This window comes from Achromobacter sp. ISS7 (genome assembly GCF_056523125.1).
This window is the reverse complement of the sequence record NZ_JAWRZD010000001.1, coordinates 4,892,683-4,947,022: the sequence shown is the minus strand read 5'-3', so window position 1 is coordinate 4,947,022 and position 54,340 is coordinate 4,892,683. Positions and strand designations below refer to the sequence as shown.

The window sequence follows — 54,340 nt, the reverse complement described above, 5'->3', positions numbered from 1 at the left end:
CTCGCCCACGCGGCCCCGCCGCGGCCCGTCCGCCCTGTCGCCGCGACCCCGCGCCGCCAGGATTCCGACCCGTTTCACCCTGGCGTCACCGCCATTCACCCCCAAGCGGGGCTTGCCGTCCCGCTTGCGCCACCGAGCCCGCCGTTCATCCGGAGGGTAGCCATCCGCCGCCGACGAGAGGATATTTACCTCCAGGGCGGCGCCCGCGCGCCCCTGCCCAAGCTGGCATGCGGGTTGCTTATTCAGTCAGACCGGTCCTGCACGGACCGGACAACGGCCGCGCCCAAGCCGGCCGTCAGCATCTGCAACGGAGGAGCCATGAAGGACAGATCATCCCGTCCCGCCGCCTATGACGAAATGCGCGACAGCGCCGGCGGCATACGCTCCCATTACCAGGCCTTCGAGCGCTGGCACCAGGAGCAATCGGCGGAAGCCATGGCGGCGCGCCGCCTGGAAGCCGACCTGAGTTTCCGGCGGGTCGGCATCACCTTTTCGGTGGCCGGCGACGCCGCCGGCACCGAACGCCTGATCCCGTTCGACATGATCCCGCGCATCATCCCCGCCGACGAGTGGCGCCGCCTGGAAGCCGGCCTGAAGCAGCGCGTGCGGGCGCTGAACATGTTCATCCACGACATCTACCACGGCCATGACATCGTCCGCGCCGGCGTGGTGCCGGCCGAGCAGGTGTTCCTGAACGCCCAGTACCGCCCCGAGATGCAGGACGTGGACGTGGCCGAGGACATCTACTGCCACATCGCCGGGGTCGACATCGTGCGCGCCGGCGCTGGCGAGTTCTACGTGCTGGAAGACAACCTGCGGGTGCCGTCCGGCGTGTCGTACATGCTGGAGAACCGCAAGATGTCGATGCGGCTGATGCCCGCCGCGTTCAGCCGCATCAAGGTCGAGCCGGTGGCGCACTATCCCGACCTGCTGCTGGACAACCTGCGCGAAGTGGCGCCGCATGGCGGCGACGATCCCACCGTGGTGGTGCTGACGCCGGGCATGTACAACTCGGCCTACTTCGAGCATGCGTTCCTGGCGCAGCAGATGGGCGTGGAACTGGTGGAAGGCCAGGACCTGTTCGTCGAGCAGAACACGGTGTACATGCGCACCACGCAGGGGCCGCGCAAGGTCGACGTGATCTACCGCCGGCTGGATGACGACTTCCTCGATCCGCTGTCGTTCCGCGCCGATTCGGCGCTGGGGGTGCCCGGCCTGCTGTCGGTGTACCGCGCCGGCCGCGTGACGCTGGCCAACGCCATCGGCACCGGCATCGCCGACGACAAGTCCACCTACCTCTACGTGCCGGACATGATCCGCTTCTACCTGAGCGAAGAACCGATCCTGTCGAACGTGCCCACCTGGCGCTGCGGACGGCCGGAGGAACTGTCGCACGTGCTGGCCAACATGCACGACCTGGTGGTCAAGGAAGTGCATGGCGCCGGCGGCTACGGCATGCTGGTCGGCCCGTCGGCCACGCGCGCCGAGGTCGAGTCGTTCAAGGACCGGGTACGCGCCAACCCCGCCAACTACATCGCGCAACCGACGCTGGCGCTGTCCACGGTGCCGACCTATGTCGAGTCCGGCGTGGCGCCGCGCCACGTCGATCTGCGCCCCTACGTGCTGTGCGGCAAGGACATCCGCACCGTGCCGGGCGGCCTGTGCCGCGTGGCGCTGACCGAAGGCTCGCTGGTGGTCAACAGCAGCCAGGGCGGCGGCACCAAGGACACCTGGGTCCTGGAGGAATAACGATGCTGAGCCGAACCGCCGACAACCTGTTCTGGATGTGCCGCTACACCGAGCGCGCCGAGAACACCGCCCGCATGCTGGACGTGAACCTGCAGATGTCGCTGCTGCCGCAGGACGCGCAGACCCGCGAAGGCTCGTGGAACGCCGTGCTGCGCATCTCCGAACTGCAACGGCTTTACCATGCCAAACATACCGTGGTGTCGCCGCAGGACGTGCTGCAATACATGGTGCGCGACGCCGAGAACCCCTCGTCCATCTACAGCTGCATGCGCGCCGCCCGCGAGAACGCCCGCGCCGTGCGCGGCAGCCTCACCACCGAAGTCTGGGAGACCTACAACACCACCTGGCTGGAACTGCTCAAGCACCTGCACACCGGCCTGCTGGAACGCAACCCGGGCGAATTCTTCGAGTGGGTCAAGTTCCGCTCGCACCTGGCGCGCGGCGTCACCATCGGCACCATGCTGGAAGACGAGGCGCTGTACTTCCTGCGCATCGGCATGCACCTGGAACGCGCCGACAACACCGCGCGCATGCTGGACGTGAAGTTCCACGAACACGACGGCAACGGCACGCCGCAGCAGCAACAGGAGGGCCGCGCCGACGGTCAAGCGCCGAGCGCGCTGCAGAGCGAGTTCTACCGCTGGTCGGCGCTGCTCAGCTCGGTGTCGGGGCTGGAGATCTACCGCAAGGTCTACCGCGACGTGATCACGCCCGACCGCGTGGCCGAGCTGCTGATCCTGCATCCGGACATGCCGCGTTCGCTGCTGGCGGCGATGCGCGCGGTGGCCGACGACCTGGCGCGCGTCTCGAACCAGCGCTCGACCGAGACCGAACGGCGCGCCGGCATGCTGTGCGCCGAGCTGCAGTTCGGCCGCGTCGAAGACATTCTGCATAACGGACTGCACCAGTACCTGGAGCACTTCCTGGACCGCATCAACGACCTGGGCAACCGCATCAGCCAGGACTTCCTGGTGCCGCTGTCGGCATGACAAGGAGACAGGCATGAAACAGATCATCACGCACGTCACGCACTACCGCTACACGGCACCCGTCACCTACAGCATCCAGACCTTGCGGCTGACGCCGCGCGACGACGAGCACCAGCGCGTGCTGCGCTGGCACATCGAGGCGCCCGGCGCGCTCGAGCAGCAGGTGGACGCCTACGGCAACATCACCCACACGCTGACGCTGAACCGTCCGCACACCGAGATCGAGCTGCGCGTGGTCGGGCAGGTGCTGGTCGGCTCGCTCGCGCAGGGCGCGCTGGGCGGCGAGGACAGCCGCCTGCCCGTGCACGCCTACTGCGTGCAGACGCCGCTGACGCTGGCCGACGACACCATCCAGTCCTTCGCCCGCGACGTGCTGCCGGACGGCCTGAACGCGCCCGCCGATGTGCTGACGCTGGCCGGCGCCATCTGCGACCGGGTGGCCTACGAACCCGGCACCACCGACGTCACCACCGCCGCCGGCCAGGTGCTGGCGCTGGGCCATGGCGTCTGCCAGGACCATGCCCACCTGTTCCTGGCCTGCGTGCGCGGCCTGGGCGTGCCGGCCCGCTACGTCAGCGGCTACCTGTACACCACCGCCGAACACGCCGCCAGCCACGCCTGGGCCGACGTCTGGCTACCCGGCGTCGGCTGGACCAGCGTGGACATCACCAATCGCCAGTTCGCGTCCGATTGCCACTGCCGCCTGGCGGTGGGACGCGACTACGACTCGGCCTCGCCGGTCCGTGGCGTGCGCACCGGCGGCGGCGATGAATCCATGGAGATCAGCGTGCAGGTCCAGACCGCCTCGCAGCAATAAACCCCGCTCGGCCACGCCGCAATACAATGGCGGCGTGGTTTCTCCTTTTTTTCGATCATGACCTACTGCGTTGCAGCCCGCCTCGATTCCGGCCTGGTGTTCCTGTCCGACTCCCGCACCAATGCGGGGGTCGACCAGATCAGCGTGTTCCGCAAGATGACCGTCTTCGAGCGTCCGGGCGAACGCATGATGGTGCTGATGACCTCCGGCAACCTGGCCGTCAGCCAGGCCGTGCTGAACGCGCTGGCGCGCCAGCATGACGAGGGCGGCGAAACCGTCTGGAACGCGCCCGACATGTTCGAGGCCACCCGCCGGGTTGGCGCCGCGGTGCGCGCGGTCTACCAGCGCGAGGCCGCGGCCCTGCACGAACAGGGCGTGGACTTCAACGTCAGCCTGATCTTCGGCGGCCAGATCGGCGCCGAGCGCTGCCGCCTGTTCCAGGTGTATTCGGCCGGCAATTTCATCGAGGCCGGCTCCGAATGCCCGTACTTCCAGATCGGCGAGGCCAAGTACGGCAAGCCCATCCTGGACCGCGTGCTGCGCCCCGACACCTCGCTGGACGAGGCCGCCAAGTGCGCGCTGATCTCGATGGATTCGACGCTGCGCTCGAACATCTCGGTCGGCCTGCCGCTGGATCTGCTGGTGTACGACACCCACGCGCTGCGCGTCACGCACTTCGCCAGCATCGACGAGCACAACGAGTATTTCCGCATGATCCGCGGCACCTGGGGCGAACGCCTGCGCCAGGTGTTCGCCGAAATCCCGGACCCGCTCTGGGCCAGCCCCGAGGATCCCGCCTCGCTGGTCCCCGCCAGCCGCGTCCATCAACCGCTGCGCGCCGAACCGGTGGACGTGCCGCAGGCGGTGTATCCCGCGCCGCAGGTGCTGGCGGAAGATCCGGGGAAGGATCAGCCCAGCTAGGGGACTGGCGAACCGCGCCAGGGTCTAGCGAATCAGTCCTGTATTTTTGAATACGCCCGTCTGCAATCGACGTTTTCCGCCATGATGCTTGCGGGCGCTCTTCGGCTGGCTTACACTGCTTTCAACGCATGTGAAATTTCACATGCCCACCTTCCGAAGCCCGCATGCAAGCAATTGCTGCGGGCTTTCGTGTTTTCTGCGAACGAGCGCCTTTGACACCATGCCAGAGGACTCGGAACGTGCATTACGTTGTCTATCTTGATGAATTCGGCCATGTCGGCCCCTTTCTTTCCCGCGATCATGCGCAGTACAAGACCAGTCCGGTTTTCGGCTTCGGCGGATTCCTGATTCCCGTCGACGCGGTCCGCGAATTCGCCATCTACTTTTACAGGCTCAAATGCCGCTTGCTGCGATTCGAGCTGGAACAGCAGCATCAACCGGCCCATCGTTGGGAAAAAAAGGGAGCCCAGCTCTACACCGTTCAAAACGTAGCCAGGTACAAGGCGTTGCGGGCGTCGACGGGTCGGTTGCTTGGCCAGATACGCAAGGTGGGGGGCTATGTCATCTACGCCGGGGAATGCAAATCGGCCGATGCCAGCACGCACCGGGCCACCGATCTCTTCAAACGCCAATTGCTCCGCCTGATCCGCCTTGCAGATCACTTCTGCAGCGCACGAAATGCCACGTTCCTGGTGATGCTGGACGAACAGCAAGCCGGCAACCTCTGGCGTGAGCGCAACATGGAAGCCTGCACCCAGGCGATGTTCGAAGACACGCAGGAGAAATGCAGGACCTTGATCGAGCCTCCGATTCAAGGTGAAAGCTATCTGTTCCAGACACTGCAATGCGCTGACTGGATCTGCGGCTTGCTAGGCAGATTGCACGCCTACGAGAGCGCCCCAGATGAATATGGAGATTGGGAGATCTTTCACCGTTATTTTGATGGCCGGGTACGCGATGCGACGCTGCCCGCCTGCGGCTTGAACCCGCCCGGCGCGATGACATGACACGGCTGACGCGGTCCCACCGTATAAACCCGGCTTTCCCCTTCCCTAAACCCGGCTTGTAAAACCACAAATTCTCATCTTCCGGCTGGCGCGCCACACTGGCGCCAGCCCGCCATGCCTTGCCTTGCGGGTTGCGATAACACCGATAAGGACGAGACATGACCCCTATTTTCCCGCGCGCCTGGAGGCGCCTGGCCGGGCCGCTGCTGGCCCTGGGCTGCCTGGCCGGCGGTTCCGCCATGGCCCAGAGCGGCTATCCCAACCACCCCATTTCGCTGGTCGTGCCGTTCGCGGCGGGCGGTCCCACCGATGTGGTGGCGCGCAGCCTGGGCGCCGCCATGTCGAAGACGCTGGGCCAGAGCATCGTGGTCGAGAACCGTCCCGGCGCGGGCGGCACGCTGGCGGCCACGCACGTGGCGCGCGCCGCGCCCGACGGCTATACCTTCCTGATCCACCACAACGGCATGGCCACGGCGCCAGCGCTGTACCGCAAGCTGCCGTTCAATCCGCTGACCGATTTCGCCTACGTCGGCCAGGTGGCCGACGTGCCCATGACGCTGCTGGGCCGCAAGGACCTGCCGCCGGGCGACATGGTCGAGTTCATCAAGTACGCGCGCGCCAACGGCAACAAGATCAATCTGGCCAACGCCGGCCTGGGCGCCGTGTCGCAACTGTGCGGCATGCTGCTGCAGGAAGCGCTGGGCACGCAGTTCACGACCATTCCGTATGCCGGCACCGCGCCGGCGCTGACGGCGCTGCTGGGCGGCCAGGTGGACGTGCTGTGCGATCAGACCACGCAGACCATTCCCCACATCAAGGCGCAGCGCGTGAAGCTCTATGGCGTCACCACGCTGGATCGCATCAAGACGCTGCCCGATGCGCCGACGCTGCAGGAAAGCGGGCTGAAGGGCTTCGAGGTCAAGGTCTGGCACGGCGTATACGCGCCCAAGGGCACGCCGCCGGAAGTGGTGGCGAAGTTCAACGAGGCCCTGCGCGCGGCGCTCAAGGATCCCGCCTTCAGCCAGAAGATGGCCGAACTGGGCGCCGAGATCGTGCCCGAGTCCAAGCAGACGCCGGCCGGCCTGCAGAGCTGGCTGCAAGCGGAGGTGGACAAGTGGGGGCCAATCATCCGCAAAGCGGGGGTGTACGCGGACTGACGCGCCCCGCTGGCGCCAACGACCTGCGCCAGCCCTCGACGCCTTGCCGACCGGCCACGGCGGCAAGGCGCGCCTGACGACAGGCCCCGCGACGTGGCCGTGATGACGTCAAAAAAAAGGCCGGCAATGGTTGCCGGCCTTTCCGTTGCCGCGAGCTGCGCGGCGCGGGGATTACACGCTCAGTTCCTTCCACACCGCCAATGGCGCTTCGGCGTGGTTGAGGGTGTAGAAGTGCAGGCCGGGCGCGCCGTTGTCCAGCAGGTTCTGGCACAGCTCGGTGACCACGTCCACGCCGAAGGCGCGGATCGAGGCCTTGTCGTCGCCGAACTCGGCCAGGCGCAGGCGGATCCAGCGCGGCACTTCGGCGCCGCACATTTCCGAGAAGCGCAGCAGTTGGGTGTGGTTGGTGATGGGCATGATGCCCGGCACGATCGGCACCCGCACGCCCTTGGCCTGGGCCCGGTCGACGAAGTCGAAGTAGGCGTCGGCGTTGAAGAAGTACTGGGTGATGGCCGCATCGGCGCCGGCTTTCACCTTGGCCACGAAATGATCCATGTCGGCCGACACGTTGGCGGCCTGGGGATGCATTTCGGGGTAGGCCGCCACTTCGATGTGGAACCAGTCGCCCGTTTCCTCGCGGATGAAGGAGACCAGTTCGTTGGCATAGCGCAGTTCGCCGGCGTCGCCGCCCATGCCCGAGGGCAGGTCGCCGCGCAGGGCGACCACGCGCCGCACGCCTTCGTTCTTGTACGTCTGCAGGATCTCGCGCAGGTCCTGGCGCGAGGCGCCGACGCACGACAGGTGCGGCGCGGCATCGCAGCCCAGGTTGCGCAGCGTGCGCACGGCATCGGCCGTGCCGGCGCGGGTGGAGCCGCCCGCGCCGAAGGTCACGCTGACGTACTTGGGCTGGATCGCCAGCATCTGCTTGGCCGCGCGGACCAGCCGTTCCTGGCCGGCCAGGTCGCGCGGCGGGAAGAATTCCAGGCTGAACGCCGGAGAAGTCGAATCGGACATATCGGATCAGTTATCCATAGCGCTATGCGCATCGCATGAACCAGGTCCCGCCCCATCGGGGTGCCGCCCCATCGGGGTGCCGCGGAGCCGGCTTTGCCGGTCCGCTGGCACGCCCCCTTGAGGGGGAGCGCGTAGCGCTCGGGGGTGGGAATTCAGGGGATCAGTTTGGTCAGCAGGCCCGAAATGATGCTGTACAGGATCGCACCGCCCACGGCCCACCAGAACCCGTTGACCTGGAAGCCCTTCAGCACGGAGCCGACGAACCAGAACAACAAGGCGTTGATGACGATGAGGAAGAGACCCAGCGTGACGATCGTGATGGGCAGCGTCAGCAACACCAGCACCGGCTTGACCAGCATGTTGACCAGACCCAGCACCAGCGCGGCGATGAGCGCCGATCCGAAGCTGGCCACGGTGATGCCGGGCAGCAGGTAGGCCACCACCAGCAGGGCCACCGCGTTCAGGATCCAGACGAGTATCAATGCCATGTTCGACCTCCAGTATTGACGCTCCGCGGCCCCGTCATCGCCAGGCGATGCGGGGGAACCCCGCGGACCGGAAAGCCCGCGCCGACATGGCGCGGTACTTCCCTATTTTGCTACAAGCATCAGTAGCGGTAGTGATTCGGCTTGTAAGGACCTTCGACCGGCACGCTGATGTAGTCGGCCTGGTCCTTGCGCAGCGTGGTCAGGTTCACACCCAGCTTCTTCAGGTGCAGGCGCGCGACCTTCTCGTCCAGGTGCTTGGGCAGCACGTAGACTTCGCCCGACTTGTAGGCTTCGTTGCGCGTGAACAGCTCGATCTGGGCGATGGTCTGGTTGGCGAACGACGACGACATCACGAACGAGGGGTGGCCGGTGGCGCAACCCAGGTTCACCAGGCGGCCCTGGGCCAGCAGGATGATGCGCTTGCCGTCCGGGAAGATGACGTGGTCGACTTGCGGCTTGATCTCTTCCCACTTGCAATCGGCCAGGCTGGCGACGTCGATTTCGTTGTCGAAGTGGCCGATGTTGCAGACGATCGCCTGGTCCTTCATGGCGTTCATGTGGTCACGCGTGATGACGTGGAAGTTGCCGGTGGCGGTGACGAAGATGTCGCCGTGGGCGGCGGCTTCTTCCATGGTCACGACCTTGAAGCCTTCCATGGCGGCCTGCAGGGCGCAGATCGGGTCGATTTCGGTGACCCACACCTGGGCGCGCAGGGCGACCAGCGCCTGGGCGCAACCCTTGCCCACGTCGCCGTAGCCGGCGACCACGGCGATCTTGCCGGCGACCATCACGTCGGTGGCGCGCTTGATGCCGTCGACCAGCGATTCGCGGCAGCCATACAGGTTGTCGAACTTGGACTTGGTGACCGAGTCGTTGACGTTGATGGCGGCGAAGGCCAGCTCGCCCTTCTGCGACATCTGGTACAGGCGGTGCACGCCGGTGGTGGTTTCCTCGGTCACGCCTTTGATCAGGGCGAGGCGGGTCGAGTACCACTTCGGATCACGCTCGAGCGTTTTCTTGATGGCGGCGTACAGCACGCGCTCTTCTTCGCTGCCGGGGTTGGCCAGCACCGAGATGTCCTTCTCGGCCTTGGTGCCCAGGTGCAGCATCAACGTGGCGTCGCCGCCATCGTCGAGGATCATGTTGGCGTTCTGGCCATTGGGCCATTCGAAGATCTTGTGGGTGTACTGCCAGTACTCTTCCAGCGTTTCGCCCTTGACGGCGAAGACCGGCGTGCCCGAGGCGGCGATGGCGGCGGCGGCGTGGTCCTGGGTCGAGAAGATGTTGCACGAGGCCCAGCGCACTTCGGCGCCCAGGGCCACCAGCGTTTCGATCAGCACGCCGGTCTGGATGGTCATGTGCAGGCTGCCGGCGATGCGGGCGCCCTTGAGCGGCTGCTTGGCGGCGAACTCTTCGCGGATGGCCATCAGGCCGGGCATTTCGGTTTCGGCGATGGCCAGCTCGCGGCGGCCCCAGCCGGCCAGCGACATGTCGGCGACGAGGTAGTCGGAGAAGGATTTATCGGTTACAGCGTTCATGGTGTTGTAGGCTCCACGTGAAAAACGAACGGCGCACGATACGGCCGGACAACGCGAAACCACCACGACAATCGAGTGCTCGCCTTTTCCGCCATACGCGACAAAGGTGAGCGCCGTTGCTGTAGCGCCGCGCATGACGCGACGCTTGAACAAGGATTCCTGAGCCTGGCGAACCGGGTTCCGCGGGTCATGGGCCAGGGCATGGTCCATGACGGGAACCGCAGGGTCGTCGCAACGCTCCTCAGGATTGCCGAGCATTGTACCGGTTTGGCCTGCCCGGGGGAATGCCCGGCGGGCGGGGTCGACGGCGGAACGCCCCGTTTGCGCGGCGCGCCTCAGCCCGCCTGGACCAAGGGTCTGGCCAGTTCCGCGCCAGGCGTCAGCGGCACCAGCGACGCCAGCAGGTCCGAGGCCACCGAATCCCAGCTGCGCGTCAGGGCGTGTTCACGCACCGCGTGCCGGTCCAGCGTCAGCGCGGCGCGGCAGGCGTGCGCCAGGTCTTCGTCGAGGAAGCCGGTGACGCCTTGCGCCACCACCGCCAGCGGCGCCTCGCTGCGGAATGCGGCCACCGGCGTGCCGCAGGCCATGGCCTCCAGCATTACCAGACCGAACGTATCCGTCAGGCTGGGAAAGACGAACACGTCGGCCGCGCTGTAGAAGGCCGGCAAGGCGTCATCGTTCTGCATGCCGAGGAACACGGCCCCGGGAAAGCGCTTTTTCAGCCGCGCCTCGTCGGGACCGGCGCCGACCACCACCTTGCTGCCGGGCAGGTCCAGCGACAGGAAGGCATCCAGGTTCTTCTCGCGCGCCACGCGGCCGACCGACAGGAAGACCGGGCGCGGCAGGTCGTGGAACGCCTGGCCGGGGACGGGCTGGAACTTGCGCGGATCGACGCCGCGCGACCAGACCCGCAGGTTGGCGAACTCGCGCCGCACCAGGATGTCGCGCACCGTCGGCGTGGGCACCAGCACGCATTGCGACGGCCGGTGGAACCAGCGCAGGAAGCGCCACGGCAACGCCGCGGGAATGCCCATGCGCGCCTGCAGGTAGTCGGGGAACATGGTGTGGAACGAGGTGGTGAAGCGCCAGCCGCGCGACAGCGCCATGCGCCGCGCCGCCAGCCCCAGCGGGCCTTCGGTGGCGATATGCAGGGCGTCGGGCACGATGTCGCCGAGGATGCGGCGCAGTTGCCGGCCCGGCTGCAGGCACAGGCGCAGGTCGGGCTCGGACGGGGCCGGCACGGTGCGGCTGCCCTGGGGATTCACCACGATCAGTTCGTGGCCCCATTCGGTGAGGATCTGCTGCATGGTCGTCCAGGTGCGGACGACGCCGTTGACTTGCGGATGCCAGGCATCCGTAACCAGAACGATGCGCATGATGGGGCCGGAAGTGGGCAATACCGCGATTTAGCCCGCGGCATGTGACATGCTCAAGACCGCGGCCCCGTGGCCGCCCGCCGGCGCTAGTTGTTGCGGCGCGGATACCCCTGGGCCTTGATGCGGACCCAGACCTCGCGCTTTTCCTCTTCGGTCATGAAGACCCAATTGGCCACTTCCATGGCCGTGCGGCCGCAGCCCCTGCAGATGTCGTCGAACAGCGTGGAACAAACGGCAACGCAGGGGGAATCCGAGGTCCGGAACGCGCGTTGGGCGTCCTCGGGCTCAGGCAATTCGGTCAGATCGGCAAAGGAAGCATTCATGGCCGAAGGTTACCACCAGGGTTGCGTCCCTTTTTGGATGTCCCTACCCCCCGCCGTGGCTTGATTGACAGCCTGGCTAGCGCCCGTCCCAGCCAAAAAAACCGGACACCTCGCGCAACAATGGGTCCGGCGTTTCCTCGGCCAGATAGTGGGCGCCGGGCAGCGGCCCGCCGGAGACATCGTCGGCCACCGCGCGCCACAGGCCCAGCACGTCGAAATTGCGCCCCACCGCGCCGCGCTCGCCCCACAGGACGCGCAGCGGCAGGCGCAGGCGCTCGCCCGCCGCGCGGCCCTGGCGGTCGTGCTCCAGGTCGAGCGTGGCCGAGGCGCGGTAGTCCTCGCAGATGCCGGTGGCCCAGCCGGGCAGGCGCGCGGTGCGCTCGTACTCGGCCATCGCCTGGTCGGAAAAATGCGCTAGGCCGCCGGGGCGCCCGCCCATGACCGAGCGCAGGTAGAACACCGGGTCGCGCTCGATCATGGTCTCGGGCATCGGCGCCGGCTGGATCAGCCAGAACCAGTGGTAGTAGGCCTGGGCGAAGGCGCGGGTGGTGTTTTCGTACATGTCCAGCGTCGGCGCGATGTCCAGCAGCATCATGCGACCGACGGCGTCGGCATGGTCCAGCGCCAGGCGGTGCGCGACGCGGGCGCCGCGGTCGTGGGCCAGCACGTCGAAGCGTTCATGCCCCAGGGCGCGCATCAGCGCCACCATGTCGGCGGCCATGGCGCGCTTGGAATGCGCGGCATGGTCCGGCGTCGCGGCCGGCTTGTCGCTGTCGCCGTAGCCGCGCAGGTCGGCCGCCACGCAGGTGTGGCGGCGCGTCAGTTCGGGCCAGACCCGGTGCCAGATGGCGTGGGTCTGCGGATGGCCGTGCAGCAACAGCAGCGGCGGCCCCTGGCCGTCGATGCGGGCGGCGATGTGGATGCCGTTGACCTCGTGGCGGCGCACGGGAAGATCGAAGAAAGCGGTCATTGCGGTCTGTGCCTCTCAGTCTGTGGCGTTCATTGGCCGAGCCGGTCGCGCACGCGGCGCGCCACGTCTTTCATCCAGGGATGCCGGGCCCAGTGGCCGGTCTCGAAGTGTTCCACATCCGGCAACTGCTGTAACGAGGCGCCCACCATGTCCTGCCCCTGCGAGAACATGCGGCGGTGCCGCGCCGGCAGGTCGAAATGCCCGGTCCAGCCGTCCTCGGCCCGCACCGTGCCCGCCAGCGCGTCGATCTCGACGCGGTTGCCGACGGGCTCGGACACCCGCGCCAGCAGCGCGTCGACCTCGGCCGGCGGCAGGCTCACCAGCAGCAGGCCGTTGTTGAGCGCATTGAAGTAGAAGATCTCGCCGAAACTGGCGGCCACGACCGCGCGGATGCCGTACTGCATCAGGCCCCAGACCGCGTGCTCGCGGCTGGAGCCGCAGCCGAAATTGGGCCCGGCCACCAGCACCGCGGCGCCGGCGTAGGCGGGCTGGTTCAGCACGCAGTCCGGGCGCGGCGCGCCGTCGGCGTCAAAGCGCAGGTCATAGAGCAGGCCGCGGTCCAGCCCGGCCTTGTCGATGATGCGCAGGAACTGCTTGGGCATGATCTGGTCCGTGTCCAGATTGGAGTACGGCAGGGGCGCGGCGACGCCGCTGATGATCTGGTTCATTGCAGGTTCTCCAGGTCGCGCACGTCGACGATGCGGCCGGCCAGCGCGGCGGCGGCGGCCATGGCGGGGCTCATCAGGTGGGTGCGTCCGGCGCGGCCCTGGCGGCCTTCGAAGTTGCGGTTGGTGGTGGATGCGCAGCGCTCGCCCGGCCGCAGCACGTCGTCGTTCATGGCCAGGCACATCGAACAGCCCGGCTGGCGCCATTCGAAGCCGGCATCGACCAGCGTGGCGGCGATGCCTTCGGCCTCGGCCTGGGCGCGCACCGCGCCCGAGCCCGGCACCACCATGGCGCGCACGCCCTGCGCCACCTTGCGGCCGCGCACGATGTCGGCCACCACGCGCAGGTCCTCGATGCGGCCATTGGTACACGAGCCGATGAAGACCCGCTCGATCGGCACGCCGGCGATCGGCGCGCCGGGTTGCAGGCCGATGTAGTCCACGGCCTTTTCCAGCGCCAGGCGCGCCAGCGCGTCCGGCTCGGCCTGGGGATCGGGGACCGTGCCGGTGATCGGCATGGCCTGGTCGGGGCTGGTGCCCCAGGTCACGAACGGCGCGATCCGCGCGGCGTCGAAGACATGCTCGGCGTCGAAGGCGGCGTCGGCATCCGTGCGCAGGGTGGCCCAGTAGGCCCGCGCCTGCGCCAGCTCGCCGGCGTCCAGGTGCCGCGCGCGGGCGGCGACATAGGCGTCGGTGGTGGCGTCCGGCGCGATCAGCGCGGCGCGCGCGCCGGCCTCGACGGTCATGTTGCACAGGGTCATGCGGGCTTCGGCCGAGAGGCCGTCGATGGCGCTGCCACAGAACTCCACCGCGTGGCCGCGCGCGCCCTGCGCGCCGATGCGATGTACCACGTAGATCACCAGGTCCTTGGCCGACACGCCCGCGGGCAGGCTGCCGTCGACGCGGATGCGCATGTTGCGCGCGACCCGGTAGACCAGCGTCTGCGTCGCCAGGATGTGCTCGACTTCCGAGGTGCCGATGCCGAAGCCCAGCGCCCCCAGCGCGCCGTAGGTGGTGGTGTGGCTGTCGCCGCACAGCACCACCATGCCCGGCAGGATCATGCCGTGCTCGGGCGCGATCACGTGCTCGATGCCCTGCAGCGGATCGGTGGTGTCGAACAGCGCGATGTGCTGCTCGTCGCAATTGCGCTTGAGGTTGCGGGCCTGGCGCGACGAGGCGTCGTCCGGAATCACGCGCAGCGCGGCCGGCAACGGATGCGTGGGAATGATGTGGTCCACCACGGCCATCTGCTGCCCAGGCCGCAGGACGCCGCGGCCGCGAGCGGCCAGGCCGCTGAAGGCCTGCGGGCTGGTGTACTCGTTCATGATGTGCAGATCGACGTAAAGCAGGATGTGCTCGTCGTCGATGCGGGCCACCTCATGGCTGGCCACCAGTTTGTCGTATAGCGTCATGCCGGGCATGTCGGTGCTTCCTTGCAAAAAGACGCGCCCGCGCGGGGCGCGATGAAACCTGTGGCGCCGCTCAGTTGGCCTCGATGCCGGCGTCCTTGACGATGCCGGCCCAGCGCGTCATCTCGCCCTTGACCATGGCATCGGTCTCGGCGGGCGTGGAGACAAGCGGATCGAAGCCTTCGCGGCGCATGCGTTCGGACAACTCGGGCGATCGCAGCGCCTGCGCCAGCTTGGCGTTGAGCGTGTCCACCACCGCCTGCGGCGTGCCGGCGGGCGCGCTGATCACGAACCAGGTGGTGAAGGCGTAGCCAGGCAGGCCGGACTCGGCGATGGTGGGCACGTCCGGCAGCAGCGGCGACCGCGCGGTGCCGGTCACGCCCAGCGCCTTGAGCTTCTTGCCATCGACCTGCGGCTTGGCCGCCGACAGCACCGGGAAGCTCATCTGCACCTGGCCGCTGATGGTGTCCACCATGGCCGGGCCGCCGCCCTTGTAGGGCACGTGCAGCATCTGCGTGCCGGACACCGACTTGAACAGTTCCGCGGCCATGTGGAAGGTGCTGCCGGTGCCGGCCGAACCGAAGCTCAGTTCATTGGCGGGGCGCGCGCGGATGTAGTCGAGCAGTTCCTTGACGTTGTTCACCGGCAGCGACGGCGACACGGTCAGCACGTGCTGCGACGTGCCGACCGTGCCGACCGAGCGCAGGTCGCGCGCGGTGTCGAACGGCATGCTGCGGAACAACGCCGGATTGATCGCCAGCGACATGGTGTTGATGGCCAGCGTATAGCCGTTCGGCTCGGCGCGGGCCACCGCGGCCATGCCGATGTTGCCGGACGCGCCGGCGCGGTTCTCGACGATCACGCTCTGGCCCAGGGCCTTGCCCCAGGCGTCGGAGATCAGGCGGGCGGCGATGTCGACGCTGCCGCCGGGCGCGAACGGCACCATCAGGGTGACGGGGCGCTGGGGAAAGGCGTCGGCAGCGGTGGCCGGCGCCATCCAACAGGAAGCGGCGGCGGCAAGCGCGCCCAGGCTGCGCAATAGATGACGGGTCTTCATGGGTAGGGTCTCCTCTTGGTCGGCCGCGTGAGGCGGCTCTGTATCGGTCAACCCAGTGTATAAGCCCACTTCATTCTTATAATTAGCTAAATACCTAAATCTTTATTAAATCTAATTTATAAGTAACGCCATGGATGCGCTCTCCGACCTGGCTTTCTTCTCCCTGCTGGTCAAGCACGGCAATCTGTCCGCGGCCGCGCGCGAACTGGGGCTGACGCCGCCGGCGGTCAGCACGCGGCTGGCCAAGCTGGAACAGCGCCTGGGCGTGCGCCTGCTCAATCGCAGCACCCGCCGCGTCAGCGTCACGCAGGAAGGCGAGCTGTACCTGGCGGAAGGCAGCCGCATCCTGGCCGACCTGCAGGCGCTGGAACGCTCGGTCTCCAGCAGCCGGGCGCAGCCGCAGGGCTTGCTGCGGCTGAACGCCACCTTCGGTTTCGGCCGCGCCTACGTGGCCCCGGCCGTTTCGGATTTCGCCCGGCAGTATCCGGAAGTCGAGGTGCAACTGCGCCTGACCGACCGGCCCTTGAACCTGATCGAGGAAGGCTTCGACGTGGCGGTGCGTTTCGGCGACCTGCCCGATGCGCGCCTGACGGCCCGCAAGATCGCCTCCAACCGGCGCCTGCTGTGCGCCTCGCCGCGCTACCTGGAGAGCTTCGGCGAGCCGCGCGCGCCGGGCGAGCTGCAGCGCCACCGCTGCATCGTGGTGCGCGAGAACGACGTGGCCTACGGCACCTGGCGGCTGGAATCCGGCCAGCGCGCCGAGACCGTGAAGGTGCGCGGCCCGGTCAGTTCCAACGACGGCCAGAGCGCGCTGGAGTGGGCCCTGGACGGCCACGGCATCGTGATGCGATCGGAATGGGAGACCGCCGACCACCTGCGGGCCGGCCGCTTGCGGCAGATCCTGCCGGAATGGTCGACGCCGCCGGCCGACATCCACGTGCTGTACCCGGAGCGCCTGAACCTGCCGGCCAAGACCCTGGCCTTCGTGGATTTCCTGGCGCAGCGCTTCGCCCGCCATCTGCGCGCGCCGGGTTCGCAGGCCGCGGTCTGGTAGGGACCGCGCCCGCTCAGGCGGCGTCGGCGCCCAGCCGCGCGCCTGCGCGCACGATGCCGCAGCGCTTGTAGGCGCGCATTACCACGCCCACCTCGCTGGCCAGCACGCCGTCCAACTCGCCGAGCCTGCGCGTGACCACGTCCCACAAGTGCAGGCTGTCGCGGCACAGCACGTGCCAGAACAGCTGCGAGGCGCCGCTGGTGCCGAACAGGCAGCGCGTGTTCGGATCCAGCGCCAGGTGCGCGGCCAGGGCGTCGACGACCTGCGGGCGCACCTGCACCGAGATCACGGCTTCGACCGGAAAGCCCACCATGGCCGGCTCGACCTCCACGCGGAAGCTGAGCGCGCGCCGCTCGACCAGGTGCTGCAACAGGCGCTGCGCGGTGGGCTCGCTGACCTCGGCATGGGCCGACAATTCGGCCAGGCTGGCGCGGCCGTCGCGCATCAGGTGCGCCACGATGCGCTGCTCGGGCTCGGTCAGCGCCACCGGGGTCTGGCTGGCCGGATCCGGCGCCTCGGGCGCCGCGCCGTCGGCCTGGATGCGCCACTGGCCGGCGCGGCGGAACGGCCGCAGCACCAGGCGCGCCTCGACCTGCTCGACGCCATCGATGGACGGCAGCACGCGCGTGACCACGTCGGGCATGTCGGCGGCGTCCGCCAGCGTCAGCTCCGCCATCAGGTCGGCCGTGCCGGCCAGCGTCACGACCAGCTGGGTGATGCCAAGACTCGCCAGGGCCTCGGCCGCTTCGGCCACGCGCCCCGAACGGCAGCGCACCCAGGCGTGCAGCACCACGCCGCGGCCCGTGGCCAGCGGATCGGCCTCGGCGATGACGCGCAGGGCGTCGGCATCCATCAGCCGCTTGATGCGACGCGCCACCGTGCGCTCGGCGATGCCGGTGGCCGCGCCCAGCTCGCGCCAGGAGGCGCGCGGGTCGGCCTGCAGGGCGATCAGGCAGGCCAGATCGGTGTCATCGAGCGCCGGCATTAGGGGCTTACCCTTACTTGACGTGACCATATTCATTAATCTAACGTTCGCGCATTGATAAAAACACAAAATTTAACGGTCTATTTGACCAAAAATAAAACCGAGGACGTTATGAGTACCCCTTCCGCAACCCTGCGCGCCACGCAGGGGGCAAACGCCGCGCCCGTGTCGCGCGCCCGCACGATTCTGGCCGGTAGTGTAGGCAATGCGGTGGAATGGTTCGATTGGACCATCTATGCGTCATTCGCCATCTTCTTCTCGAAGCAGTTCTTCCCTGAAGGCAACGAGACCACCGCGCTGCTGGCCACCTTCGGCATTTTCGCCGTCGGCTTCTTCATGCGCCCGGTCGGCGGCTGGGTGCTGGGCATTTTCTCCGACCGCTACGGCCGCAAGGCCGCGCTGGGCCTGACCATCCTGATGATGGCCGGCGGCTCGCTGATCATCGCCGTCACCCCGACCTACGCCACCATCGGCCTGGCCGCCCCGCTGCTACTGACCGCCGCGCGCCTGCTGCAGGGCCTGTCGCTGGGCGGAGAGTATGCCTCGGCCACGACCTTCCTGGCGGAAATGGCGCCGCCCAACAAGCGCGGCTTCTATTCCAGCTTCGTCTTCTTCAGCGCCGCCGTGGGCATCCTGGCCGCGTCCGCGGTGGGCTGGCTGCTGACCTCGACCCTGACCAAGACCGAAATGGCGGACTGGGGCTGGCGCATCCCGTTCTTCCTGGGCGCGCTGGGCGGCCTGGCCGGCATGTGGATCCGCCGCGCGATCCCGGAAACCGAGGCGTTCTCGCACGCCAAGAAGGCCGGCGTCGAAAAGCAGCCGCTGCGCACCCTGCTGCGCGACCACCCGCGTGAAGTGCTGCGCATCGTCGGCTTCTCGATCCTGACGACGTTCGCCTTCTATATCTTCGTGGCCTACGTGCCGACCTACGCCATCCGCCAGGTCAAGGCCGATCCGCAGGTCGCGTTCGCCGCCAACACCGTCGCGCTGATCGTCTTCATGCTGGTGCAGCCCGTGTTCGGCATGCTGTCCGACCGCATCGGCCGCAAGCCGCAGCTGATCTTCTTCGCGGCCGGCTACCTGGTGTTCTTCTACCCGCTGATGACCACGCTGGGTCCGTCGTTCGGCTCGATCCTGGCCGTGGAACTGTTCGGCCTGGTGCTGTACGCCATGTACACGTCGATCGCGCCGGCCATCATGTCGGAGCAATTCCCCACCAGCGTGCGCGCCGTCGGTATCGGCACTCCGTACAACCTGGTCGTGGCGCTGCTGGGCGGCACCACCCCGTACCTGCTGACCTGGCTGCAGAGCAAGGGCATGGAGCGCTGGTTCTTCTACTACGTGCTGGCCGGCGCCGTCATCACGCTGATCACCTTCATCCGCATGCCTGAAACCCGCGGCCAATCGCTGAAGTAAGACCCGCTCAGGCCCTGACGCCCCGCATCAGCGCTTTCCGGTTCCGTCAGGACCGGAAAGCTTTTCCTTTTCGTGAGAGCCATGCCAGACCAAGACACCGCCCTGCATTTCCGAGAAGCCCGCGAACTCGCCCGCGCCATCCGCGCGGGGGAACTGAGTTCGCGCCAGGTCACCACCCATTTCCTGGATCGCATCGCCCGCGCGCCCGACCTGGCCGCATACAGCGTGGTCACGGCCGAACGCGCCCTGGCGCAGGCCGACGCGGCCGATCGCCTGCTGGCGGCCGGCATTTCGATGGGCCCGCTGCATGGCGTGCCGGTGGCGGTGAAGGACAGCGTGCAATGGGCGGGCACCATCGCCAGCGGCGGCTCGCAAGCCCGGCGCGACATCGTCAGCGATGAAACCTCCGCCGCCGTGCGCGGCCTGTCGGCGCAGGGCATGGTGATCCTGGGCAAGACCCGCATGACCGAATTCGCGTTCGGCCTGTCGGGGCAGAATCCGACCCAGGGCACGGCCCGCAACCCCTGGGACGCAGTCACCGCGCGCGCGCCCGGCGGCTCGTCCAGCGGCGCCGGCGTCGCGGTGGCGGCCGGCCTGGCGCCGTTGGCGCTGGGCGGCGACACCGGCGGCTCGGTGCGCGCCCCCGCCGCGCTGAACGGCGTGGTGGGCTTCAAGCCGTCATCGGGGGTCATCAGCCGCGCCGGCTGCCTGCCGCTGTCGGACACCCTGGATGTGCTCGGGCCCATCGCCCGCAGCGTGGCCGACGCCCGCCTGCTGACCCAGGTGCTGGCCGGCCCGGACATCGACGACGCCGCCACCCTGGCGCTACCCGCGGCCTGCATCGCGGCCCTGCGCCGCCCCGCCGCGCGCCGTGGCAGCGCCGTCGCCGTGCTGGCGCCGCAAGCCTGGCCCGCGCCGCTGGCCGATGAAGGCCTGCGGATCTGGCACGAGGCGCAGGAACGGCTGGACCAGGCCGGCCATACCCCGGAGACCTGGCATCCGCCCGCCTCGCTGTCGTTCGCCCGCATGGCGGACGACAATTCGCTGGTGCTGGCCTACGAGGCCTATCGCTATTTCGGCGCGCTGGCCGAAGACCCGGCCCAGCCGCTGTGGGAAGTGGTGCGCGCGCGCATCGCCGCCGGTGGCCGCATCGCCCAGGCCGACTACGAGGCCGCGCTGCTGCGCCGCCAGGCCGACATGGCGGCGTTCGCCGCCGCCATGCAGGGCATCGACGCCCTCCTGATGCCGGCCTGTGACCAGGCGGCCCAGGCGCTGGACGCCGCCGACGTGCGCCACACGGGCCTGGGCAAGTTGCTGCGCCCGGCGAACTTCCTGGGCGCGGCGGCCATCGCGCTGCCGGCCGGCTTCGACCAGGAAGGCATGCCGCTGGCGGTGCAGCTGCTGGCCCCCGCCGGTGGCGACGCGGCCCTGCTCGATTGCGCCGCGACGCTGGAGCCTGTGCTGGCGCCGGCGGTGTGGTCCCCCGACCTGTCGGCCTGGGGCCTCTGACCGCAACGATCGCGCCCATGAAAAAAGCCCCGGCATGCCGGGGCTTTTTTTACTTCGGAAGGATGCGTTACACGCCCTTCTTCAGTTCCTGGACCTTGTCCGTGGCTTCCCACGAGAATTCCGGTTCGGAACGGCCGAAGTGGCCGTACGCGGCGGTCTTGGTGTAGATCGGGCGCAGCAGGTCCAGCATGTTGACGATGCCCTTCGGACGCAGGTCGAAGTGCTCGCGCACCAGCTTGGCGATCTGGTCGTCGGGAATGACGCCGGTACCTTCGGTGTAGACGGTGATGTTGATGGGTTCGGCCACGCCGATGGCGTAGCTGACCTGCACCTGGCACTGGCGCGCCAGGCCGGCGGCCACGATGTTCTTGGCCACGTAGCGGGCGGCGTAGGCGGCCGAACGGTCGACCTTGGACGGATCCTTGCCCGAGAACGCGCCGCCACCGTGCGGGCAAGCGCCGCCGTAGGTGTCGACGATGATCTTGCGGCCGGTCAGGCCGCAATCGCCCTGCGGGCCGCCGATGACGAAGCGGCCGGTCGGGTTGACCAGGAACTTGGTCTTGGGCGTGATCAGGCCGTCGGGGAAGCTGGGCTTGATGATGTCCTCGATCACGGCTTCACGGATGGTCTCTTGCGAGACTTCCGGCGCGTGCTGGGTCGAGAGCACCACGGTGTCGACTTCGGCCGGGCGGCCGTCGACGTAGCGGAAGGTCACTTGCGACTTGGCGTCCGGACGCAGCCACGCCAGGCGGCCGTCCTTGCGCAGTTCGCTCTGGCGCTGCACCAGGCGGTGCGCGTACCAGATCGGGGCCGGCATCAGGTCGGGGGTTTCGTCGCACGCGTAGCCGAACATCAGGCCTTGGTCGCCGGCGCCCTGGTTCAGGTAGTCTTCCGAGCTGCGGTCCACGCCCTGGGCGATGTCCGGCGATTGCTTGTCGTAGGCGACCAGCACCGCGCAGCCCTTGTAGTCGATGCCGTACTCGGTGTTGTCGTAGCCGATGCGGCGGATCGTGTCGCGCGCGACCTGAATGTAGTCGACGTTGGCGGTGGTGGTGATTTCACCGGCCAGCACGACCAGGCCCGTGTTGCACAGGGTTTCCGCCGCCACGCGGGCGTTCGGATCCTGGGTGAAGATGGCGTCCAGAATCGCGTCGGAAACCTGATCGGCTACCTTGTCGGGGTGCCCTTCGGAAACGGATTCGGAGGTGAAGAGAAAGTCGTTATTGGCCACAGATGCGTCCTTTGATGTCCGGTACAGCCGGAACATAGGTTCACGAGGCGCGTTGCACCCCGGACTGCTTGGAATACGCTGATCTGGGCGCGACGCTTTAGCGGATTTGGCAAGCGACGCATGACGCGTCGGGATCCTGCCGTCGCCCCGCAAGTTGTCGGTTAACTCGGCGACAGGTCGATTTTAAGCGAAAATGCGGTTCTTATGCTTGTGCCACGGGTGGGGTCTTTCGCCCGAGCACCGGCACCACCATGCCCGATATCGCCCATTTGCCGCATGCTGCTCGCCCTGTTCCGCCTGTTTGCATCCCTGCCCCTGCCCGTCGCGCACGCGCTCGGGCGCCTGCTCGGCCGCATCGCGTATGCGTTTCCCGGCAAGTACCGGCGCCGCCTGCGGGCCAACGCGACGCAGGCCGGCTACCCCGACGCGGCCTTTGCCCGCCGCGCGGCCGGCGAGGCGGGCGCCATGATCCTGGAGATGCCGCGAGTCTGGTTTCGCAATGAACAAAGCCTGGCCCAGGTCGTGTCCGACGACAACGACGTGGTGGCCGCGGCCCGCGCCGAAAACCGCGGCATCCTGTTCCTGACCCCGCACCTGGGCTGTTTCGAGATCACCGCCCGCTACCTGGCGCGCCTGATGCCCATGACGGTGATGTTTCGCCCGCCGCGCAAGGACATCCTGGCGCCGCTGCTGGAAACCGCGCGCAACGGCTCCGCGGTCAACGCCGTGCCGGCCACCATGCATGGCGTGCGGGAATTCGTGCGGGCCCTGCGGCGCGGCGAGTCGGTCGGCATGCTGCCCGACCAGGCGCCGGGCGTCGGCGACGGCGTCTGGGCGCCATTTTTCGGACGCATGGCCTACACCATGACCCTGCCCGGCAAACTGGCCTCCCAGACCGGCGTCCCCATCATTCTGACCGCCGGCGAACGCCTGCCGGGCGGCCGCGGCTGGCGCATCCACTATGTGCGGGTGCCCGAGCCGCTGCCGGCCGATCCCCAGGCCCAGGCCGCGCTGCTCAACGCCGCCATGGAAACGCTGATCCGCCGCTGCCCGCAGCAGTACCTCTGGAGCTACAACCGCTACAAGACCCCGCGCGGCGCCCCGCCCGCCCCCGCCGACGACGCGGCCCCCGCGGCCCACTGAAGCCGGCGCCCACGCCCCGCCGCCCTGGTCTCAAGCTCTCCAACCCGTCCATGAAAGAATCGAAAACGCGCACGCTGGTCAATCTGCTGAAATGGTTCGGCCGCATGCGGCCGTCCACCCGGCTGCGCATCGGCGCCGCGCTCGGCTGGCTGGCCATGCGCCTGGCCAAATCGCGCACCCGCATCGTGCGCCGCAATCTCGAACTGTGTTTTCCGGAGCAACCCGAGGAAGTGCGCGAGCGCTGGGTGCGCGAACACTTCCGGGCGCTGGCGCAATCCATCGTCGACCGCGGCGTGCTGTGGTACGGCACCCCGGAAGCCATCAAGGACATGGTCACGCAGAGCGGCGCCGAGCGCATCAATGAACTGACCGCGCAGGGCCGCGCGGTGATCCTGCTGGCGCCGCACTTCATCGGCCTGGACGCGGCCGCCACGCGCCTGACCATGGAAGTGCCGAGCGCGGCCACCATGTACACGCCGCAGAGCGATCCGCACATCGACGCGGTGGTGGCCGCCGGCCGCGCCCGCTTCAACGAGGTGTTCCTGGTCAGCCGCAAGGACGGCGTGCGCGACCTGATCCGCCATCTGCGCGCGCCGCGCCCGGTGTACTACCTGCCCGACATGGATTTCGGCCGCCAGGGCGCCGTGTTCGCGCCGTTCTTCGGCATCCAGGCGGCGACGCTGCTGGCCACCGCGCAGCTGGCCAAGAAATGGGACGCGGCCGTGTTGCCGATCCTGGATTTCTGGAACCCGGAGACCGGCCGCTACCACGCCGAGGTATTGCCGCCGCTGGAGAACTTCCCCGGCGACGACACGCTGGAAGAAGCCACCGCGCGCCTGAACCGCGAGCTGGAAAGCTGGGTGCGGCGCTGCCCCAGCCAGTATTACTGGGTCCACCGCCGTTTCAAGACCCGTCCGCCGGGCGAGCCCAAGATCTACTAGGCCGCGCCCCGGCCAGCCCCGGGGCGGTTTCCCCGGCCAGCCCCGGGGCGGTTTCCCCGGCCAGAATGGGCGATAATCTCCCCATGAACTGGAACTTCACCAAAATGCATGGCGCGGGCAACGATTTCGTCGTCCTGGACGGGGTCCGCCAGGCCATCGAGATGACGCCCGAGCGCGCCCGCGCGCTGGGCGATCGCCACTTCGGCATCGGCGCCGACCAGATCCTGCTGGTCGAGCGCGCCACCCGGCCCGACGCCGACTTCCGCTACCGCATCTTCAATTCCGACGGCAGCGAAGTCGAGCACTGCGGCAACGGCGCGCGCTGCTTCGTGCGTTTCGTGCATGAACAGGGCCTGTCCGACCGCAACCCGCTGCGCGCCGAGATCGCCACCGGCATCCTGGTGCTGGACGAGGGCGACGACGAACAGGTCACGGTCGACATGGGCAGCACCCGCTTCGACCCGGCCGCATTGCCGTTCGACACCGCCGGCCTGGCCTCGCGCACCGAAGGCCAGGACACCCTGTGGGAACTGGAACTCGACGTGCCCGCCGGCCTGCCGCGCAGCGTGGCCCTGTCGGCCGTGGCCATCTCCAACCCGCACGCGGTGCAGGTGGTGGACAACGTCGATACCGCGCCCGTCGCCGTCGTCGGCCCGCTGATCGAGAACCACCCGCGCTTTGCCCGCCGCGTCAACGCCGGCTTCATGCAGATCGTCGATCGCCACAACATCCGCCTGCGCGTGCACGAACGCGGCGCCGGCGAGACGCTGGCCTGCGGCACCGGCGCCTGCGCCGCCGTCGCGGCCGGCATCCGCCGCGGCCTGCTCGATTCCCCGGTGCGCGTGCAGACGCGCGGCGGCGTGCTGACCATCGCCTGGAACGGCGACCAGCTGCGCATGACCGGACCGGCCGAATCCGTCTTCACGGGCCAGGTCGACATCGACAAGCTCGTCTTCTCCATGGCGCTGAACCGATAACCCCATGACCGATACCGCTTTCACCGCCCAGGACATCGCCACCTTCCTGCAGGAACATCCCGGCTTCTTCGACGAGCACGCCGACGTCTTCGCCACGCTGCAGGTGCCGCACCCGCACGGCTCGCGCGCCATTTCGCTGGGCGAACGCCAGATCCTCACGCTGCGCGAACGCAACCGCGAACTCGAGTGGCGCCTGAACGAGCTGGTGCGCAACGCCACCGCCAACGAAACCATCGGCAGCCACATCTCCAAATGGTGCTGCCGCCTGCTGTCCGAACCGGATCCGCAATTGGTGCCCGGCGAGATCGCCCTGGGCCTGGCTGAACAGTTCGAGCTGAACCACGTGGCGCTGCGCCTGTGGAACCTGCCGGAACTGCCCGACACCGGCTATGGCGAGCCCGTCACGCAGGACGTGCGTACCTTCGCCGACAGCCTGAAGGCGCCGTACTGCGGCACCGACACGGCCTTCGAGGCCGTCGCCTGGCTGGACGCCAAGCCCAAGTCGCTGGCCCTGGTGCCGCTGCGCCTGGAAGCCGAAGGCGCCAGCGTCGGCCTGTTGGTGCTGGGTTCGGACGATGCCGAACGCTTCACGCCCGAGATGGGCACCGCGTTCCTGGAAGCCATCGGCCAGCTGGCCTCGGCGGCGCTGCACCGGCTGAACCCGGCCGCGCCCAAGGCCTGAGCCGATCATGACGGCGGGGGCCCCGGAACACGCCATGCAACCGCAAGCGCCGGACGCTCCCCTGCCCGACCCGATGGCCGCCTGGCTACGCCATCTGGAAAGCAATCGCCGCTATTCCCCCCACACGCTGGACGGCTACCGGCGCGAACTGCGCTTCCTGATCGAGTTGGCCGAACGCGCCAAGCTGCCGCTCGACAAGCTCGGCAATGGCCATATCCGCCAGTTCGTCGCGCGGCTGCACGCGCAGGGCCGCGGCCCGCGCAGCCTGGCGCGCACGCTGGCCGCCTGGCGCGGCTTCTATCAATGGTGGGCGCCGACGATCGGCCTGGCCGGCAATCCGGTGGCCGGGGTGCGCGCGCCCAAGGCGCCGCGCGGCCTGCCCAAGGCCCTGTCGGTGGAACAGACCCAGGCTTTGCTCGACCGCGCGCCGGCCAAGGTCGCCACCGAACCGGCCGCCCTGCGCGACCAGGCCATGTTCGAGTTGCTGTATTCCAGCGGCCTGCGCCTGTCGGAACTGGTGGGGCTGGACCTGCGCTACACGCGCTCGGCCGAGCATGAATCGCGCGGCTGGCTCAGCCTGGAAGAGGCCGAGGTGATCGTGCTGGGCAAGGGCGGCAAGCGCCGCTCGGTTCCCGTGGGCCAGGCCGCCCTGGCGGCGCTGCGGCGCTGGATCGACGTACGCGAGCAGTTGGCGCCGCCGGCGGCATCCGCCGACGATGCCGCCGCCCTGTTCCTTGGCGCCCGTGGCCGGCGTATCTCGCCGCGCGTGGTGCAATTGCAGCTGGCCCGGATCGCGCAGGCCGCCGGCCTGCCGACCCACGTGCATCCGCACGTGCTGCGCCACAGCTTCGCCAGCCACGTGCTGCAATCGGCGCAGGACCTGCGCGCCGTGCAGGAAATGCTGGGCCACGCCAACATCTCGACCACCCAGATCTATACCCGGCTGGACTTCCAGCACTTGGCGCGGGCCTACGACCAGGCCCATCCGCGCGCGGGCCGCAAGTCCTGAACGCGGCGGCGCGTCAGCCGCCGCCGGCCAGCATGCCGCCCAGCAGCAGCACGCCCAGCGCCAGTACCGCCAGCGCCGCCAACGCCTCCACCCCGTAACGCAGGCGCGCCGCCGCGACGCCCGACAGGCGCGCGCCCAGCGCATTGGCCGCGCCGCCGGCCGCCACCGCCAGGCAGGCCAGCGCCGCCACCGTCAGGCCCGTGCCCAGGCCCATCGCCAGGGCCGAGGCCACGCCGGCCAGGAAGAATCCTTGCGACAACGCGAATACCAGCACGATCAGCGCGCCGCTGCAGGGCCGCAAGCCCACCGCGAAAATCGCCGACCAGGCGCGGCGCCAGTTCAACGGCCCCGCCACCTGCTCGGGCGGCGGCACGTGGGCGTGGCCGCAGCCGCAATCATCGTGATGTTCATGCGGATGACCGTGGTCATGGACCTCGCCATGGACGTGCGGCGCCGGCGCGTGGATCGCAATCGCGCGCAAGGCCGCGGCGCCCTTCAGGGCCGGGGCCGGCGCCACCACGACCGGGGCCGCGACCACGGCGGCGGCCCGGGCTGGCGGGCGCAGCGACAACGGCCGGATCGCCTTGATCCAGACCAGCCATGCGCCCAGCAAGGTCACCAACCCATACGAGGCCAGCTCCAGCCAGCGCGTGGCCTGGTTCATGGCCGCGGCCGTGGCGTTGAACACCAGCGCCAGCACCGCCACCATCGCGATCGCCACCAGCGCCTGCACCAGCGACGACACCAGCGCCAGCAGCGCGCCGTTGCGCGCGGTCTGGCGGTTGGCCAGCACATAGGAGGAAATCACCGCCTTGCCGTGGCCCGGGCCGAGCGCATGGAACACGCCGTAGGCGAACGACAGGCCGATCAGCAGCCAGGCGCCGCCATCGGCCTGCCAGGCGCGCACCGCCGCGGTCAGCTGGCGGTAGAAATGGGTCTGCCACACCGAGACCTGGCCGAAGAAGCCCGCCAGCCAACCGGGGCCGCCCAGGCCGGCGCCGCTCTCCGGCACGCCGAAGGGATGCGCGCCCTGCGCGTCGGCCAGGCCGGCCCATGCCATCGTGGCCAGCGCGAACAGCCACGCCAGCGCGGCGGCCGGACGCCGCCCTACGAACATTGCACCTCGATGCGGTGCGTCAGCCCCTTGGTGATGGCGAAAAGCTCTTCCGGCAGCGCGTCCGGATCGGCCGGGATCGCGGCCAATTGCTGCATGGTGTTCCAATCCAGTTCCTTGGGCTTGCGGTAAGCCTGCTTGCAGGCCGCCGCGCCGGGTCCGCCCAGCGCGACCGCCCCCTTGTCATCGAAGGCGTACGCCACGAAGTAGGTCGGGTCGTAGATGTCCACCTGCGCGCCCGCGGCGTCCAGCGTGGCGGGCTCGGCCAGCGGCAGCGTGAACGCCAGCGCCAGCCGGCCGGTCTTGGCGTTCCAGGTCACGCGTGCATCGCGCGGCGCGGCGAACACCGCGCTCTTGCCCGCCACGGTGACCCGCGTGAAGTAATGCGACACCGGTTCGCCCAGCGCCTTCATCCAATCCTGCGCCATGCCTTTCAGGGTGTCTTCGGGCAAGGCGCCGCCCTTGCCCTTCTTGAGACCTTGCGTGGCATAGGCGCCGAACATCTCGTCGAACAGCCAGACCTGCCGCACCGCCGTCACGCGGTGCTGCTCGTCCAGATCGATGACGGCGTGGGCATCGATCCACATGTGCGGGTGCGCGCCGGCGGCGCCGGCCGCCAGCGCACCCGCCACGGCGATCAGGGCTGCAAGGCCGCGGCGAGTTGACGAACGTTCCATTCAAACATTTCCAGGTAGGTGGCGCCGGGCTGTCCGGGCTTGGACAGGGCATCGGAATACAGCGTACCACCCACCTTAGCGCCCGTTTCGCGGGCGATCTGCTGCACCAGGCGCGGGCTGGTGATGTTCTCGATGAACACCGCCGGCACCTTGTCGCGCTTGACCTGTTCGATGATGCGGGCCACGTCGCCGGCGGACGGCTCGGCCTCGGTCGAGATGCCCATCGCCGCGATGAAGCTCACGCCGTAGGCATCGCCGAAATAGCCGAACGCGTCGTGCGAAGTGACCACCTTGCGGCGCTCCGCCGGAATCGCCGCGAAGGTCTTGCGCACGGCCGCGTCCGCCGCCTGCACGCGGGCGATGTAGGCATCGGCGCGCTTGCGGTAGGCGTCGGCATGGGCCGGGTCGGCGGCCGCCAGGCCGTCGGCCACGTTGCGCGCGTAGATCACGCCGTTGGCCAGGTTCTGCCAGGCGTGCGGGTCGGCGTCGTGGTGGTGATGGCCGCCGTGGTCGTGGGCATGGCCATGATCGTGGTCCTTGTCGTCATGCTTGTCACCGTGCTCGTCGCCATGGCCGGCGAACTTGCGCGGCGTCACGCCCTTGGACGCGACCACGGTCGGCCCGGCGAAGCCGGAGGCCTTGACCAGGCGCGGCAGCCAGGCCTCGAAGTCCAGGCCGTTGACGAACAGCACCTTGGCGGCCGCCAGTTTCTTGGCGTCGGCGGGCGTGGGCTCGTATTCGTGGGCATCGCCGTCCGGGCCCACCAGCGTGCTCACCTTGACGTCGGCGCCGCCGACTTCCTGCACGATATCGCCCAGGATCGAGAAGCTGGCCACCACCGGCAACGGGTCGGCCGCGTACGCCGCGCCGAAAGCCGTCGACAGCCACAGGCCGGCCGCGGCCAGCATCACACGGCGGCGCGCCAGCGCCGGAAAGAGGGAAGGCATGGTGAATCTCCTTGAGTGTTCAGGCCCGGCGCGAGACGCGCGGCGCCCGCAGCAGCCCGCCATGCGGGCCGCAGACGATGGAAAACAGGTAACAGACGCCGGCGGCCAGGATGATGGCGGGCGAGGCCGGCACATTGACGTGGTACGACACCAGCAGGCCGGCGACCGAGGCGGCCACGCCAATGCCGGCGGCCAGCGGCAATTGGCTGGCGGCGGACCGCAGCCAGAAACGGGCCGCGGCGGCCGGCAGCATCATGATGCCGACCACCATCAAGGTGCCCAGCACCTGGAAGCCGGCCACCAGGTTCACCACCACCAGCACCAGGAAGGTCATGTGGACCCAGCCGCCCCGGCCGCCGCTGGCGCGCAGGAAGGCCGGATCCAGGCACTCCGCGACCAGCAGGCGGTAGAGCGCGGCCAGCGCCAGCAGCGTGACGCTGGCCGTGATGGAGACCAGCAGCAGCGACGCGTCGTCCAGCCCCAGCACCGTGCCGAACAGCACGTGCAGCAGATCCATGTTGGAGCCGCGCAGCGATACCAGCAGCACCCCCAGGCCCAGCGAGATCAGGTAGAAGGCGGCGAAGCTGGCGTCCTCGCGCAGCGGCGTCAGGCGCGCCACCAGGCCAGCCAGCAGGGCCACCACCAGGCCGGTGGCGATGCCGCCCAGCATCATGGCCCACAGCGACAGGCCCGACAGCAGGAAGCCGGCCGCCACGCCGGGCAGGATGGCGTGCGACATGGCATCGCCCATCAGGCTCATCCGCCGCAACACCAGGAACACGCCCAGCGGCGCCGCGCCCAGCGACAGCGAGCAGGCGCCTGCCAGCGCGCGCCGCATGAAGCCGTAATCGATGAAGGGGGACACGACCCACTGCAACGCGCTCATGCGTAGGCCCTCGCGTGCCATTGGCGCGCCGTCTTCAGGTGCGCATCGGTCAGGACCGACTCCGTGTCGCCCCAGGCCACCACGGAGCCCGACAGCAGCAGGCACTGCGGGAAGTGCTCGCGCACCAGGTCCATGTCGTGCAGCACCGCGATCACCGAGCGGCCCTGGCCGTGCAGGCCGCACAGCAGCGCCATCAGGTCATCCGCGGTATGGCTGTCGACGGCGGTGAACGGCTCGTCCAGCAGCAGCACCGGCGCATCCTGCACCAGCATGCGGGCGAACAGCGTGCGCTGCATCTGGCCGCCGGACAGCGTATCCACGCCGCGGCCGGCCATGTCCGCCAGGCCCACGGTCTCCAGCGCCTGCATGCAGCGGTCGAGTTCGTCGCCGCCGTAGCGCCGCCAGCCGCCGACCCGGCGCCAGGCGCCCAGGGCCACCAGGTCGAGCACCGTCACGGGAAAGGCGCGGTCCAGTTCGGCGGCCTGCGGCAGCCAGGCCAGCTCGGCGCGGCCGGCGCCGCCGATGCTGACGCTGCCCGACATCGGCCGCAGCACGCCCATGATGCCCTTGACCAGGGTCGACTTGCCCGCGCCGTTGGGCCCGATCACGGCGGTCATGGCGCCCGGCTCGAAGCGGCCCGAGACGCCGCGCAACGCGGCGTGCCCGTGCCACCCGAACGAGGCGTTGTGCAGCTCGATGGCGACCGGGGCGGCGCTCACCGCGGCCACCAGTCCAGCGCCCAGCCGGTCAGCGCCCACAGCGCGACGACGGCCACCAGGGCGAACGCCATGCGGCGCCAGGCGGATACGAGGAAGGCGGAACGGAACGACGCGCGGGGACCCGACGCGGCGCCGGGCCGCGGGGGCAGGAGCGAAAAATGGGACATGACGGCGACAAACGGTAAAACAGTATTATGTTATATCATAACTAAATTGGCTTGAATCACCGGCTTTTGCCCGCACCTGGATGTTTTCTGCTACCTTCCAGGCATCTCGCGCGCGTCGCGCGCGTTCCCTATTCAGATGAAGCCCGCCATGCCCGCTCCGCCCCGTTCCCCCCGCAGTGACACCGTAGGCGCCCAACTCAGCGTCGCCGAGGCGCTGTGCGAACAACGCGGCAGCCGCCTGACCCCCATCCGCCGCAAGGTGCTGGAACTGCTGCTGCGCCACGGCCGCAGCCTGAAGGCCTACGAGCTGCTCGAAGCCATGCGCGAAGTGCACCCCGGCGCCGCGCCTCCCACGGTGTACCGCGCGCTGGACTTCCTGATGGATGAAGGCCTGATCCACCGGCTGGACGCCGTCAACGCCTGGAGCGCCTGCCACGATGTCGGCGGCGCGCCCCACGACCTGCTGGTGGTCTGTACCGGCTGCGGCGCGGTGGCCGAAGTGTCCGACCCCGCCATGAGCCGCCAGCTGGCCGAGCGCGTCGCCCAAACGGGCTACGTCCTGGCCACCCACGAGACCGAGATCCGGGCCCTCTGCCCGCAGTGCCAGAAGCAGCAGCCGGCCGACGCCGGGCATCACCACCATCACCACTGAGACGCGCGGCGCGGCCCGTCGGATGACGGGCCCCTGCCCCCGCTGTCCGCCCGCTTTCATCCGGACTCTTGAAATCCGGAAAATCGCCCCAAAATAGTGATATCGCCCGATACTTGACGGCGTACAGCCGCGATCTGGGCGGCTACGGCCCCCGGGTTGGCCCGGGGTTTGCCCCCTGCCCCCGACTGTGCTGTAATCCTGCGTCCGGCCGCGATCGGCGGCCCTCGCAGCCTGTGGCAGTAACATCGGTCGAGCGATGTCAGGCAGGCAATCGGCACCCGCTGCCGCCCGCCAGCACCCCGCGCTTGACCGCCGTGTCTAACCGCCTTTACTTCACGCAAGCAGCTTCGCCATGAACACCCCGCGCAGTTTGGACAAAATGGTTCCCGTCACCATCCTCACCGGCTTTCTCGGTGCGGGCAAGACCACCCTGCTCAAGCGTATCCTGACCGAATTCCACGGCCGCCGCGTCGCGGTCATCGAAAACGAATTCGGACCGGAAAGCATCGACAACGACCTGCTGGTGCAGGACAGCGACGAGGAAATCATCGAGCTGTCCAACGGTTGCGTCTGCTGCACGGTGCGTGGCGACCTGATGCGCACCCTGGCCGACCTGCGCGCCAAGCGCGAAGCGGGCGCCCTGAATTTCGAACGCGTCATCCTGGAAACCACCGGCATGGCCAACCCCGGCCCGGTATGCCAGACGTTCTTCATGGACGACGACATCGCCGAGTACTACCGCCTGGACGCGGTGGTCACGGTGGTCGACGCCAAGCACGGCATGCTGACGCTGGATGAACAGCCCGAGGCCCAGAAGCAGGTCGGCTTCGCGGACCGCATCCTGATCTCCAAGAAAGACCTGGTCAACGACGTCGACTACGAAGCGCTGCGCAACCGCCTGCTGCGGATGAACCCGCGCGCGCCCATCACCGCGGTCAACTTCGGCGACGCCGACCTGAAGTCGATCATCGACATCAGCGGCTTCAACCTGAATTCCATTCTCGACATCGACCCGGACTTCCTGGCCGATGAGCACCCCGACGCCGCCCACAGCCATGCCCACGGGCACGGCCACGACCATGATCACGGCCATGACCACCACGGTCACGACCATGACCACGATCACGACGGCGACTGCGGGGCGCACTGCAATCACGCGCATCATCACCACCCCAAGCACGACGACGAAATCGGCGCGTTCGTGTTCCGGTCCAACAAGCCGTTCGATCCCGCGCGCCTTGAGGAATTCCTGGGCGGCGTGGTGCAGGTCTATGGTCCCGACCTGCTGCGCTACAAGGGCATCCTGTACATGAAGGGCATCAACCGCCGCATGTTGTTCCAGGGTGTGCACATGATGATGGGCGCCGAACCCGGCAAACCGTGGACCGCGGCCGAAAAACCGTCCACCAAGATGGTCTTCATCGGACGCAAGCTGCCCCAGGAGATTTTCACCCGGGGCTTGGAGCAGTGCCTGGCGGGGTAATCCCCTTTCCGGATAACGTGACGCGGTGCGACGAAGGCAGTACTGTGAGGGTACGAATAGCGTAGGCAGCAAACACGGACCGGGAAGACAAGCCCGCGCCAGGATCGATTCATAGTGGAGTGTTTTCATGGCTACCAAGGCAGCAACCAAAAAATCAAGCAAGTCGACGAGCGATACGGCGATTGATCTGCCCAGCGAGAAGGAATTGCTGGCCATGCCCGAGTCCGACTACATGAACGAACGCCAGCTGGCGTTCTTCAAGGAACGGCTCAAACAACTCGAACAGGACATCCTGGCCAACGCCGGCGAAACCACCGAGCACCTGCGTGAAACGCAGTTCGTGCCCGATCCCGCCGACCGCGCCACCATCGAGGAAGAACACGCCCTCGAGCTGCGCACCCGCGACCGCGAGCGCAAGCTGCTCAAGAAGGTGCAACAGTCCATCGCCCGCATCGACAGCGGCGAATACGGCTGGTGTGAGGAAACCGGCGAACCCATCGGCATCCCGCGCCTGCTGGCACGCCCCACCGCCACCCTGTCGCTGGAAGCGCAGGAACGGCGCGAAATGCGGCAGAAGCTGTACGGCGACTGATCCGTCCCGTTATTCAAGCGCCACACTGAAAGGCTATGCTGGTTTCCAGCATGGCCTTTTTTCATTGCGGGACCGCCTCAAGGCGAAAGCGCGTCCTCGGGAGGGGACGGCCGACGGCGCGGCGTCGGGGCCTTCCTTTCTTCGTTGGCCCGCAAGCCTTGATTTCGTTCGCTTCGCCCCCAGCTAGTCCTTTCAAAGGAAGGAACGCATGGAACAATTTCACGCCACCACCATCGTGTGTGTACGCCGCGGCAACCGCGTCGCACTGGGCGGCGATGGCCAGGTCACCCTGGGCAACATCGTCATCAAGGGCACGGCGCGCAAGATCCGCCGCCTGTACCACGACAAGATCCTGGCCGGTTTCGCCGGCGCCACCGCCGACGCGTTCACGCTGCAGGAACGCTTCGAGGCCAAGCTTGAAAAGCACCAGGGCAACCTGATGCGCGCGGCGGTCGAGCTCACCCGCGATTGGCGCACCGACCGCGTCCTGCGCCGGCTCGAAGCCATGCTGATCGTGGCCGACGCCGAGCACACGCTGGTGCTGACCGGCAACGGCGACGTGCTCGAACCCGAACACGGCCTGGCCGCCATCGGCTCGGGCGGGGCCTATGCCCAGGCCGCCGCGCTGGCGCTGCTGCGCAACACCGACCTGGCGCCCGAGACCATCGTCAAGCAATCGCTCGAGATCGCCGGCGACCTCTGCATCTACACCAACCAGAACCACGTCATCGAGACGCTGGGCGACTGACGCCCACCCCGCGGCGCCCGCCCGGCGCCGCGGCCGTCCCCCAGCCCAGCCCCGCTTCAAGGATTCGCCCTCATGTCCGCATCCAACATGACGCCCGGAGAGATCGTCTCCGAACTCGACAAGTACATCGTCGGCCAGAACCGCGCCAAGCGCGCGGTGGCGGTGGCGCTGCGCAACCGCTGGCGCCGCCAGCAGGTGGCCGAGCCGCTGCGCCACGAGATCCACCCCAAGAACATCCTCATGATCGGCCCCACCGGCGTGGGCAAGACCGAGATCGCGCGCCGCCTGGCCAAGCTGGCCAACGCCCCGTTCATCAAGATCGAGGCCACCAAGTTCACCGAGGTGGGCTACGTCGGCCGCGACGTCGACACCATCATCCGCGACCTGACCGAATACTCCATCAAGCAGACCCGCGAACTGGAAATGCGCCGCGTGCGCACCCAGGCCGAGGACGCTGCCGAAGACCGCATCCTGGACGCCCTGGTGCCGCCGCCGCGCGGCGCCTCCGGCGAGCCCGAGCGCGGCGAGGACAACAGCGCCCGCCAGACCTTCCGCAAGCGCCTGCGCGAGGGCAAGATCGACGATCTCGAGATCGAGATCGAAGTGGCCCAGACCGCGCCGCAGATGGACGTCATGACGCCCCCGGGCATGGAAGAAATGGCCGAGCAGCTGCGCGGCATGTTCGCCGGGATGGCGCGCGACAAGAAAAAGTCCAAGAAGATGAAGGTGCGCGAAGCCTTCAAGCTGATCGTCGACGAGGAAGCCGCCAAGCGCGTCAACGAGGAAGACCTGCGCACCACCGCCATCAACAACGTCGAGCAGAACGGCATCGTGTTCCTGGACGAGATCGACAAGATCGCGGCGCGCCAGGAAAGCGGCGGCGCCGACGTCTCGCGCCAGGGCGTGCAGCGCGACCTGCTGCCGCTGGTCGAGGGCACCACCGTCAACACGCGCTACGGCATGGTCCGCACCGACCACATCCTGTTCATCGCCTCGGGCGCCTTCCACCTGGCGCGTCCGTCCGACCTGATCCCCGAGCTGCAAGGCCGCTTCCCGATCCGCGTCGAACTGGAATCGCTGACCGCCGAGGACTTCGTTCGCATCCTGAGCGATACCGACGCGTCGCTGACCAAGCAATACACGGCGCTGCTGGCCACCGAAGACGTGCAGCTGGAATTCACCGACGAAGGCGTGCGCCGCCTGGCCGAGCTGGCCTACGACGTCAACGAGACCACCGAGAACATCGGCGCCCGCCGCCTCTACACCGTGATGGAAAAGCTGCTGGACGAACTGTCGTTCGACGCCACCGCCTCCAGCAACAAGACGGTGAAGATCGACGCCGCCTACGTCAACGCCCAACTGGCCGAAGCCGCCAGCAGCCAGGACCTGGCCCGCTACGTGCTGTAAGCCCGCGCCCCGGCCCCGGCCGGTGGCACCAATACAAAGGCCCGCCGCAAGCGATTGCGGCGGGCCTTTTGCCTGGCAAGAGGCGTGCGCGCCAGGCCAGCGGCGGCGTTGCCTGTCGCCATGCGGGCGCCGCATCGACGCCCGCGGCGCGTGTTCAGTTGGTGATCGCGGTCACCACGTACTTGCCATCCTTGCGCTCGGCGGTGAAACGCACCTTGTCGCCGGCCTTGATCTTGGCCAGCAGCGCCGGATCGGCGTCGTACACCAGCGTCATGGCCGGCAGGTCGAGGGCCTTGATGGCGTCGTGCTTGATGGTGACCTTGCCCGCGCCCGGGTCCACGCGCCGCACTTCGCCGCTGGCGTCGGCCTGCTGCGCGAACGCCAGCGGCGTCGCCAGCGACACGACGGCCATCGCGGTGGCGACGGCCATGGGCGTGGTGTATTTGCGGTTGAAAGCCATGCTCTATCCTCCGATTGCAATGAAAGCGCCGCGCCGGCATGGCCGTCCGCACGCACTTTCCACAATGCTAGGATACCGCCCTTGTGCAATAGTTTCCCCGTAATAACGCAACAATCCTGACGGTTGTTTGCAAAGGACACATCATGGCCAACCGCCTTTCAGTCATTGCGACCCGCACCGGAGACGACGGCAGCACCGGGCTGGGGGACGGGTCGCGCGTGCCCAAGGACGCGGCCCGCATCGCCGCGCTGGGCGATGTGGACGAGTTGAACAGCGTCATCGGCCTGCTGCTGACCGAGCCCATGCCGGCCGACGTGGCCGCCGATCTGCTGACGATCCAACACGATTTGTTCGATATGGGCGCCGAATTGTGCATTCCCGGCCATGTCGCGCTGGCCGATGCGCAGGTGGCGCACCTGGATGCGCGGCTGGCGCATTACAACGCGGCCCTGCCGCCCCTGCGCGAATTCATCCTGCCGGGCGGCTCGCGCGCGGCGGCGCACGCCCACCTGGCGCGCACCGCCTGCCGCCGCGCCGAACGCGCCGTGGTGGCGCTGGCGAGCGAGGAAGCGGTGAATGCGCCGGTGCGGCAATACCTGAACCGGCTGTCGGACCTGATGTTCGTGCTGGCGCGCTATCTGAACCGCGAGGCGGGCCGGCCCGACGTGTTCTGGACCAGCCGGGTATCGCGCCAGCCGGAATGAAAAAATGCCCCGTCAGGGGCATTTTTCATATCGGCACGGAAACCGCGTGGCCCTCAGTTGGGCACGCCCGCCGCATGCGCCTGCTCGTCGGCGTGGTACGACGAACGCACCATCGCGCCGACCGCGGCGTGCGAGAAGCCCATCGCATAGGCCTCGCGCTCGAACATGGCGAAGGTGTCGGGATGCACGTAGCGCAGCACCGGCAGGTGGTGTTCCGACGGCTGCAGGTACTGGCCGATGGTGAGCATGTCGACGTTGTGCTCGCGCATGTCGCGCATCACCTGCAGGATTTCCTCGTCGGTCTCGCCCAGGCCGAGCATCAGGCCCGACTTGGTCGGCACGTCGGGGTGCAGCTTCTTGAACTCGGCCAGCAGCTTGAGCGAGTGCATGTAGTCCGAACCCGGACGGGCCTGCTTGTACAGGCGCGGCACGGTTTCCAGGTTGTGGTTCATCACGTCCGGAGGACCGGCGTTCAGGATGGTCAGCGCGCGGTCCAGGCGGCCGCGGAAGTCGGGCACCAGCACCTCGATGCGGGTGCTGGGCGACAGTTCGCGGATGTGCGTGATGCAGTCGACGAAGTGGCCGGCGCCGCCATCGCGCAGGTCGTCGCGGTCGACCGAGGTGATCACCACGTACGACAGCTTCATCGCGGCGATGGTGCGCGCGAGGTTTTCCGGTTCCTTGGTGTCGAGCGGGTCGGGGCGGCCATGGCCCACATCACAGAACGGGCAGCGGCGGGTGCACTTGTCGCCCATGATCATGAACGTGGCCGTGCCCTTGCCGAAGCACTCGCCGATGTTCGGGCAGGAGGCTTCCTCGCACACCGTGTGCAGGTTGTGCTCGCGCAGGATGCGCTTGATGTCGTAGAAGCGCGAGCCCGGCTGGGCCGCCTTGACGCGGATCCATTCCGGCTTCTTCAGGCGCTCGGCGGGAATGATCTTGATCGGGATGCGCGCCGTCTTGGCCTGGGATTTCTGTTTCTGCGTCGGATCGTACGCCGTCTCCGCGGGCGCGGCGGCGGCTTCGTTCGAGGGTACAGACGACTCGGCAAGCGTGGACATGGAACACCTTCACGACCGGCGCGCGCGGCGTCGCGGTCTGAGACAAAAGAAGGCATTTTACCCCCTGCGCCCAAATCCGCCCCGAATGGCCCGGCGCCGGGCCGCGCCGGGTTATCGTCACGCCTGACGAATCCGTGCCGCCTGCCCCCATGTCGACCCTGCCCTGCCCCCGCCCCATCGCCCTGATCGCCCCCCGGCTGGACCCCGCGCCCGCCGCCCGCGCCGTGCAGGCCTGCGCCGAACGGCTGGCGCCCGCCGGCTATTACCTGGCCGCGGCGCCCTGGCGCGATCCGTCCCTGCTGCCGCTGCTGGGCGCGCTGGCGCCGGCCGCGGCGCTGGTGATCGGCCCGCTCGACGATCCGCAATTGCGCGCGGCCGTGGCGGCCCTGGAGATCCCCGTGGTGGAAACCTGGAGCCTGCCCGCCGCGCCGCTGGACAGCCTGATCGCGCCAGACAACGCCGAGGCCGGCCGCCAGGCGGCCCGCCACTTCGCCGAGAAAGGCCATGCCCGGGTGGCCTGCGTCAGTGCCGACACCCCGTGGGAACGCAGCCGCCGCGAAGGCTTCATCAGCAGCGCGGCCGCGCTCGGGCTGACGCTGGCGGCCGACATCGTGCAGCCGGAAGCGCAGCAATTGAACGATGGCCGGCTGGCGTTCCTGCGCCTGCTGGCGACCAACACGATCTTCGACGCGGTGTTCTGCACCTCGGACCTGCTGGCCGCCGCCAGCGTGTCGGAAGCCCACCAGCGCGACCTGCACGTGCCGCAGGACCTGGCCGTGCTGGGCTTCACCGAAGACGGCAGCGCCGCGCAATGGGCGCAGGGGCTGACGACGCTGGGCGTGGACGCGGCCGAGCTGGGCCGGCGCGCGGGCCAGTTGCTGCTGGACCGCCTGGATGGGGAACACCCGGCCGGCACGCGGCTGACGCTGGATGTGGTGTTCGAAGCCCGCCTGAGCACCTGACGACCACGCGGGCCGGGCCAGGCATTGGCGGGGTCAGGCGGTCGGTGCGACCCGGGGCGCCGCTCAGGCGCCCGTCTCGTACAACGGCGGAAAGCCGCAGTCGCGCAACATCGCGTCGGCTTCACGCAGGAAGGCCGGCGTGGAGGTCTCGGGCACGCGCACCAGCCACTGCACTGCCTCTTCCTTGCGGCCGCGCTGCAACAGCATGCGGCCCAGGTGGAACATGCCGCGGAAGTCGCCACCCTCGGCGCAGCGCTGGTAGCAGTCGAACGCGCGCTCCAGGTCCTGCTCGACCACGTCGCCGGTTTCGTAGAAGCGGCCGACCACGCCGATGGATTTGACGTGTCCGGCCTGCGCCGCCTGCTGGTACAGCGCCAGCGCCGCCGCGCGGTTCTGCACCACGCCGCCGCGGCCGCTCTTGAGCATGTGGGCGTAGTTGTACATGCCCCAGTCCAGCCCGCGGTCCGCGGCCAGCCGGAACCAGTACGCCGCCACGGTCTCGTCCGGCGCGATGCCCCAGCCGTTTTCGTAGCAGCGGCCGATCATGTTGATGGCCATGGGATGGTCGGCATTGGCGGCGCGCTTGAACCAGGCCAGCCCTTTGGCCTGATCCTGCGGCACGCCGACGCCATCGAGCAGCATCTGGCCGAAGATGGTCTGCGCCTCGACCAGGCCCATGTCGGCCGCCGTGCGGATCCAGGCGGCATATTGCGGCGCCGGTCCGGCGCGCAGGCTGGCCAGTTGCTCGGGGGAGGTCGCGGCCACCTCGGCCGGGGTATAGCTTGTCTTCATGCGGGTGTCCTTGCCTGGCGCCACAAGCGGGCCAGGTTGCGGGCCAGCGCGTCGCCCACCTCGGTGGGCTCGCGCCGCACGCTACAGGACGCCATGTCGACCGTGCGCAAGCCGGCGTAACCACAGGGATTGATGCCCAGGAACGGCGCCAGGTCCATCGCCACGTTCAGCGACACGCCGTGATAGGCGCGGCCGTTGCGGATCTTGATGCCCAGCGCGGCGATCTTGGCCAGCTCGCCGCCCTCGGGATGGGCCACGTACACGCCCGGCGCGCCCGGCTTGCGGCAGGCGCCGGGCAGGCCCATTTCATCGAGCGTGTCGATCACCGCCGCTTCCAGCAGGGCCACGTATTCCTTCACGTACATGTCGACGCGGCGCAGGTCGAACAGCGCGTAGGCCATCACCTGGCCGGGGCCATGGTACGTGACCTGGCCGCCGCGGTCGCAATGGACGATGGGGATGGCGCCGGGGTTGAGCACGTGCTCGGGCAGGCCCGCCTGGCCCAGCGTGTAGACCGGGGCATGCTCGCACAGCCAGATTTCATCGGGCGTCTCGGCGGACCGCCGGTCGGTGTACGCCTGCATGTCCCGCCACACGGACAGGTAGTCCGCGGGCCGCGCCAGCCACTTGATCACAGCCACTTGCCTTTACAGGACGATCGACACCATCGGATGGCCATGCAAGGCCTGGTACAGGCTGTCGAGTTGCTCGCGCGAGGTGGCGCGCACCGTGAAGGTCAGGCCCATGTAGTTGCCGCCCTTGCTGGGCCGCATCTCGACCGTGGCGGCATCGAAGCCCGGGTCGAAGCGCAGCACGACTTCGGTCAGCGTCTGCGCGAACTCCGGATGATGCTTGCCCATGACCTTGATGGGAAAGTCGCTGGGGTACTCGATGAGGGAGTCTTCGGGCGGAATATGCATGATGGATGGCCTGGAGCGTCAAACTATCTATATGGGGGCAGGCATCGTGCAGGCAAGGCCCGCCGCCGGCGCGGGCGGCCGCCAGGGCCGCCCCACGTGGCCGTTCTAGAGCGCGGCGATGCGGGCATCATAACCCGCGCGCAATTGCGCAAAAACGGGGCCGGGCTTGCCCGAGCCCACCGGCTGGCCGTCCAGCGAGACGATCGCCAGCACTTCCTTGGTGGCCGAGGACAGCATCAATTCATCGGCCCGGGCAACCTCGTCCTGGGTGATGCGGCGCGCCTCGAACGGGATGCCGGCTTCGGCCGCCAGCTCGCCCATCAGGCCGTAGCGGATGCCTTCCAGGATCAGGTTGTTCTTGGGCGGGGCCAGCAGCTTGCCGCCCGAGACCACCCAGATGTTGGTGGACGAACCCTCGGTGAGGAAGCCGTCGCGGAACTGCAGCACCTCGTCGACGTGGGCGTCGACCGCCTGCTGCTTGGCCAGCACGTTGCCCAGCAACGACACCGACTTGATCTCGCAGTGCAGCCAGCGCTCGTCGGGGACGGTGATGGCGGACAGGCCCTGGGCGCGGGACGCGGCCGACGGCGGCGCCCACGCCGAGATCATGCCGAACACCGTCGGCCTGACCGGCTCGGCCGGGAACTGGTGGTCGCGCTTGGCCACGCCGCGCGTGACCTGCAGGTAGACGATGCAGGTTTCCAGGTTCGAACGCGCCAGCAGCTGCTCGATCAGGTCGATCCAGCCGGCGCGGTCGAACGGCTGGGCGATGCGCAGGGCCGCCAGGCTGCGGTCCAGGCGGTCCAGGTGTTCGGCCATGCGGAAGGCATTGCCGCGGTAGACGGGCACCACTTCGTAGATGCCGTCGCCGAAAATGAAGCCGCGATCGAGCACGGAGACCTTGGCCTCGTCGATACGCACAAACTCGCCATTGAGAAACACCTGGCTTTCGCCCGGCACGCCCGGAATCATGAGCCGCTCCTGAGAATCAAATGGATAGGGACGGGCCACACGGCCCGCCCCTTCTTGGTAAAGCTTACACCCAACCGCGCCCGTGGCGCGTCGGCTTACTGGAACCAGCGCTTGACGGTGTCGACCATGCGGCCGAAGAAGCCCGCGCGTTCGACGGCGTCCTGCACCACCAGCGGCTCGGTGCGCAGCACCTTGCCATCCAGCGTGAACTGCAGCGTGCCGACCTGCTGGCCCTTGGTCAGCGGCGCGATCAGGGGATCGGTGCGCTGCGCCACGGGCTTGAGGTCGCCGGCCTTGCCGCGCGGCACCGCGATCGAGACCGGGTTGGGCGGGCCGAGCTTGACGTTTTCGGCGGTGCCTTCCCAGACGCGGGCGTCGATGCCGGGCTGGCTCTTGTCGAACAGCTTGACCGTGTCGAAGTTCTGGAAGCTCCAGTTCAGCAGCTTCAGGCTTTCCTCGGCGCGCGTGGCTTCGCTGTCGGTGCCCACCACCACCACCAGGATGCGGCGGTCGCCGCGCACCGCGGTCGACACCAGGCAGTAGCCGGCCGAATCGGTGTGGCCGGTCTTCATGCCGTCGACCGAGGGATCGGCCCACAGCAGGCGGTTGCGGTTGGGCTGGGTGATCTTGTTGTAGGTGTAGCTCTTCTGCTTGTAGTAGTGGAAGAACTGCGGGTGATCGGTGATCAGGTGCGCCGACAGCGTGGCCAGGTCGCGCGTGGACGTCATGTGCTGCGGATCGGGCAGGCCCGTGGCATTCATGAAGTGGGTGTTGCGCATGCCCAGGCGCTCGGCTTCCTGGTTCATGAGCGAGGCGAACGCGGTTTCGCTGCCGCCGACCGCTTCGGCCAGCGCGACCGAGGCGTCGTTGCCCGACTGCACGATCATGCCCTGGTTCAGCTCATCGACAGTGACCGGCTTGCGCGGCTCGATGAACATGCGCGAACCGCCGGTGCGCCAGGCGTGCTCGGACACCGGCACGGTCTGTTCCAGCGTCAGGCGCTTCTCTTCGAGCGCGTTGAACACGACGTAGGCCGTCATGATCTTGGTGAGCGAGGCCGGCTCGACCTTCATGTCGGGGTTCGACGCCGCCAGGGTCTGGCCGCTGTTCACGTCGATCACGATCCAGGCCTTGGCCGCGATGGTGGGCGCCGGCACCGCCGACACATCGCCCACCGGCACCACGCCCGTTGCCGTCGGCGCGGGGGCCGTGGCGCCCGCGGCCGCCGGCGTCGCGGCGGGCGCCTGCTGGGCCCAGGCCGGCAACGACGTCGCGAGCATCGCCGACAACACCGCGCCAGCCAAGGCGCGACGGGCAAAAACAACGGGGGAGTGAGCGGAGTGAGGCAATTTCTTCATCGGCAACGTGGGTCCAGGAAAGACGCCCGCTGGCGCGGGGCAAGTGGCTGACAATTATAGGCAGTCGATGAGACCCGTCCGGCCCGGGATGGGTTCCTTGGGCATTTAAAACATGCAACTTGATGCAACGCGGCGCATGGCGCGGCGCGCCGTTCAGTCAAGCTTGACCTTCAGGTGCGCCTGCACCAGCTGGCGCAACACCAGCAGCTTGCCGTGGAAAAAGTGCGAGGCGCCGGGGATCACCACCACCGGGATCGAACGCGGGCGGGCCCAGTCCATGGCTTCCGACAAGGGCACGACTTCGTCCTCTTCGCCATGCACCATCAGCGTGTCGCCCGGCACCTGCACCTCATGCGACTGGAAGCGGTTGACTGCGGGGCCCATCAGCATCAGCGCGCTCGGCAGCACCGCATCGCCCTGATCGGCCAAGGCGGCGTAAGTCTGCGCGGCCACGGCCGTGCCGAACGAAAAGCCGGCCAGCACCCAGGGCGCCTGCGCCAGTTCCGGGTGCAGCTCGCGCATCTGCGCGACGACGGCCAGCATGTCCTGGGTTTCGCCGACGGACTTGTCGAACGCGCCTTCGGACAGGCCGACGCCGCGGAAATTGGGCCGCACCGCCACCAGGCCGTGCTGGACGCAGGCGCGCGACAGCGTGGTCACCACCTTGTTCTCGCGCGCGCCGCCCTGCAGCGGATGCGGATGCAGCACCAGGGCCCAGCCCCGCGGCGTGCCGTCAGGCCAGTCCACCGCGCAGTCGATGCGGCCGGCGGCGCCGGTGAAGGCGTGGGTTTGGGTGCTTGCGGGCATAGGGAAACTCGTGCTGCGTGGAAAAGGAAGATGTTAACCGGCGGGTCGAGCCGCGGCCTTCGGTTGCGCGGCCAGCCATTGCGCCAGCTGGTCGGCGGCGTCGTCGGTAGCCTGGCGCAAGGCGGCCACGCCGCCCGCGGCATCCTGCGTGGGCGCGGGCGCCCGCGTCGCGATGCGCAACTGGCCGACCACGGCGCGGCCGTTCAACAGCACCGCCTGCAGCAGCACGCGGCCCTCGCTGGCCGACCCATCGGGCGTGAAGACCTGTTCGAACTGGGACAGGTAGACCTGCACCTGCGGCGTCTGGCCGTTGGCGCGCTCGGCCAGCACCGGCCCCTGGCGCGACAGGCGCTCGAGCAGGCGCTGGCGCACCAGGTCCGATGGCGACGAGGCCCAGCGATAGGTGGCATAGGCCTGCGGCGCGGCGCTGTCGCCCACGCGCCAGATCACGCCGGTGCCGGACAGCGCCGGCACCGCCGAGAACACCACCGCGATGGGCTCGCGCGCGGGCAGCTGCGGCGCCGGCCGGGCGTCCAGGCCCAGATCGAATACGGCCGGCGGCGCGCCGACACGGCCCACGCCGCAACCGGCCAGCGCCAGGGTCAGGATCAGGATCGCGCTACGCATCTTCATTTCGGCTGTCTCCCAAAACCGGCGAAGCCGGCCTCGCCCGGCCCGGGCGCCGCTGGCGCCGGTCCGAACAATAACGATTGCGGCGTGTTGTCCACGCGGCGCAGGGTAGAGGTGGCGCCGCGCGCGGCCTCGGTGACGCTGGACGCCATGCCGGTGATGGCCGGCAGCGTCTCGTTGTCCAGGCGCGAGGCGGCATAGGCGATATCGCTGAGGCTGCGCGTGGCCATGGCCAACGCGCCGTCGGGCGCGTTCAGGCGCGCCAGCGACTGCCGCGCCTGTTGCGCCAGGTCCGCCACTTCGCGCGCCGCGCGGTCGGCCTGGCGAGAGGTGCTGCCAAGCGCGTCGACCAGCGGCCCCAGCTTGGCCAGGGTCGGCCCCAGGTCGCGGCTGGCCTCTTTCAGGGACTGGGTGATGTCGGTGGCGTTCTGCAGGCTGGCGGTCAGCGCCTGCACGTTCTGTTCGCTCAGCAGGCGGCGCAACTGCTCGGTGGCGTCTTCGACGTTGGAAATCAGCCGGCCGCCGCGCTGCTCGATGCGGTCCAGGAAACCCGGGCGCAGCGGAATCGCCGCGGGGTTGGCCTCGGACGACGCCAGGCGCTTGAACGAGCTGCCGTCGTCGCGCAGTTCGACGTTGGCCATGCCGGTCACGCCCTGCACGCCCAGTTCGGCCCAGGTCGATTCGGTGATGGGCGTGTTCGGCGCCACGCCGATGCGGATGCGCACCTGGCCCGGCTTGTCGGGGTTGAGCGCGAGCGCCTGCACCTTGCCCACCGGCACCCCCTGGTAGCGCACGGTCGACTGCGGGTTGAGCCCGCTGACGGCCGTGGCCGAGATGATTTCATAGGTTTGCAGTTTGGTCCGGTCGCGGCCGATCCAGACGGCCACCAGCGCAGCGGCGGCCAGCAGGACCAGCGTGAAGATGCCGGCCATGAGCGCGTGACTACGGTTTTCCATGATGCGTTCCCTTCGGCGCCATGTCCCCGAGCGCGCGCAGGCCGCGCTCGCCCAGGAAGAATGTATGTATGAACGGGTGGTCGACCTTCAGCACTTCCGGCACCGTGTCGCATACGATCACCCGCTTGTCCGCCAGCACGGCGACACGGGTGGCCAGCGCGAGCAGCGTGTCCAGGTCGTGCGTCACCATGACGACGGTAAAGCCCAACTGCCGGTGCAGACTGCGCACCAGGTCCACGAATTCGTCCGAACGCAGCGGATCCAGGCCCGCCGTGGGTTCGTCCAGGAACACCAGTTCCGGGTCCAGCGACAGCGCGCGCGCCAGCGCCACGCGCTTGATCATGCCGCCCGACAGGTCGGACGGCCGCTTGCCGGCATCCTGCGCCGACAGGCCGACCATCGCCAGGCGGCACATCACCACGTCGTGCACCAGGTCCTCCGGCACCGTGCGCAGCTCGCGCAGCGGCAGCGCGACGTTGTCGTACACCGACAGCGCCGAGAACAGCGCGCCCGCCTGGAACAGCATGCCCCAGCGGTACGACAGGCGCCGGCGCTCGCTCGGCGTCAGTTCCGACAACGTGTTGCCCAGCACCCGGATGGTGCCGGCCGCCGGCCGGTCCAGCCCGATGATCTGCCGCAGCAGCACCGTCTTGCCGGTGCCCGACCCGCCCACCAGCACCAGGATCTCGCCCGGAAACACGGTCAGGTCCAGATTGTCGTGCACCACGTGGTCGCCGAAGGCGGTCCGCAGCCCGCGCACGGTGATGACCGGGGCGACCGTGACGTGCTCTTCGGTGAACAGGCGTTGTTGCTCGGCGCCGGCCATCAGATGCCCACCGAACTGAAAATGACCGCGTACAGCGCGTCCAGCAGGATCACCCCGGTGATCGAGGTGACCACGGAGGTCGTGGTGCCGCGTCCCAGGCTTTCCGTATTGGGCTGGATGCGCAGGCCGAAATGGCAGGCGATCAGCGCGATCAGGATGCCGAAGGTCACGCCCTTCAGGATGCCGATCCAGTAATTGGTCAGGGAAATGGCGTCGGGCAGCGATTGCAGGAACCATTGCGCCGACACCCCCAGCTGCACCTGCGCCGCCAGCATCCCGCCCAGGATCGCCATGGCGTCGGTCCACAGCACCAGCAGCGGCATGGTCACGGCCAGCGCCACCACCCGCGGCAGGATCAGCCGCTGGCCATGCGAAATGCCCATCACCAGCATCGCGTCCAGTTCCTGCGTGACCCGCATGACGCCGATCTGCGCGGTGATGGCCGACCCGGAGCGGCCCGCCACCAGAATGGCGGCCAGCACCGGCCCCAGCTCGCGCACGATCGACACGCCCAGCAGCCGGACGATGAAGCGGTCGGCGCCGATCATCTGCAACTGCTGGGCGGACAGGTACGACAGCACCACGCCGATCAGGAAGCCCACCAGCGCGGTGATGCCCAGCGCCTGCGCCCCCGTGCGGTAGACCTGGGCCGAAATCTCGCGCCACGGGCCCCGCGACGGCCGCCGCAGCATGCCGAACAGGTCCAGGATGAGCTGCCCCAGCATGATCAGCAGCGCGCGGCCGTTCTCGGCCGCCTGCAGCACGGCATCGCCCACGGCGCGCAGCCAGCCCCACGAGGGCTCGGGACGCGGCGGCGCCTGCTTGCCGCCCTTGTTCGTCGCCAGGGCGGTGAACACATCCTGCTGGCCGGCCGACCAGCGCACGCGCTCGGGCAGCTTTTCATCCCAGGCCTGCCAGATCAGCAGGGCGCCGATGGTGTCGAGCCGGCTGATGCCCTGCAGGTCCCAGCGCACGCCGGCGGCGGCGGCCTTGGCCATGGCCGAGCGGCGACGCTCGACCTCGCCCGGCTCGGCCAGCGCCAGCACGCTCCAGTCGCCCCCGACGTGGCACACGCCCGCTTCCTGGCGGAAGGGCGCGGTGGCGGTGGACGCGGACGGGGCGGAATGCGGCATGAATGCAGGGTCGCAATGCAAAATGTATCGCCCATCATATACGCTGCGCACGACACGGCGCGAACGCGGCCCGCGCGTGCCCTACAATCGGCGCCATGTCCGCTCAAGTCCGCCCCACCGACCTGCCCGCGCCCGACGATCTCGCGCGGATGCTGGGTTCACGCCTGCCCGCTTTCCAAGATGTCGCCTGGATCTCCAGCACCGGCTCCACCAACGCCGACCTGCTGGCCCGCGCCCGCACCGGCGGCGGCGCCGGCAAGCCCTGGCTGCTGGGCACCCATCTGCAGGAAACGGGCCGCGGCCGCGCCGGCCGCCCCTGGCAGAACCGGGTGGGCGCGGCGCTGATGTTCTCGTGCGCCTTCGACGTGCACCTGCCGGCCGCCCAGTTGCCGGCGCTGTCGCCGCTGGCCGGCCTGGCCGCCTGCGAGGCGCTGCGCGCCGTGGCCGGCCCCGGCGCTGAAGGCCTCTGCATGAAATGGCCCAACGACGTGCAATGGCACGACGCCAAGCTGGCCGGCGTGCTGGTCGAGACCACCCGCAACCCCGGCGGCCGCGAGACCGGCTACACCGTCGTCATCGGCATGGGCGTCAACCTGGTCGATGCCGGCGCGCTGTCGCAGGCGCTGGGCCGCCAGGTCGCCGACTGGGCCTGTGTCACCGAACACGCGCCAGGCCATGCCGCCACCGCCGCGGACCTGGTCTGTGCGGCGGCGACCGCCTGGCACGAGGCCGTGCGGACGCTGGAACGCGAAGGTTTCGCCGCCTTTTCCAAGCGCTTCGACCAGGTCGACGCGCTGGCCGGCCGCCCGGTCAACGTGCTGGACAAGGGCGACGTGGTCCTCAGCGGCACCGCCTGCGGCGTCGACGGCCAGGGCCGCCTGCTGGTGCAAACGCCCCAGGGCGCCATGCCGATCTCGGTCGGTGAAATCTCGATTCGACGCCAAGCATGATCATCCTCATCGACTCCGGCAACAGCCGCCTCAAAGTGGGCTGGCTGGACCCCAGCAGCCCGGACATGCCGCGCGAGCCGGCCGCCGTCGCCTTCGACGGCCTGGACCTGGACGCCCTGGACCGCTGGCTCGCCGCCCTGCCGCAGCGGCCGTCGCGCGCGCTGGGCGTGAACGTGGCCGGCGCCGAGCGCGGCGCCGCCATCGCGGCCACCCTGCAACGCCATGGCTGTGCCGTGACCTGGGCCACCTCGCAGGCCACCACGCTGGGGCTGGTCAACCACTACAAGACGCCGTCGCAACTGGGCGCGGACCGCTGGGCCTCGCTGCTGGGCGTGCTGTCGCGCCTGCCCGGCGCCCATCCGCCCTTCCTGCTGGCCAGCTTCGGCACCGCCACCACCATCGACACCGTGGGACCAGACAACGCCTTCGCCGGCGGCCTGATCCTGCCGGGCCCGGCCATGATGCGCAACGCGCTGGCCCACGGCACGGCCAACCTGCCGATCGCCGACGGCCAGGTGGTGGCCTATCCCACCGACACGCACGAGGCCATCGCCTCCGGCATCGCCGCCGCGCAGGCGGGCGCGGTGGTGCGCCAGTGGCTCGCCGGCCGCCAGCGCTACGGACAGACGCCGCAGATCTTCGCCGCCGGCGGCGGCTGGCCCGAAGTGCACCAGGAAATCGAACGCCTGCTGGCCGATGCCGGCGGCGCATTCGGCGCCGCGCCGGTGCCGATCTACCTGAACCACCCCGTCCTGGATGGACTGGCCGCCATCGCGCGCGCCAATCCGGCAGCGAACGCCTGACGAGGCCGCGGCATGCGAGTGCTCTTCATCCTGATCCTGTTGGCCAACCTGGGCGTCTATGCGCTCGGCCAGGGCTGGTTGGGTGTACGCCCGGAAGACGAGGGGCGCGATCCGCGCCGCTTCAGCCAGGAGCTGAACCCCGGCGCGGTCACGCTGGTGCCGCGCAAGCCCGCCTGACGGCGTGACGACCTAAGGGGCCGCCAGCCTCAGCGCAACCAGGGCGCCAGCGCGTCCATCGTCCGCGCCGTGGCGCCGGCGTGACTGGCGAACCAGGCGCGCGCCGCGTCCCCGGCCGCCTGCCTCGCGGCAGGGTCGGCCACCAGGGCCAGCGCGGCCTGCACGGCCTGCTCCGGGTCCGGCTGGCGCTGCACGGCGCCGGCCTCGATGGCATCGCTGGCCGCCTGCTGGAAATTGAACGTGTGCGGCCCGACGATCACCGGCACGCCCGCGGCGCAGGCCTCGATCAGGTTCTGGCCGCCCAGCGGGGCAAAACTGCCCGCCACCACCGCCACGTCCGCGGCGGCGTAATAGAAAGCCATTTCCCCCAGCGTATCGCCCAGCAGCACCGTCGTCTCCGGACCGGGCGCCTGCCCCGACGACCGCCGCACATGGGCCAGCCCGGCCTGCGCCAGCAGCGCGGCGGCCTCGTCGAACCGCTGCGGATGGCGTGGAATCAACAGGAACAGCGGCGCGCCGGGCGTGGCGGCATGGCGCTTGATGGCCTCGATGAACGGCGCATCCTCGCCTTCGCGCGTGCTTGCCAGGGCGATCACCGGACGGCCCAGGCGGGCGCGCCAGGCCTGTCCCGCCTCGACCTGGGCCGCGGGCAGGGACAGATCGAACTTCAGATTGCCGGACACCATGGGACGCGGCGCGCCGGCACGGGCCAGCCGCTCGGCGTCCGGCGCCGTCTGCGCCAACACCAAGTCCAGCCCCGCCAGCGCCTCGCGCATGACCCCGCCCATGCGGCCGGCCTGCCGCAGCGACGATTCCGAGAACCGCGCGCTCACCAGCGCCATCGGCAGCTTGGCGCGCCGCGCCGCGGCCAGCAGGTTGGGCCAGATCTCGCGCTCGATCAGGATGCCGCAACGCGGCGCGGCGGCGGCCAGGAAACGCCGCGTGGCGCCGGGAAAATCGTAGGGCAGCCAGGCCTGGCGCAATTGGCCACGGGCGATGGCGTCCGCGAACAGCCGCGCGCCCTCGGCCCGGCCAGTGGCGGTGATGTGGGTCAGCAACACCGGCAGGCCGCGATCCAGCAAGGCCTGCAGCAGCGGCTGCGCGGCGCGCGTCTCGCCCAGGCTGACGGCATGGACCCAGACCGGCGCTTGCGCGGGCCCGGCGACGGTCACATCGCTGGATTCAGCCTGGCCTGACGCGGCCCGGCCTGGCGCGGCCCGGCCTGACGCGGCCCGACCAAACCGCTCCGGAGAGAAGATCTGCCATTCGCCGCCGGCGCGCTTGGCGCGGCGGGCCATCCATAGCCAGACCAGGGGGGCCAGCGCCCGCAACCCCAGGGTATAGACGGCGCGGTTCATCAGCGCGCGGCCAGCGCCTGCTCCACCGACGCCATGACCGCCTCGCGCGAGGGCGACGCGCCGCGATCGCCGAGACTGGCCGTGTAATTCGAGCCGACCAGGGGCGTGCGCACCGGTGTGGATGCACGGTAGATGCCGATGGTGGGACGACCCAGCGCCGCCGACAGATGGGTCAGGCCGCTGTCCAGCCCGACCATCAGGCGCGAACCGGCCAGCAGCCGCGCCACCGACGTCAGGTCCATGCGCGGCATCACCTCGACGTCTTCCATGCCCGCCACCAGCAGGCGCGCGCGCTCGGCTTCCTGGTCGTTGCCGGCCAGCAGCTTGAGGGCACAGCCGGCATCGCGCAGGCGCCGGAACACCGCGCGCCAGTCGTCCTCGGGCCACAATTTGTCGTCGCGGCTGGCCGACGGCATGATCACCGCGTAACCGCGGTCGGTATCCAGGTGATGCAGGCGCGGCAATTCGGTGGCATCCAGGCCGCCGGCGGACACCTCGTGCACCGGATCGGCGGCGCCGTCGCGGCCCTGGGTCGCCTGCCGCGAAAACGCCTGCAGGCCGAAATCCGGCTGGCCGCCGTACTGGTAGCCGAACGTCAGCGAGGCCAGCTTGCGCTGGCGGATCACGGCGGGCTGCCAGAATTCGACGCGGTGACGGACGTTATAGAACAGGGACGCCAGGGGTTCGCGGGCCGATCTCCAATCCAGCCCATGGCGCACGCCGCGCGCCTGGCGCACCAGCCACGCGGACTTCAACAGCGCCTGCATATCCAGCACGATGTCGTATTGCTTGGACCGCAGCCGCTCCCGCAGCGCCTTGCGCTCGGCACGCACCTGGCCCGACCACCAGGCCTTGCGCCAGCGCCGGTGGGCCACCTTGATGACCTCGTTGACCGCGGGATGCCAGGCAGGAATCTCGGCGAATGCTTCTTCGGCGATCCAGTCGATTTCCGCGTCCGGCACATGGCGGGCGATGTCGGAAATGGCGGGCAGCATGTGCACCAGATCGCCTAATGACGACGTTCGGACGATGAGAATGCGAGTTGGCATCAAATGGGAAGAGAGGATTTATACGTTCGTAACCCACCCCAGTCTCAAGTATTATTACGCTCTATTCCGGGAAGGCTGTCGAATTATCCCGGCAATTTACAACAAAACAACCTCTGATCCCGATGACCGCTAATCCAGTTACCGACCGCAAGGTCCGTTTCGCCCTGGTAGGGTGTGGGCGTATCTCCAAGAATCACATCGGCGCCATTGCGCAGCACAGCGACCGCGCTGAGCTCGTGGACGTCTGTGACACCAATCCCGCCGCGCTGAAAGCCGCGGCGGAAGCCACCGGCGCGCGCCCGTTTTCGTCCCTGGCGGAAATGCTGGCACATACCACGGCTGACGCGGTCATTCTGGCCACGCCGTCGGGTCTGCATCCCTGGCAGGCCATCGAGGTTGCCCAATCCGGTCGTCATGTGGTCAGCGAAAAGCCCATGGCCACCCGCTGGGAAGATGCCAAGCAGATGGTGAAGGCATGTGATGACGCAGGCGTGCGCCTGTTCGTCGTCAAGCAGAACCGCCGCAACGCCACGCTGCAGCTGCTCAAGAAAGCCATCGAAGGCGGCCGCTTCGGCCGTATCTACATGGTCACGGTCAACGTGTTCTGGACCCGTCCCCAAGACTACTACGACGCCGCCCGCTGGCGCGGCAAGTGGGAATGGGACGGCGGCGCCTTCATGAACCAGGCCAGCCACTATGTCGACCTGCTCGATTGGCTGGTGGGCCCCGTGGAAAGCGTGTACGCCTACACCGCCACGCTGGCGCGCCGCATCGAAGCCGAAGACACTGGCGTGGCCGCGATCCGCTGGCGCCATGGCGCCATGGGTTCGATCAACGTCACGATGCTGACCTACCCGCAGAACCTGGAAGGCTCGATCACCATCCTCGGTGAAAAGGGCACCGTGCGCGTGGGCGGCGTGGCCGTCAACCGCATCGACGAATGGAAATTCGCCGACGAACACCCCGATGACGCCAAGATCCGCGAAGCCAACTACGAGACCACCTCGGTCTACGGCTTTGGCCATCCGCTGTACTACGACAACGTGATCCGCGTGCTGCGCGGCGAATGCGAACCCGAAACCGACGGACGCGAAGGCCTGCAATCGCTGGCCCTGCTGACCGCCATCTACCGTTCCGCGCGCGATGGCCTGCGCGTGCCGCTGCCGCTGGACTGAACATCATGAGCATCCATTCCACCGCCATCGTCGACGACGGCGCGCAGATCGGCGCCGGCACCCGCGTCTGGCACTGGGTCCACGTATCGGGCGGCGCCGTCATCGGCGACGCCTGCTCGCTCGGCCAGAACGTCTACGTCGGCAACCGCGTCAAGATCGGCAACCGCGTCAAGATCCAGAACAACGTCTCGGTCTACGACAACGTGACGCTCGAAGACGACGTGTTCTGCGGCCCCAGCATGGTGTTCACCAACGTGTACAACCCGCGCGCGGCCATCGAACGCAAGAACGAGTACCGCGACACCGTCGTGCGCCAGGGCGCCACGCTGGGCGCCAACTGCACCATCGTGTGCGGCTCGACGGTCGGCCGCTACGCCTTCGTCGGCGCTGGCGCCGTGGTGAACCGCGACGTGCCCGACTTCGCCCTGGTGGTGGGCGTGCCCGCCCGCCAGATCGGCTGGATGAGCCGCCATGGCGAACAACTGGACCTGCCGCTGACCGGCAACGGGCAGACCACCTGCCCCGCGACCGGCGACCAATACGTACTCAAAGACGGCGTCTGCCAACTGGTGTGAGACAACATGCAATTCATTGACCTGAAGAAGCAATACCAAGTCCTGCGCGACCCGATCAACGCCCGTATCCAGGCTGTGCTCGATCACGGCCAGTACATCATGGGCCCCGAGGTCAAGGAACTCGAAGCCGCGCTGTGCGCCTACACCGGCGCCAAGCACTGCATCACGGTCGCGTCCGGCACCGAGGCGCTGCTGATCGCGCTGATGGCGCTGGGCGTGAAAGCCGGCGACGAAGTCATCACCACCTCCTTCACGTTCGTGGCGACGGCGGAAGTCATCGTGTTGCTGGGCGCCGTGCCGGTGTTCGTGGACGTCGAGCCCGACACCTGCAACATCAAGGTGTCCGAGATCGAAGCCAAGATCACGCCGCGCACCAAGGCCATCATCCCCGTGTCGCTGTACGGCCAGTGCGGCGACATGGACGAGGTCAATGCCATCGCCGACAAGCACGGCATCACCGTCATCGAAGACGCGGCGCAGAGCTTCGGCGCCACCTACAAGGGCAAGAAGAGCTGCAACCTGTCCAAGATCGGTTGCACCAGCTTCTTCCCCAGCAAGCCCCTGGGCTGCTATGGCGACGGCGGCGCGCTGTTCACCAATGACGACGCGCTGGCCCAGGCCATGCGCGAGATCCGCGTGCACGGCCAATCGGCGCGTTACTACCACACCCGCATCGGCGTGGGCGGCCGCATGGACACGCTGCAATGCGCGGTCGTCCTGGGCAAGCTGGAACGCTTCGAATGGGAAGTGGAACAGCGCATCAAGATCGGCGCACGCTACCAGCAACTGCTGGCCGACCTGCCGAACGGCGCCCGTACCGTCACGGTGCGTCCGGACCGCGACAGCGTCTGGG

General features: G+C 68.7%; 58 protein-coding genes and 1 riboswitch (1 of these 59 cut by a window edge). Of the genes, 27 read left to right on the top strand and 31 right to left on the bottom strand.

The features are described 5' to 3' along the window. The first annotated feature begins 318 nt into the window (after window positions 1-318). The 6 genes from AC1HFW_RS22455 (at window position 319) to AC1HFW_RS22430 (ending at window position 6,640) form a co-directional block, all read left to right on the top strand. Entirely contained in the window at window positions 319-1,749 is a 1,431-nt protein-coding gene (locus AC1HFW_RS22455; RefSeq protein ID WP_006391885.1) for a circularly permuted type 2 ATP-grasp protein, read from the top strand. A 2-nt stretch (window positions 1,750-1,751) separates the two neighbouring features. After that, window positions 1,752-2,738 carry an alpha-E domain-containing protein gene (locus tag AC1HFW_RS22450; RefSeq protein ID WP_006391886.1) on the top strand — a complete coding sequence of 329 codons (987 nt, stop codon included), beginning with the start codon at window positions 1,752-1,754 and terminating at the stop codon, window positions 2,736-2,738. Between the two features lie 13 nt (window positions 2,739-2,751). Beyond that, complete coding sequence (locus tag AC1HFW_RS22445; RefSeq protein ID WP_006391887.1) at window positions 2,752-3,555, top strand: transglutaminase family protein; 804 nt, start codon at window positions 2,752-2,754, stop codon at window positions 3,553-3,555. A 57-nt stretch (window positions 3,556-3,612) separates the two neighbouring features. Then, window positions 3,613-4,476, top strand: coding sequence for a proteasome-type protease (locus AC1HFW_RS22440; RefSeq protein ID WP_006391888.1), 864 nt, complete (start codon window positions 3,613-3,615; stop codon window positions 4,474-4,476). 239 nt (window positions 4,477-4,715) lie between these two features. After that, a complete protein-coding gene (locus tag AC1HFW_RS22435) occupies window positions 4,716-5,483 on the top strand; it encodes a DUF3800 domain-containing protein (RefSeq protein WP_479285262.1) in 768 nt (255 codons plus the stop codon). Window positions 5,484-5,641: 158 nt separating this feature from the next. Continuing rightward, entirely contained in the window at window positions 5,642-6,640 is a 999-nt protein-coding gene (locus tag AC1HFW_RS22430; RefSeq protein WP_479285261.1) for a tripartite tricarboxylate transporter substrate-binding protein, read from the top strand. Between the two features lie 171 nt (window positions 6,641-6,811). Here AC1HFW_RS22430 and metF read toward each other — a convergent pair whose 3' ends face one another. The 9 genes from metF to AC1HFW_RS22385 form a co-directional block, all read right to left on the bottom strand. Then, window positions 6,812-7,654, bottom strand: a complete 843-nt coding sequence (gene metF / locus AC1HFW_RS22425) for a methylenetetrahydrofolate reductase [NAD(P)H] (protein WP_479285260.1) — start codon at window positions 7,652-7,654, stop codon at window positions 6,812-6,814. 152 nt (window positions 7,655-7,806) lie between these two features. Next, a complete protein-coding gene (locus AC1HFW_RS22420; RefSeq protein WP_006391891.1) occupies window positions 7,807-8,142 on the bottom strand; it encodes a phage holin family protein in 336 nt (111 codons plus the stop codon). Between the two features lie 119 nt (window positions 8,143-8,261). Beyond that, window positions 8,262-9,680 carry an adenosylhomocysteinase gene (gene ahcY / locus AC1HFW_RS22415; protein ID WP_006391892.1) on the bottom strand — a complete coding sequence of 473 codons (1,419 nt, stop codon included), beginning with the start codon at window positions 9,678-9,680 and terminating at the stop codon, window positions 8,262-8,264. Between the two features lie 101 nt (window positions 9,681-9,781). After that, window positions 9,782-9,929, bottom strand: a riboswitch (S-adenosyl-L-homocysteine riboswitch). Window positions 9,930-10,015: 86 nt separating this feature from the next. Further along, window positions 10,016-11,056: a glycosyltransferase family 4 protein gene (locus AC1HFW_RS22410; RefSeq protein ID WP_479285259.1), complete on the bottom strand. Its 1,041-nt coding sequence runs from the start codon at window positions 11,054-11,056 to the stop codon at window positions 10,016-10,018. A gap of 86 nt (window positions 11,057-11,142) precedes the next feature. Continuing rightward, a complete protein-coding gene (locus AC1HFW_RS22405; RefSeq protein ID WP_006391895.1) occupies window positions 11,143-11,379 on the bottom strand; it encodes a DUF1289 domain-containing protein in 237 nt (78 codons plus the stop codon). Between the two features lie 76 nt (window positions 11,380-11,455). Then, the gene (locus AC1HFW_RS22400) at window positions 11,456-12,349 is read right to left on the bottom strand and encodes an alpha/beta fold hydrolase (protein WP_061073006.1); all 894 of its coding nucleotides are present in this window, start codon (window positions 12,347-12,349) and stop codon (window positions 11,456-11,458) included. Window positions 12,350-12,378: 29 nt separating this feature from the next. After that, window positions 12,379-13,017, bottom strand: a complete 639-nt coding sequence (gene leuD / locus AC1HFW_RS22395; protein WP_241073399.1) for a 3-isopropylmalate dehydratase small subunit — start codon at window positions 13,015-13,017, stop codon at window positions 12,379-12,381. Beyond that, window positions 13,014-14,435 (bottom strand): 3-isopropylmalate dehydratase large subunit, encoded by a 1,422-nt coding sequence (gene leuC, locus AC1HFW_RS22390; RefSeq protein WP_479285258.1) that lies wholly within the window; start codon window positions 14,433-14,435, stop codon window positions 13,014-13,016. The genes leuD and leuC overlap by 4 nt, the downstream gene beginning before the upstream one ends. A gap of 61 nt (window positions 14,436-14,496) precedes the next feature. Then, window positions 14,497-15,480 carry a tripartite tricarboxylate transporter substrate binding protein gene (locus AC1HFW_RS22385; protein ID WP_479285257.1) on the bottom strand — a complete coding sequence of 328 codons (984 nt, stop codon included), beginning with the start codon at window positions 15,478-15,480 and terminating at the stop codon, window positions 14,497-14,499. A gap of 130 nt (window positions 15,481-15,610) precedes the next feature. Here AC1HFW_RS22385 and AC1HFW_RS22380 point away from each other — a divergent pair, with 130 nt between their 5' ends. Next, window positions 15,611-16,534, top strand: coding sequence for a LysR family transcriptional regulator (locus AC1HFW_RS22380; protein ID WP_006391900.1), 924 nt, complete (start codon window positions 15,611-15,613; stop codon window positions 16,532-16,534). Between the two features lie 13 nt (window positions 16,535-16,547). Here AC1HFW_RS22380 and AC1HFW_RS22375 read toward each other — a convergent pair whose 3' ends face one another. Further along, window positions 16,548-17,519 carry an Lrp/AsnC family transcriptional regulator gene (locus AC1HFW_RS22375; RefSeq protein WP_479285256.1) on the bottom strand — a complete coding sequence of 324 codons (972 nt, stop codon included), beginning with the start codon at window positions 17,517-17,519 and terminating at the stop codon, window positions 16,548-16,550. 111 nt (window positions 17,520-17,630) lie between these two features. Here AC1HFW_RS22375 and AC1HFW_RS22370 point away from each other — a divergent pair, with 111 nt between their 5' ends. Then, on the top strand, window positions 17,631-18,935 hold the full coding sequence (locus tag AC1HFW_RS22370) for an MFS transporter (RefSeq protein ID WP_061073001.1): 1,305 nt from the start codon (window positions 17,631-17,633) through the stop codon (window positions 18,933-18,935). A gap of 81 nt (window positions 18,936-19,016) precedes the next feature. After that, on the top strand, window positions 19,017-20,444 hold the full coding sequence (locus AC1HFW_RS22365) for an amidase (RefSeq protein ID WP_479285255.1): 1,428 nt from the start codon (window positions 19,017-19,019) through the stop codon (window positions 20,442-20,444). A 67-nt stretch (window positions 20,445-20,511) separates the two neighbouring features. Here the strand turns inward: AC1HFW_RS22365 and metK are convergent, their stop codons facing one another. After that, a complete protein-coding gene (gene metK / locus AC1HFW_RS22360; protein WP_006391903.1) occupies window positions 20,512-21,675 on the bottom strand; it encodes a methionine adenosyltransferase in 1,164 nt (387 codons plus the stop codon). Between the two features lie 276 nt (window positions 21,676-21,951). Here metK and AC1HFW_RS22355 point away from each other — a divergent pair, with 276 nt between their 5' ends. From AC1HFW_RS22355 to xerC, 5 genes are all read left to right on the top strand, one after another. Further along, window positions 21,952-22,818, top strand: coding sequence for a lysophospholipid acyltransferase family protein (locus AC1HFW_RS22355; protein WP_479285254.1), 867 nt, complete (start codon window positions 21,952-21,954; stop codon window positions 22,816-22,818). 50 nt (window positions 22,819-22,868) lie between these two features. Further along, window positions 22,869-23,759 (top strand): lysophospholipid acyltransferase family protein, encoded by an 891-nt coding sequence (locus AC1HFW_RS22350; RefSeq protein WP_006391905.1) that lies wholly within the window; start codon window positions 22,869-22,871, stop codon window positions 23,757-23,759. 65 nt (window positions 23,760-23,824) lie between these two features. After that, entirely contained in the window at window positions 23,825-24,736 is a 912-nt protein-coding gene (dapF, locus tag AC1HFW_RS22345; protein WP_006391906.1) for a diaminopimelate epimerase, read from the top strand. Window positions 24,737-24,740: 4 nt separating this feature from the next. Then, window positions 24,741-25,418, top strand: a complete 678-nt coding sequence (locus tag AC1HFW_RS22340; protein WP_479285253.1) for a DUF484 family protein — start codon at window positions 24,741-24,743, stop codon at window positions 25,416-25,418. Between the two features lie 34 nt (window positions 25,419-25,452). Next, the gene (xerC, locus tag AC1HFW_RS22335; protein WP_006391908.1) at window positions 25,453-26,427 is read left to right on the top strand and encodes a tyrosine recombinase XerC; all 975 of its coding nucleotides are present in this window, start codon (window positions 25,453-25,455) and stop codon (window positions 26,425-26,427) included. 13 nt (window positions 26,428-26,440) lie between these two features. Here xerC and AC1HFW_RS22330 read toward each other — a convergent pair whose 3' ends face one another. The 6 genes from AC1HFW_RS22330 to AC1HFW_RS22305 are packed head-to-tail and all read right to left on the bottom strand — an operon-like array spanning window position 26,441 to window position 30,937. Next, window positions 26,441-27,544, bottom strand: coding sequence for a nickel/cobalt transporter (locus tag AC1HFW_RS22330; protein WP_479285252.1), 1,104 nt, complete (start codon window positions 27,542-27,544; stop codon window positions 26,441-26,443). Beyond that, entirely contained in the window at window positions 27,535-28,218 is a 684-nt protein-coding gene (locus AC1HFW_RS22325) for a DUF1007 family protein (protein WP_006391910.1), read from the bottom strand. The genes AC1HFW_RS22330 and AC1HFW_RS22325 overlap by 10 nt, the downstream gene beginning before the upstream one ends. Beyond that, complete coding sequence (locus AC1HFW_RS22320; RefSeq protein WP_061072996.1) at window positions 28,179-29,165, bottom strand: metal ABC transporter solute-binding protein, Zn/Mn family; 987 nt, start codon at window positions 29,163-29,165, stop codon at window positions 28,179-28,181. Before AC1HFW_RS22320 ends, AC1HFW_RS22325 begins: the two co-directional genes overlap by 40 nt. A gap of 19 nt (window positions 29,166-29,184) precedes the next feature. Continuing rightward, window positions 29,185-30,051 carry a metal ABC transporter permease gene (locus tag AC1HFW_RS22315; protein ID WP_479285251.1) on the bottom strand — a complete coding sequence of 289 codons (867 nt, stop codon included), beginning with the start codon at window positions 30,049-30,051 and terminating at the stop codon, window positions 29,185-29,187. Further along, window positions 30,048-30,770, bottom strand: coding sequence for a metal ABC transporter ATP-binding protein (locus AC1HFW_RS22310; RefSeq protein ID WP_006391913.1), 723 nt, complete (start codon window positions 30,768-30,770; stop codon window positions 30,048-30,050). The genes AC1HFW_RS22315 and AC1HFW_RS22310 overlap by 4 nt, the downstream gene beginning before the upstream one ends. After that, complete coding sequence (locus AC1HFW_RS22305) at window positions 30,767-30,937, bottom strand: hypothetical protein (protein WP_006391914.1); 171 nt, start codon at window positions 30,935-30,937, stop codon at window positions 30,767-30,769. The genes AC1HFW_RS22310 and AC1HFW_RS22305 overlap by 4 nt, the downstream gene beginning before the upstream one ends. Before the next feature lie 148 nt (window positions 30,938-31,085). On the opposite strand from AC1HFW_RS22305, the gene AC1HFW_RS22300 reads away from it, so the two are divergent. The 5 genes from AC1HFW_RS22300 (at window position 31,086) to hslU (ending at window position 35,819) form a co-directional block, all read left to right on the top strand. Then, a complete protein-coding gene (locus AC1HFW_RS22300) occupies window positions 31,086-31,589 on the top strand; it encodes a Fur family transcriptional regulator (RefSeq protein ID WP_054501175.1) in 504 nt (167 codons plus the stop codon). 352 nt (window positions 31,590-31,941) lie between these two features. After that, window positions 31,942-33,072: a CobW family GTP-binding protein gene (locus AC1HFW_RS22295; protein WP_061072994.1), complete on the top strand. Its 1,131-nt coding sequence runs from the start codon at window positions 31,942-31,944 to the stop codon at window positions 33,070-33,072. 127 nt (window positions 33,073-33,199) lie between these two features. After that, window positions 33,200-33,664 (top strand): RNA polymerase-binding protein DksA, encoded by a 465-nt coding sequence (gene dksA / locus AC1HFW_RS22290; RefSeq protein WP_006389752.1) that lies wholly within the window; start codon window positions 33,200-33,202, stop codon window positions 33,662-33,664. Between the two features lie 208 nt (window positions 33,665-33,872). Beyond that, window positions 33,873-34,412, top strand: a complete 540-nt coding sequence (hslV, locus tag AC1HFW_RS22285) for an ATP-dependent protease subunit HslV (protein ID WP_198486309.1) — start codon at window positions 33,873-33,875, stop codon at window positions 34,410-34,412. Between the two features lie 72 nt (window positions 34,413-34,484). Next, complete coding sequence (gene hslU / locus AC1HFW_RS22280) at window positions 34,485-35,819, top strand: ATP-dependent protease ATPase subunit HslU (RefSeq protein WP_006391918.1); 1,335 nt, start codon at window positions 34,485-34,487, stop codon at window positions 35,817-35,819. A 154-nt stretch (window positions 35,820-35,973) separates the two neighbouring features. Here the strand turns inward: hslU and AC1HFW_RS22275 are convergent, their stop codons facing one another. Beyond that, window positions 35,974-36,279, bottom strand: a complete 306-nt coding sequence (locus tag AC1HFW_RS22275; RefSeq protein ID WP_006391919.1) for a copper-binding protein — start codon at window positions 36,277-36,279, stop codon at window positions 35,974-35,976. A gap of 143 nt (window positions 36,280-36,422) precedes the next feature. On the opposite strand from AC1HFW_RS22275, the gene AC1HFW_RS22270 reads away from it, so the two are divergent. Next, window positions 36,423-36,983 (top strand): cob(I)yrinic acid a,c-diamide adenosyltransferase, encoded by a 561-nt coding sequence (locus AC1HFW_RS22270; RefSeq protein ID WP_479285250.1) that lies wholly within the window; start codon window positions 36,423-36,425, stop codon window positions 36,981-36,983. A 53-nt stretch (window positions 36,984-37,036) separates the two neighbouring features. Here AC1HFW_RS22270 and lipA read toward each other — a convergent pair whose 3' ends face one another. After that, on the bottom strand, window positions 37,037-38,044 hold the full coding sequence (gene lipA / locus AC1HFW_RS22265; protein WP_006391921.1) for a lipoyl synthase: 1,008 nt from the start codon (window positions 38,042-38,044) through the stop codon (window positions 37,037-37,039). Window positions 38,045-38,193: 149 nt separating this feature from the next. Between lipA and AC1HFW_RS22260 the strand changes: the two genes are divergently transcribed. Further along, entirely contained in the window at window positions 38,194-39,006 is an 813-nt protein-coding gene (locus AC1HFW_RS22260; RefSeq protein WP_479285249.1) for a substrate-binding domain-containing protein, read from the top strand. A gap of 63 nt (window positions 39,007-39,069) precedes the next feature. Here AC1HFW_RS22260 and AC1HFW_RS22255 read toward each other — a convergent pair whose 3' ends face one another. The 10 genes from AC1HFW_RS22255 to AC1HFW_RS22210 all read right to left on the bottom strand — a co-directional run bounded on the left by AC1HFW_RS22255 (window position 39,070) and on the right by AC1HFW_RS22210 (window position 47,400). After that, window positions 39,070-39,798, bottom strand: a complete 729-nt coding sequence (locus AC1HFW_RS22255; RefSeq protein WP_479285248.1) for a tetratricopeptide repeat protein — start codon at window positions 39,796-39,798, stop codon at window positions 39,070-39,072. Beyond that, the gene (lipB, locus tag AC1HFW_RS22250) at window positions 39,795-40,433 is read right to left on the bottom strand and encodes a lipoyl(octanoyl) transferase LipB (RefSeq protein WP_061072992.1); all 639 of its coding nucleotides are present in this window, start codon (window positions 40,431-40,433) and stop codon (window positions 39,795-39,797) included. Before lipB ends, AC1HFW_RS22255 begins: the two co-directional genes overlap by 4 nt. 12 nt (window positions 40,434-40,445) lie before the next feature. Then, a complete protein-coding gene (locus tag AC1HFW_RS22245) occupies window positions 40,446-40,718 on the bottom strand; it encodes a YbeD family protein (RefSeq protein WP_006391925.1) in 273 nt (90 codons plus the stop codon). Window positions 40,719-40,823: 105 nt separating this feature from the next. Further along, window positions 40,824-41,690, bottom strand: coding sequence for a D-amino acid aminotransferase (locus tag AC1HFW_RS22240; protein WP_479285247.1), 867 nt, complete (start codon window positions 41,688-41,690; stop codon window positions 40,824-40,826). A 95-nt stretch (window positions 41,691-41,785) separates the two neighbouring features. Next, window positions 41,786-43,048, bottom strand: a complete 1,263-nt coding sequence (locus AC1HFW_RS22235; RefSeq protein ID WP_085943719.1) for a D-alanyl-D-alanine carboxypeptidase family protein — start codon at window positions 43,046-43,048, stop codon at window positions 41,786-41,788. A gap of 153 nt (window positions 43,049-43,201) precedes the next feature. Continuing rightward, window positions 43,202-43,855, bottom strand: coding sequence for an alpha/beta hydrolase (locus tag AC1HFW_RS22230; RefSeq protein WP_479285246.1), 654 nt, complete (start codon window positions 43,853-43,855; stop codon window positions 43,202-43,204). Window positions 43,856-43,888: 33 nt separating this feature from the next. After that, complete coding sequence (locus tag AC1HFW_RS22225; protein WP_479285245.1) at window positions 43,889-44,488, bottom strand: ABC-type transport auxiliary lipoprotein family protein; 600 nt, start codon at window positions 44,486-44,488, stop codon at window positions 43,889-43,891. Beyond that, window positions 44,485-45,441: an MlaD family protein gene (locus AC1HFW_RS22220; protein WP_479285244.1), complete on the bottom strand. Its 957-nt coding sequence runs from the start codon at window positions 45,439-45,441 to the stop codon at window positions 44,485-44,487. The genes AC1HFW_RS22225 and AC1HFW_RS22220 overlap by 4 nt, the downstream gene beginning before the upstream one ends. After that, window positions 45,428-46,267: an ABC transporter ATP-binding protein gene (locus AC1HFW_RS22215; protein ID WP_006391932.1), complete on the bottom strand. Its 840-nt coding sequence runs from the start codon at window positions 46,265-46,267 to the stop codon at window positions 45,428-45,430. The genes AC1HFW_RS22220 and AC1HFW_RS22215 overlap by 14 nt, the downstream gene beginning before the upstream one ends. Next, entirely contained in the window at window positions 46,267-47,400 is a 1,134-nt protein-coding gene (locus tag AC1HFW_RS22210; RefSeq protein WP_479285243.1) for an MlaE family ABC transporter permease, read from the bottom strand. The genes AC1HFW_RS22215 and AC1HFW_RS22210 overlap by 1 nt, the downstream gene beginning before the upstream one ends. A gap of 95 nt (window positions 47,401-47,495) precedes the next feature. Between AC1HFW_RS22210 and AC1HFW_RS22205 the strand changes: the two genes are divergently transcribed. Genes AC1HFW_RS22205 through AC1HFW_RS22195 form a run of 3 tightly spaced genes read left to right on the top strand, consistent with a single transcriptional unit; the run spans window position 47,496 to window position 49,330 of the window. Continuing rightward, window positions 47,496-48,350, top strand: coding sequence for a biotin--[acetyl-CoA-carboxylase] ligase (locus AC1HFW_RS22205; protein ID WP_006391934.1), 855 nt, complete (start codon window positions 47,496-47,498; stop codon window positions 48,348-48,350). Continuing rightward, complete coding sequence (locus AC1HFW_RS22200; RefSeq protein ID WP_006391935.1) at window positions 48,347-49,153, top strand: type III pantothenate kinase; 807 nt, start codon at window positions 48,347-48,349, stop codon at window positions 49,151-49,153. Before AC1HFW_RS22205 ends, AC1HFW_RS22200 begins: the two co-directional genes overlap by 4 nt. A gap of 12 nt (window positions 49,154-49,165) precedes the next feature. After that, complete coding sequence (locus tag AC1HFW_RS22195) at window positions 49,166-49,330, top strand: hypothetical protein (protein ID WP_006391936.1); 165 nt, start codon at window positions 49,166-49,168, stop codon at window positions 49,328-49,330. A gap of 29 nt (window positions 49,331-49,359) precedes the next feature. On the opposite strand, the gene AC1HFW_RS22190 is transcribed toward AC1HFW_RS22195, so the two are convergent. Then, a complete protein-coding gene (locus AC1HFW_RS22190; RefSeq protein ID WP_479285242.1) occupies window positions 49,360-50,688 on the bottom strand; it encodes a 3-deoxy-D-manno-octulosonic acid transferase in 1,329 nt (442 codons plus the stop codon). Then, window positions 50,688-51,737, bottom strand: a complete 1,050-nt coding sequence (gene waaC / locus AC1HFW_RS22185) for a lipopolysaccharide heptosyltransferase I (protein WP_061072984.1) — start codon at window positions 51,735-51,737, stop codon at window positions 50,688-50,690. The genes AC1HFW_RS22190 and waaC overlap by 1 nt, the downstream gene beginning before the upstream one ends. Before the next feature lie 122 nt (window positions 51,738-51,859). Here waaC and AC1HFW_RS22180 point away from each other — a divergent pair, with 122 nt between their 5' ends. The 3 genes in view from AC1HFW_RS22180 to AC1HFW_RS22170 are tightly spaced (at most 6 nt apart) and all read left to right on the top strand, a layout consistent with a single transcriptional unit that may run on beyond the window. Next, window positions 51,860-52,912: a Gfo/Idh/MocA family protein gene (locus tag AC1HFW_RS22180; protein WP_241075075.1), complete on the top strand. Its 1,053-nt coding sequence runs from the start codon at window positions 51,860-51,862 to the stop codon at window positions 52,910-52,912. A gap of 2 nt (window positions 52,913-52,914) precedes the next feature. Beyond that, entirely contained in the window at window positions 52,915-53,487 is a 573-nt protein-coding gene (locus AC1HFW_RS22175; RefSeq protein ID WP_180189243.1) for an acyltransferase, read from the top strand. 6 nt (window positions 53,488-53,493) lie between these two features. After that, on the top strand, window positions 53,494-54,340 hold the 5' portion of the coding sequence (locus tag AC1HFW_RS22170) for a DegT/DnrJ/EryC1/StrS family aminotransferase (RefSeq protein WP_479285241.1). It continues 254 nt past the right edge of the window; the window shows 847 of its 1,101 coding nt (coding positions 1-847); the start codon lies at window positions 53,494-53,496; its stop codon lies beyond the right edge, outside the window.

Bases quoted from the DNA above. Each gene is read 5' to 3' on its own strand.
- AC1HFW_RS22355 (WP_479285254.1), top strand. From the start codon at position 21,952: ATGCTGCTCGCCCTGTTCCGCCTGTTTGCATCCCTGCCCCTGCCCGTC.
- AC1HFW_RS22455 (WP_006391885.1), top strand. From the start codon at position 319: ATGAAGGACAGATCATCCCGTCCCGCCGCCTATGACGAAATGCGCGAC.
- AC1HFW_RS22330 (WP_479285252.1), bottom strand. From the start codon at position 27,544: ATGTTCGTAGGGCGGCGTCCGGCCGCCGCGCTGGCGTGGCTGTTCGCG.
- AC1HFW_RS22215 (WP_006391932.1), bottom strand. From the start codon at position 46,267: ATGGCCGGCGCCGAGCAACAACGCCTGTTCACCGAAGAGCACGTCACG.
- AC1HFW_RS22205 (WP_006391934.1), top strand. From the start codon at position 47,496: ATGTCCGCTCAAGTCCGCCCCACCGACCTGCCCGCGCCCGACGATCTC.
- AC1HFW_RS22315 (WP_479285251.1), bottom strand. From the start codon at position 30,051: ATGAGCGCGTTGCAGTGGGTCGTGTCCCCCTTCATCGATTACGGCTTC.
- AC1HFW_RS22240 (WP_479285247.1), bottom strand. From the start codon at position 41,690: ATGATTCCGGGCGTGCCGGGCGAAAGCCAGGTGTTTCTCAATGGCGAG.
- AC1HFW_RS22445 (WP_006391887.1), top strand. From the start codon at position 2,752: ATGAAACAGATCATCACGCACGTCACGCACTACCGCTACACGGCACCC.
- dapF (WP_006391906.1), top strand. From the start codon at position 23,825: ATGGGCGATAATCTCCCCATGAACTGGAACTTCACCAAAATGCATGGC.
- AC1HFW_RS22305 (WP_006391914.1), bottom strand. From the start codon at position 30,937: ATGTCCCATTTTTCGCTCCTGCCCCCGCGGCCCGGCGCCGCGTCGGGT.
- lipA (WP_006391921.1), bottom strand. From the start codon at position 38,044: ATGTCCACGCTTGCCGAGTCGTCTGTACCCTCGAACGAAGCCGCCGCC.
- AC1HFW_RS22295 (WP_061072994.1), top strand. From the start codon at position 31,942: ATGAACACCCCGCGCAGTTTGGACAAAATGGTTCCCGTCACCATCCTC.
- AC1HFW_RS22365 (WP_479285255.1), top strand. From the start codon at position 19,017: ATGCCAGACCAAGACACCGCCCTGCATTTCCGAGAAGCCCGCGAACTC.
- hslV (WP_198486309.1), top strand. From the start codon at position 33,873: ATGGAACAATTTCACGCCACCACCATCGTGTGTGTACGCCGCGGCAAC.
- AC1HFW_RS22275 (WP_006391919.1), bottom strand. From the start codon at position 36,279: ATGGCTTTCAACCGCAAATACACCACGCCCATGGCCGTCGCCACCGCG.
- AC1HFW_RS22400 (WP_061073006.1), bottom strand. From the start codon at position 12,349: ATGACCGCTTTCTTCGATCTTCCCGTGCGCCGCCACGAGGTCAACGGC.
- AC1HFW_RS22255 (WP_479285248.1), bottom strand. From the start codon at position 39,798: ATGAAGACAAGCTATACCCCGGCCGAGGTGGCCGCGACCTCCCCCGAG.
- AC1HFW_RS22300 (WP_054501175.1), top strand. From the start codon at position 31,086: ATGCCCGCTCCGCCCCGTTCCCCCCGCAGTGACACCGTAGGCGCCCAA.
- AC1HFW_RS22180 (WP_241075075.1), top strand. From the start codon at position 51,860: ATGACCGCTAATCCAGTTACCGACCGCAAGGTCCGTTTCGCCCTGGTA.
- waaC (WP_061072984.1), bottom strand. From the start codon at position 51,737: ATGCCAACTCGCATTCTCATCGTCCGAACGTCGTCATTAGGCGATCTG.
- hslU (WP_006391918.1), top strand. From the start codon at position 34,485: ATGTCCGCATCCAACATGACGCCCGGAGAGATCGTCTCCGAACTCGAC.
- AC1HFW_RS22385 (WP_479285257.1), bottom strand. From the start codon at position 15,480: ATGAAGACCCGTCATCTATTGCGCAGCCTGGGCGCGCTTGCCGCCGCC.
- AC1HFW_RS22375 (WP_479285256.1), bottom strand. From the start codon at position 17,519: ATGCCGGCGCTCGATGACACCGATCTGGCCTGCCTGATCGCCCTGCAG.
- AC1HFW_RS22320 (WP_061072996.1), bottom strand. From the start codon at position 29,165: ATGCCTTCCCTCTTTCCGGCGCTGGCGCGCCGCCGTGTGATGCTGGCC.
- AC1HFW_RS22450 (WP_006391886.1), top strand. From the start codon at position 1,752: ATGCTGAGCCGAACCGCCGACAACCTGTTCTGGATGTGCCGCTACACC.
- leuC (WP_479285258.1), bottom strand. From the start codon at position 14,435: ATGCCCGGCATGACGCTATACGACAAACTGGTGGCCAGCCATGAGGTG.
- AC1HFW_RS22270 (WP_479285250.1), top strand. From the start codon at position 36,423: ATGGCCAACCGCCTTTCAGTCATTGCGACCCGCACCGGAGACGACGGC.
- AC1HFW_RS22405 (WP_006391895.1), bottom strand. From the start codon at position 11,379: ATGAATGCTTCCTTTGCCGATCTGACCGAATTGCCTGAGCCCGAGGAC.
- AC1HFW_RS22370 (WP_061073001.1), top strand. From the start codon at position 17,631: ATGAGTACCCCTTCCGCAACCCTGCGCGCCACGCAGGGGGCAAACGCC.
- AC1HFW_RS22190 (WP_479285242.1), bottom strand. From the start codon at position 50,688: ATGAACCGCGCCGTCTATACCCTGGGGTTGCGGGCGCTGGCCCCCCTG.
- AC1HFW_RS22420 (WP_006391891.1), bottom strand. From the start codon at position 8,142: ATGGCATTGATACTCGTCTGGATCCTGAACGCGGTGGCCCTGCTGGTG.
- metF (WP_479285260.1), bottom strand. From the start codon at position 7,654: ATGTCCGATTCGACTTCTCCGGCGTTCAGCCTGGAATTCTTCCCGCCG.
- AC1HFW_RS22380 (WP_006391900.1), top strand. From the start codon at position 15,611: ATGGATGCGCTCTCCGACCTGGCTTTCTTCTCCCTGCTGGTCAAGCAC.
- AC1HFW_RS22440 (WP_006391888.1), top strand. From the start codon at position 3,613: ATGACCTACTGCGTTGCAGCCCGCCTCGATTCCGGCCTGGTGTTCCTG.
- AC1HFW_RS22245 (WP_006391925.1), bottom strand. From the start codon at position 40,718: ATGCATATTCCGCCCGAAGACTCCCTCATCGAGTACCCCAGCGACTTT.
- AC1HFW_RS22410 (WP_479285259.1), bottom strand. From the start codon at position 11,056: ATGCGCATCGTTCTGGTTACGGATGCCTGGCATCCGCAAGTCAACGGC.
- AC1HFW_RS22260 (WP_479285249.1), top strand. From the start codon at position 38,194: ATGTCGACCCTGCCCTGCCCCCGCCCCATCGCCCTGATCGCCCCCCGG.
- AC1HFW_RS22210 (WP_479285243.1), bottom strand. From the start codon at position 47,400: ATGCCGCATTCCGCCCCGTCCGCGTCCACCGCCACCGCGCCCTTCCGC.
- AC1HFW_RS22220 (WP_479285244.1), bottom strand. From the start codon at position 45,441: ATGGAAAACCGTAGTCACGCGCTCATGGCCGGCATCTTCACGCTGGTC.
- AC1HFW_RS22430 (WP_479285261.1), top strand. From the start codon at position 5,642: ATGACCCCTATTTTCCCGCGCGCCTGGAGGCGCCTGGCCGGGCCGCTG.
- ahcY (WP_006391892.1), bottom strand. From the start codon at position 9,680: ATGAACGCTGTAACCGATAAATCCTTCTCCGACTACCTCGTCGCCGAC.
- AC1HFW_RS22340 (WP_479285253.1), top strand. From the start codon at position 24,741: ATGACCGATACCGCTTTCACCGCCCAGGACATCGCCACCTTCCTGCAG.
- AC1HFW_RS22235 (WP_085943719.1), bottom strand. From the start codon at position 43,048: ATGAAGAAATTGCCTCACTCCGCTCACTCCCCCGTTGTTTTTGCCCGT.
- AC1HFW_RS22350 (WP_006391905.1), top strand. From the start codon at position 22,869: ATGAAAGAATCGAAAACGCGCACGCTGGTCAATCTGCTGAAATGGTTC.
- AC1HFW_RS22195 (WP_006391936.1), top strand. From the start codon at position 49,166: ATGCGAGTGCTCTTCATCCTGATCCTGTTGGCCAACCTGGGCGTCTAT.
- AC1HFW_RS22200 (WP_006391935.1), top strand. From the start codon at position 48,347: ATGATCATCCTCATCGACTCCGGCAACAGCCGCCTCAAAGTGGGCTGG.
- AC1HFW_RS22325 (WP_006391910.1), bottom strand. From the start codon at position 28,218: ATGGAACGTTCGTCAACTCGCCGCGGCCTTGCAGCCCTGATCGCCGTG.
- leuD (WP_241073399.1), bottom strand. From the start codon at position 13,017: ATGAACCAGATCATCAGCGGCGTCGCCGCGCCCCTGCCGTACTCCAAT.
- AC1HFW_RS22230 (WP_479285246.1), bottom strand. From the start codon at position 43,855: ATGCCCGCAAGCACCCAAACCCACGCCTTCACCGGCGCCGCCGGCCGC.
- dksA (WP_006389752.1), top strand. From the start codon at position 33,200: ATGGCTACCAAGGCAGCAACCAAAAAATCAAGCAAGTCGACGAGCGAT.
- xerC (WP_006391908.1), top strand. From the start codon at position 25,453: ATGCAACCGCAAGCGCCGGACGCTCCCCTGCCCGACCCGATGGCCGCC.
- AC1HFW_RS22225 (WP_479285245.1), bottom strand. From the start codon at position 44,488: ATGAAGATGCGTAGCGCGATCCTGATCCTGACCCTGGCGCTGGCCGGT.